Here is a 57,671-nt window from a genome sequence, read left to right as displayed (position 1 = left end):
TTTCCGCGCCTTCTCCGTGATATTCTGCGGTGTGCGGATGCCGGCGACCACATCCTCGCCTTGCGCGTTGATCAGGAACTCGCCGTAGAGTGCCTTCTCGCCGGTGGACGGGTTGCGGGTGAAGGCGACGCCGGTGGCCGAGGTGTCGCCCATGTTGCCGAACACCATGGCCTGCACGTTGACGGCCGTGCCCCAGCTCTCCGGAATGTTGTTCAGCTCGCGGTACTTCTTCGCGCGGGGAATCATCCAGGAATTGAACACGGCGCCGATGGCGCCCCAGAGCTGGTCGTCCGCACCCTGCGGGAAGTCCGAGCCGTGCTCGTCGCGCACGATCTTCTTGTAGGTCTGGATCAGGGTCTTCCAGTCGGCGGCGCCGAGTTCGGTGTCGAGGTCGAAACCCTTACCCTCCTTGTAGTGTTCCAGCGCCTCCTCGAAGGCGTGGTGCTCAACGCCGAGCACCACGTTCGAGTACATGGTGATGAAGCGGCGGTAGGAATCGTAGGCGAAGCGCTCGTCGTCGGCCTCCTTGGCCAAGGCCAGCACGGTCTCGTCGTTGAGCCCGAGGTTCAGGACAGTGTCCATCATGCCGGGCATGGAGGCCCGCGCACCCGAGCGGACCGAGACGAGGAGCGGGTTGGTCGAGTCGCCGAACTTGCGGCCGGTCAGCGTGCCGATTTGGGCGAGCGCGGCCGTGACCTGATCCTTCAACTCCGGCGGGTAGGATTTCCCGTGCTCGTAGAAGTAGGTACAGACCTCGGTGGTGATGGTGAAGCCGGGGGGGACCGGCAGGCCGAGATTGGACATCTCGGCGAGGTTGGCGCCCTTGCCGCCGAGCAGGTCGCGCATCTGCGACTTGCCCTCCGCCTTGCCGTCGCCGAAGGCGTAGACCCACTTCGCGCTTCCGGTCGCCATGTCGATCCCGTCCGTCTCTGGTGCCCGGCGCCAGCCGGGCTGATGGGCGGGGTTGGACCATCCCGCAACGCAACGCAAGATGAACGGGCGATGGCCCTGTGCGTGTGACGCTGACGGGTTCGACGGTCTGTCAGGACCGGCCCTTCAAGCCCGTCCGATCGCACGCGTATCAATGGTTGGCGGGCGATGAGACGGTGGCGAGGCGCGCCTCAGGACCGCATCGTGGACGGGCGAGGCCCGTCAGCCGGGCCTCAGTGCAGGATTCCCAACCCGATCACGCCGACGACGATCAGGTATATCGCGACGATGTAGTTGAGGAGCCGCGGCATCACCAGGATCAGGATTCCGGCGAGGATCGCGATCAGCGGCTGGAGGTTCGAGATGGTGATGGTCACGGGCGCCTCCTGAGGCCGAGCTTGGCCGCCGGTATCGACGCCTTTACATCACGGAGGTTCCCTGAAGCTTGAGCGGTGCGGCCGGAGATCCCGGCCGCACCGTGGGCCGATCAGGGCTTCGGCGTGGGCGTCTGAGTGCCGGGGATCGGATCCTTCGCCTCGCCGGTCGGCAGGCTCACGGCGATCGTTGGGTGCGCCAGCTCCGGATAGGGCTCGATCACGTTGGCGCCGTTGAGCGGCTTGTTGGCGCCGTTATGGCAGGTGGCGCAGTTGATCTTCGGCGCATCCCCGAGAACGCCCAGGCGGTTCCGCGGAAAGGTCGAGGTCAGTGGGGTCATGTAGTCCTGGTTGAGATCGCGGACCATGCGGATGCCGTACCAGGCATGGACGCGGTTCGGCGTGCTGGTATCCCACTGCGCCACCGAGCGGGTGTTGTGGCAGAAGGTGCAGTTGACGCCGAGCGATTGCGACATGCTGATCATGATCGCGAAGGTCTTCTCCGCGTCCTGGATCGGCTTGCCCTTGGTCTCGGGCAGCGCCGTGGTGGCGTTGACCCGTACGGCGTCCTCGGACGTGTCCTTGTGCTGGTAGAAGGCCTGATAGACGTCGTAGGGCAGCGACGTATTGCCGACCTCGGGTGAAGCCAGGTTCTGGCCGTTGTTGCGCGGAATGAACCGCCCTGCGCCCTGGACCGGGTGGTCGAACCAGATGTTCGCGGGCACGGGATTGCCACGGTGGCAGGTGTAGCAGGTCACGCCGGCCTGATGGACGTGATTCTCCTTCCAGGACGAATTGATGTACTGGGTCATCTGCAGCATGCGCCGGGCGACACGCTTCTGGTACAGTTCGTCCGAGGCCATGTTCTCGGTGCTATGGCAGTAGGTGCAGCCCTGCTGGGGCGCCACCCACTCGGTGATCGACACCATCAGCCGGTTGAACTGTTCGGCCGAAAGATCGCCTAGCACCTGGACGTTCTCGTAGACCGCGGAGGCCTTGTCCCCGCCCGCGTCGGCCGGGTCGGCGGGGGTCGGCGCGACGTTGGCCGCCGCCAGCGCCTCGTTGCCGGCGCGGGTGCGGATCAGGTCCATCCCGGTTCCGCGGAAGCCGGTCTGCTTGTTCGCCATCGGCGGGTGGGTCCACCCGGCGCCGCCGAACATCGCGATCGTGAGGAACAGGGCGAGCGCACCGCCGACTACCGCCAGTATCGTCTTCATGACGGCCTCCTCACGGCTTCATGCCGGGTGCGAGATGGGCGGGGTCGACGATCGGGCCGTAGACCTGCGGATACGAGGGAGCGACGCCGTGCTTGACGGCCCAGAGGTACCAGTTGTCGACGACAGTGCCGGTGAGCAGGATGCCGATGCCGCCGGTGAGCGTCGTCAGCACCGCGAACCACCACGCCCAGCGGTGGATCGATTCCATCGTGGCGTTGAAGCCCATGGTCCAGCGCCAGAACAGGGCAGCGCGTTCGGTGGCCGTGCCGCGGTCGACGATCTGGTCGATCTCGCGCTCGGCGCCGTAGCGCGAGCAGGCCAGGATCGTGCCCCCATGCATCGCGAACAGCAGCGTCGATCCGTAGAGAAACGTGATCGAGAGCATGTGGAACGGGTTGTAGAACAGATTTCCGTAGCGGAGCGAGAAGGCCGCGGTCCAATCGAGGTGCGGGAAGATGCCGAAGGGCACCGCCTGCGACCACGAACCCATCAGCACCGGCCGAATGAAGCCGAGGACGAGGTAGAGCCAGATCGCCGAGGCGAAGGCCCACGGAACGTGCGTGCCGAGGCCAAGCGCCCGCGCCCGCCGGTAGAGGTGAACCCACCAGAGCAGGATCGAGGCCGTCAGGAAGAAGCCTGCGATGAGCCACCAGCCGCCCTCGTTGAGGGGCGGAAGAACCTTGAGGCCGTATTTCGGCAGCGGCGGCTCGAGCGCAAGCCACGGCAATTGCCGGACGAACTGCACCGGATCCCAGTTGACCGACGCCCACATGTTGAGGCCGATAATCTCGAAGGCGATCAGCCCGCAGGTGATCGAGAGCGCCGCGATGTACCCGATATAGATCGGGCCGACCTGGCTGTTGCCGATGAGTCCGAACAGGTAGCTGTTGAACGGCTTTCCGACCCGGTCGTCGACCGACACCGGAACGCCGTGCTCCGGTACCAGCGGGCGCACCTGAACCTGTGTGAAGATGTTCTGGTAATAGGCCATGGCCTGCCCTCCCCCGGAGTGCCGCGCGCTCGGCGACGGCGACCCCTGTTATTCCCCTCGTTCCGATCGCGTCCGATCAGTCACCGCCACACGGGCAGGTTGAGCCACCAGCCCCACCATTGCGGCCAGCCCTGCGTCCAGAACGGTCCGCTGATCACGATGCAGACCGCGCTCCAGAAGCCCGCCGACAGGGCCAGGAACAGGCCTAAACGGTGGATGCCTAGGGTACCGATCGAGTAGCCGATCGTGTCGCGGAAGAAGGTGTCCTCGTGCTCGGGCGTCTTCACGGTTTCGCCCTTCTTCGGATTGGTCGCCGCGAGGATCAGGCCGCCGTGCATCGCGAGCGCCAGCGTCGTGGTGAAGAAGAACGTCACCGCCAGCATGTGCGCCGGATTGTAGTGGAAGTGGAGGTACTGGTAGCCGGTGTTGGACACCCAATCGAGGTGGCTCAGGATGCCGTAGGGGAATCCGTAGCCCCAGGCGCCCATCAGGAACGGCCGGACCACCACCAGGGTGAAATAGGCGAAGATCGCCATCCCGAAGGCCGCCGGCACGTGGTAGCCGATGCCGAGCTTGCGGCAGATCTCGACCTCGCGCAGCGCCCAGCACACGAACGAGCCCAGCGCGCACATGGTGATGATCTGCCAGAGGCCGCCCTCCTTGAGGGGTGCGAGCCTTAGCCCGTAGCTGATATCGGGCGGCGCGATGTTGATTTGCCAGACGTTCCAGGTCGGCCCGATGGCCGCGCCGTAGATGACCAGCGCGGTGCCGAGCACCGTGAAGAACAGTCCGACGACGCCGAAGAAACCGACGAAGAACGGCCCGACCCAGAAGTCGAACAGGTCGCCGCCGAGCAAGGTGCCGCCGCGGACCCTGTATTTGCGCTCGAAGCTCAGCATCGCCATGGCGGCTGCTCCTCACTCAGGCCAGAGAAAGGGATGGATGGGGTGACCGCGGCCCTCGCGCGCCGCGGTCCGAACCGACCGGTCAGGCCGGCATCTGCGGCAGGGCGAGCGTGATGGTGTTCTCGGCCGCCTTGTTGTTTCTCGGACCGTCCAGCCAGTTGAACCGGTCGGTCGAGAGCAGGATGAAGTGGATCAGCAGCGCCAGGATGAAGAGGAAGGTGAACAGAGCCACCAGCGTGCGCCGCGGATCGAACAGCAACCAAACCTTGTGCATTTGATCCTCCTCAGCCGATCATCGTGACGAGGGCGTGGGCCGCATCGCGGACGCCCTCGAGAGAGGCGTAGCCCTGCGGTCCGGGGAGCCACGGACGCCACATCCAGACGAGGATGTGGGCGACCACGGCGATCGCCGTGAAGATGAGGAAGCTCGTCAGGAAGATCGCGTGGAACTCCTTGGCTTCCGGTTCCGTCAGCCCGGACAGGCTGCTCGGTCTTTCTGTTGTGACGGATCCACTGGCCATCGTTCAGACCTCCGTGTGTTGGCCGCGTCTCTCGCGAGGCGCGACGGGTACAGCCGTGATGCCCAGCGGCAACCACAGCCCGACTTCCCCCGCGTCACCGGACGGAAGTGTCTCGCTCAGGGGCATCAGCCCATGAAGGCGAAGGGAATCGCCTGAACCGCCATGGCGCGCGCCTCGCCGAACACCGAGCGGCGCGCCGGCATCAGGCCCGTGCGGGCCATCTCGCGGGTCGGCCGGAACCGGCTCAGCGCCGCGGCGGCCAGGAAAAACGGGTAGGTCGCGGCCAGGATCAGCCGGAACTGAAGCTCCTCCTGGTGCTGGCGGCCGGTCGGGACCATCGTTCGCATCGTGAGGTCTCCTCTGGGTGAAACGGAAGGGGTGCTCATGCCGGGATCCCCCCGGCGAGATCGGCCCGCGCCCGCGCCACATGGGCGGGCGCAACGGCCGCGGATTCGGTGTCCCGCGCGGCCCGCTCGGCGGCGTCGCGCAGGCGCTTGGCGGCGGAGATCCGCGCCAGGACCGGCTGGGCCTCCACGAGGCTGTCCAGCGCCTGCCGGGCGGCCTCGTCCCAGGGCAGTTCCCGGTGGTTCCGGGCCGGCGTGGCCTCGACCTTGTCCATGTCGCGGGCGAGCGGCAGGATGTGGAAGAGCGTGTCGAACAGGGCGTTGCAGACTTCCTGAACCAGGTAGGTCGCCCCCGCGTAGCCCATGAACGGCGTACCGGTGTGCCGTCGGATAATCGCGCCGGGGAACGAGGCCGGCACGTAGGTCGCCCGCGCGCCGCACTCGGCCAGGTACATCCGCTCGTTGAAGGAGCCGAACAGCACCAGCGGTGGCTTCGCCGCGATCGCCGCGCGGACCGCCGCATTGTCGGGCTTCAGCCCCGCGGAGCGTCCGAAGGCGAAGTGGCAGGGCAGCCCCATCTCGTCTTCGAGAAAATGGCGCACGCCTCGGGCGTAGGTCTCGGTGGCGGCGATGCCGAAGCTCGCCGTGCCGAAGAAGTCCTGGGTCACCGACCGCCAGAGATCCCAGACCGGCTTGATGGTCGTGTGCCGCTCCCGCTCGATGAACGGCTCGGGATCGAGGCCCAGGATCTCGCCCAGGGAGCGCAGGAACTTGGTCGTCGAGAGGATGCCGATCGGCGCCTGCAGATAGGGCCGCTCCAGATCCTCGCAGAGCAGGCGTCCGAACTCGCGATACAGGCAGATGTTGGCGTCGGCGTTAATGAGCTTCGGCACGTCCGCGAGGTGCGAGCCCAGCGGGAAGGTGAGGTTCACCTCGGCGCCGATGCCCTCCACGAGCCGCCGGATCTCGGCGAGGTCCGAGGGCATGTTGAAGGTACCGTAGGCCGGACCGATGAGGTTCACCCGCGGCCGCTCGCCGGGCTTGCGCTCGGGTCGGGCCGGGATGCCCTTCTTGGCGAATTTCTTCGCCCCGTATTCCTGCCAGAGCCAGCGCATGGCCCGGTCGGCCGCCTGCCACTGATCCTCGTCGATGGTGCGCGGCAGAAACCGCTGCAGGCCGGTGCCCTCGGGGGTCACGCCGCCGCCGATCATCTCGGCGATCGAGCCGGTGACGACCACACTGGGCTGACCCGGATCGAGGGTCGCGTGGGCGCGCTTCATGGCGCCCTCGGTCCCGTGACGGCCGAGTTCCTCCTCGGCGAGGCCGGTCACGACGATCGGCAATTCGTGTGGCGGCAGCGCGTCGGTGTAGTGCAGCACCGACGTGACCGGCAGGTTCTCGCAGCCTACGGGGCCGTCGATGACGACCTGCAGGCCCTTGATCGCCGTGAAGACGTAGACCGCGCCCCAGTATCCACCGGCCCTGTCGTGATCGAGGATCAGCATCACGCCATCTCCCCGATCGGCTTCGGTGCGCCCTCGATCTTCGGACCCTGCCGCCGCTGCGGCACCTCCTGCCAGACGCCGGCGGCGTGTCCGGTGCCGACGCCCTCGAAGAAGTCGCGCATGGCGTCGAACCGCGCCTTGTTGCCCAGCGCGGCGTTGATCACCGTGGCGAGGGACCCGGCGCCGGCCGCGCCCATCAGCGGGCGGGCGGAGATCAGGTTGGTGAAGTAGAGGGCGGGCGTGCCGCGCTCCTTGGCCCGCTGCACCACCGGCGTCGTGCCGATGGCGAGATCGGGCTTGAGCGAGTCGAGGGCGTAGAGGTCGTCCTCCAGGGAGGCGCGATACTGGACCTGCGTGCCGCGGGACTCGAGCCAGTCGCGGTCCGCCTCCGACCAGGGCGTGCGCGGGCAGGCCGTGCCGACATAGGGGACCTCGGCGCCGCTCTCGACGAGGAGACGCGCCACGAGGAGTTCCGAGCCCTCATAGCCCGAGAGGGTGATCCGTCCCTTGACCGGCATCGCCCCGAGCGCCCCGCGGATGCCCGGCAGGATCCGGTTCTTGGCCGCCTCGACGGTGGCACGGGGCACGGCGCAGGCCTCGCCGATCCGGTCGAGCCAGTCGGCCGTCCCGTCGACGCCCACGGGGGCGGAGCCGACGATCGGCCGACCCGCGGCTTCGAACTCCCGGATGGAGGCCGTGTAGAACGGGTGGATCGCCGCCACGGCAGCGCAATCCAGCGCCGCGTAGAGTTCGCGCCATTCCCGGGTCGGCACCACCGGGCCGGCCGCCAACCCCAGCGGCTCGAGGAGCGCACCGATGACCACGGGGTCGGCCGGGAACACCTCGCCGAGGAGCGCCACGCTCGGGCGCTCCGAGCGGCCGCCGCGCGGCGCCGCCACCGGACCCTGCTCGGCTTCCGCGCGGGCGACCTTCAGCATGGCGCCAGCCAGGACGTCCTTGGCCTCGGCATGGGTCGGCACGCCGAAGCCCGGCACGTCGATGCCGATCACCCGGACGCCGTCGATCTCCTTCGGCAGAAGCCGCAGCGGAACACCGGAGGCCGTGGGAACGCACAGGTTGATGACGACGACGGCGTCGTAATCCTCGGGCTTCGCCGTGGCGTAGACCGCGTCGCGGATATCCTCGAACAGCTTGCCGGTGACCAGGGTCTCTGAGTTGAACGGCACGTAGCCGACGCTGCGCCGGGCGCCGTAGAAGTGCGACGTGAAGGTCAGGCCGTAGACGCAGCAGGCCGAGCCGGAGAGGATCGTGGCGGTCCGGCGCATGCGCAGGCCGACGCGCAGCGAGCCGAAGGCCGGGCACATGCTCTGCGGCTGGTCGTGCGGCCCCTGCGGGTAATCCTCACGGAGCTGGGCCAGCGTCTCCGACATCCCGGCGGCTTCCGCGGCCGCAACCATCGCGTCCTTGCCGGCGTGGCAGCCGAGCCCGTCGGCCTGCGCGGCGGCGAGATCGATGGTGGCCGGCGCCTTGCGGGCGCGCAGATCGGCGATATCGAGGGAGACGGCCATGCGCGTCAGACCTCGTCGTAGACGACTTCGAGGGACGGCTTGGACACGTGGGCGACGCCACACATGTCCTCGTGGGTCGCCGGCACCAGCACCACGTCGCGGCCGGTGACGTCGCTGGAGAACAGTCCGAGCAGCCCGTCCTGCGTGAGCGGCGTCGGCCGGTGCGGCGCGGCGTCGGCGACGTTGGCGGCCAGATCCGAGAACAGGCTGCCCCAGCGGCTCTCCGGCCGGCCGATGATTTCGTAATTCGCGCTCTTGCGGCGGATGTCGTCGTCCGCCGGGATCGAGGCCAGGACCGGGATGCCGGCAGCCTCAGCGAAGGCCTGGGCCTCGCCGGTGCCGTCGTCCTTGTTGATCACGAGACCGCCGACGCCGACATTGCCGCCGAGCTTGCGGAAGTATTCGACCGCCGAGCAGACGTTGTTGGCGACGTAGAGCGATTGCAGGTCGTTCGAGCCGACGACGATGACCTTCTGGCACATGTCCCGGGCGATCGGCAGGCCGAAGCCGCCGCAGACCACGTCGCCGAGGAAGTCGAGGAGGACGAAGTCGAAGCCCCAGTCGTGGAACCCGAGCTTCTCGAGCAGTTCGAAGCCGTGGATGATGCCGCGGCCGCCGCAGCCGCGCCCGACCTCGGGGCCGCCGAGTTCCATGGCGTAGACGCCGTCGCGCTTGAAGCAGACGTCGCCGATGGCCACTGCCTCGCCGGCAAGCTTCTTCTTCGTCGAGGTCTCGATGATCGTCGGGCAGGCCTTGCCTCCGAAGAGGAGCGAGGTGGTGTCGCTCTTCGGGTCGCAGCCGATCAGCAGGACCTTCTTGCCCTGCTGGGCCATCATGTAACTGAGATTGGCCAGCGTGAACGACTTGCCGATGCCGCCCTTGCCGTAGATCGCGATGATCTGCGTTTCCTTCTTGGCCGGCCTCGTGACCACGGGATCCGGCTCGACCGCCGCCTCGGCGCGGAGTTCTGCGGCTTGGGACAGGGCAGCCTTGTTCAGCTGAACGTTCACGCGGCGTCCCTCCAATCGAGGATCATCTTCAGGCAGGCCGGATCCGCGAAGGCGGTGCGGTAGGCGTCCTGCGCCCGCGTCGCGGGAACACGGTGGGTGATCAGCCCGTCGAGGGAGAGCCGGCCGCTCTCGATCAGCATGGTCACCGCCGCCGTGTCCTCAGCCCGGAACTCGGCGGAGATCCGGATCCGTGCCTCGCGCATGAAGGCAGGCGGAAAGGCGAAGCTTAGGGGCGCCTCGTAGAACCCAGCCAGGACGATCTCGCCGCCCGGCGCCAGGCGGGCGATCAGATCGTCCAGGCCGGCCGCGTTCCCGCTGACGTCGGTGATCGTCGCGTAGTCGCGACGCGGATCGGAGTCGGGCGCGACGACCGTGTATCCGTGGTCTCCCGCAGCCCGGGCCGGATCCGTCTCCCAGACGGTGGGCTCGGCCCCCGCCGCAACCGTCAGACGCGCGAGCAGCCGGCCGAGGACGCCGTGGCCGACGATGAGCGGCGTGGCGCCGGGTCCGATGCCACCGAGGGCGCGATAGGCCGTGGCGGCGAGAGCGAGGAGGCAGGCCCGGTCCCCGAGCGCCGCGTCCACCGGCACGAGACGTGCGGCCGGAACCACCAGATGCGAGGCGGCACCACCGAAAAGCCCGCGAACCGAGCCGAAGCAGCGCGCACCCGGAACGTAGACCGTCTGGCCGCTGCGGACCGAGGCACCGGCATCGGCCTCCACGACGGTGCCGACCGATTCATAGCCGGGAACGAGGGGGTATCCCATCCCGGGGAACGGCGGCATGCGGCCCGACCAGAGCAACCGCTCGGTGCCGGTGCTGATCCCGCTCCAGGACACCGCGACGACGGCATCCGCTTCGCCGGGCGCCGTCAGAGCTACGCGCTGCACCGCAAGCTGCTCTGGCCTTTCAAGAATAACTGCCAGAGCGTCCATGGCTGGAAACATCCACCCTATGTTGTGCGACTCTCGCCGAGGCGAAACCGCTATGTGTCATCCTAGATAGACATATGTCAGCGTCAAGTGACAGTTACGAAACCGCGCCTGTTTTTTGGGCTTGAAGCACTCTCGTGAGCAGCGGACGGCGGGTTGGATGCTCATGCGTCGTCGCGAAACCTGCACTGCGGAGCATCGCGTGAAGCTCTTCGGCGCGTCGCGGCCTGCCGGACCCCATCGCCAGGAGGTAGAAGCCGAAATACGCGTCCCCGACGGGTTCTGCGCCGGGCGTGCCCGCCAAGGGCTCGGCAAGCAGCAATGTGCCGCCCGGCGGAAGCGCCGCGTGGACGGCCTTGAGCAGCGCGAGGGCGGGCTCGTCATCGTGGTCGTGGACGATTCGGACCAGGGAGATCGCGTCGGCGCCCGGCGGCAGGCCGTCGTGGAAATCCCCGCCGCGGCAGGCGATCCGGCCGCCGAGGCCGGCCCGAGCGAGGCGGGCGGCGGCGCGCTCCGCCACCGGTGGCAGGTCGAACAGCGTAAGGCGCGGGGCCGCGTGCCGACGCGCCACCGCCTGCAGGAAGGCTCCTTCGCCGCCACCGACATCCATCAGGTGCACGACCCGCGACAGATCGCAGGCATCGAGCACGTCCTCGGCGATCAGAGCCTGCGACGCGCCCATCAGGCCGCCATAGGGTGCTACCGTGCGCGCATCGCCCGTCACGCCGGTGGCGTAGGGCCAGTAGCCCGAGAGGCGCGTCGGCCGGCCCTGTCCCCGCAGGAGCGCCACCGGATCGGAAAGGTCGGCGTAGAGCAGCGCGTGGTGCTCGATCATGGCGGCGATGCCGGGATTGCCGACCAGCGCGGCTCCGAGGTCGGCCAGCCCGAATCGGTCGCCCGGCAGGGTGCGAAGCAGCCCGAGGGAGTCGGCCGCCCGCAGCAGGGTCCGGGCGTTAACCGGCGGGAGGTCGAGCCGCCGCGCCAGTTCGTCGACCGTCAGGGGGCCATCGGCCAGAACCGCGAAGAGTTCGAGGCGGATGCAGGCGGTCAGGACCTGCGCGTAGACGAAGCCCGCGCAGAGATCGAACAGCGCACGGGTGTTCCGGCGGGCGATGCGGCGGGTGAGCGGGAAGCCCGCGGCCCAGCGCTGAAAGCGCGGGTTGGCCACGAGACGGTTGCGCCACGCGAGCCACCTGTCCGCCCAGGCGAGCGGCGCCGATGGCATCGCCGCGGCGTCCGGAAGAGGTCCGGCGCTCAGGCCATCACCGCCCGCAGGCTCGCGGGCAGGAATAGCCGCGCCTGCGCCTCGATCTCGGCGGTCAGTGTGCCCAGACGGGGACAGGACGGGATCGCCGCTACCGCCTCGCGGGTCAGTCGGGACAGGCGGTCCAGAGCCCCGTCCGTGCCGAGCAGCGCGGCGGCGTTGGGGCGCCCCAGTGTCGCGTCGCGCCCAGCGGGCTTGCCGATCTCCTCCTGGCGGCAGGCGACGTCCCGCAGGTCGTCGGCCACTTGGTAGGCCTCGCCGAGGCACTCGCCGAGCCTGCGCCAGGGTTCCGGCTCGGCCCCCGCCGCCGCCGCTCCGGCGACCGCAGCGGCCGCGAACAAGGCTCCGGTCTTCGCCTGCTGGTAGTCGCTCAGGCTGACATGAGCCTCCGATTCCCAGGCTTGGCCCGCCGCGATGCCCGACGGGGAACCGGCTGCCCGGCCAAGGAGCCCGACCAGCCGTCCGAGTCGCGCCGGATGCTGGCCGGCGGCACGCGCCAAGGTCTCGAAGGCCAGAACGATGAGCGCGTCGCCGGTGAGGACGGCGATCGGTTCGCCGAACGCCACGTGCACAGAAGGCTTTTGCCGGCGCATCGGTGCGTCGTCGAAGCACGGCAGATCGTCATGGACCAGTGAGGCGCAATGCAGGAGTTCGATGGCGGCGGCGGCAGCCTCGGATCCCGCCGGATCGTCGTCGCCGCAGGCGTGGGCCACCGACAGGCACAGGCGGGGTCGGATCCGGTGACCGCCGGGGAACACCGCGTAGCGCAGCGCCTCCGCCAGCAGCGGCGGCGCACCCGGCGCTTCCGCATAGGCCACGGCGCGATCCAGCGCCATTTCGATCCGTCGACCGGGCTCCATCGCGTCGCCTCCCGTGTTGTGATCTGTTGTCATCAACAGGTGTCATTTCTTATTGACACTTTGGCGCCCACAGATCAATCCCGTTTCCGGGGGAGAAGGCGGAGCCAGCGTGGCGCAGGAACGCGTCGTCGTGATCGGAGCCGGGATCGGCGGCCTCGCCGCCGCCCTGCGGCTCGCCCATGCCGGTTTCGACACGACGGTCCTGGAACGGGCACCCCATCCCGGCGGAAAGATGCGGGCTGTCCCGGTCGGGTCGCGGGCCGTCGAGGCTGGGCCGACCGTCTTCACCATGCGCTGGGTGTTCGAGGAGCTGTTCGCCGAATGCGATGCGCGCCTCGATGAGCGCGTCGCCCTCGCCCCGGCGCACCTCCTCGCCCGCCACGCCTGGAGCCGGGACGAGCGACTGGACCTCTTCGCCGACATCGAGGCCTCGGCGGCCGCCATCTCGGCCTTCGCGGGCGCCCGTGAGGCGGACGGCTACCGGCGATTCTGCGCGCGCTCGGCCGAGGTCTACAGGACCCTCGAGGGGCCGTTCATCCGGGAGGGCCGGACCGGACCTGCGGGCCTCGCGCAGCGGGTCGGGCTCTCGGGCCTCGGCGACCTCTGGCGGATCCAGCCCTTCACGACGCTCTGGTCGGCGCTCGGCGCCTATTTCCGCGATCCGCGGCTGCTGCAGCTGTTCGGCCGCTATGCCACCTATTGCGGCGCCTCGCCGTTCACCGCACCGGCGACGCTGATGCTCGTGGCCCATGTGGAGCAGACCGGGGTCTGGACCGTCGCCGGGGGGCTCAGCAGCCTGGCCCGGGCAGTGGCCGATCTCGCCGCGGAGCGGGGCGCGACGTTCCGCTACGACGCGGAGGTGGAGCGGATCCTTGTCGCGGGCGGCCGTGTGGTCGGCGTGCGCCTGACGGATCACACAGTGGTTCCGGCCGATCGCGTCGTCTGCAATGCCGATTGCGCCGCCCTCGGGGCTGGGCTGTTCGGCCCCGAGGCGATCGCTGCCGGCGAGCGGCTCGCGCCGGGCGAGCGCTCGCTTTCGGCGGTCACGGTCTGCGCGGAGGCGATCGCCACCGGGTTCCCGCTCGCACACCACACGGTGTTCTTCTCGCGCGACTATCGCGCCGAGTTCGATACCATCCTGCGCGACCGCCGCCTGCCCGACGATCCGACCGTCTACGTCTGCGCCCAGGACCGGGATGCGGCGGGCGCGTCGCCGGACGGTCCCGAGCGCCTGCTCATGCTCGTCAACGCCCCGGCGGACGGCCGGGAGCGACCGCTCACACTGCCGGAGATCGAGAGATGCGAAGGGACCCTGATCCGCCGGCTGGAGGCCTGCGGGCTCACCCTGGCCTCCACCTCGTCCGCGGTGACGACGACACCGCGGGACTTCGACGCCCTGTTTCCCGCGACGAGCGGAGCCCTGTACGGTCGGGCGGCGCAGGGCTGGGCGACGACCTTCAAGCGCGCGGGGTCGCGGACGGCCCTGCCGGGACTCTACCTGGCGGGGGGCTCGATCCATCCCGGCCCGGGCGTGCCGATGGCCGCGCAATCTGGGCGGCTAGCGGCGGCAGCGATCCTGGACGACCGCGATTCGATGGCCCGGTCGCGCGGGGCGGCTACGCGTGGTGGTACGTCGATGCGGTGAGCGACGACGGGCGCCAGGGCCTCACGATCATCGCCTTCATCGGAAGCGTGTTCTCACCCTATTACGGCTGGAGCGCCGAGAAGGACCCCTTCGCCCATTGCGCGATGAACGTCGTCCTCTACGGCGATCGCAGGCGCTTCGCGATGACCGAGCGCCGCGCCGCCAGCCTGTCACGGAATGCCGACCACATCGCGATCGGACCGAGCGCCATGCACTGGGACGGCACGGCGCTCACCGTTCGGATCGACGAGCGCGGGTCGCCCCTGCCCCACCGGGTCCGCGGCACGGTACGCCTGGAGCCCCGCGGGTTCACGGCCGGCCCGTTCCACCTCGACCGCGCGGGCCGCCACCGCTGGTGGCCGATGGCGCCGTCCTCGCGGGTCGAGGTCAGCTTCGACAAGCCGAATCTGCGCTGGAGCGGCAGCGGATACTTCGACACGAATGACGGCGACGAGCCCCTCGGGGCCGCCTTCTCCCGGTGGACTTGGTGCCGGGCGGACCTGCAGGACGGGGCCGCCATCCTGTACGACGTGCAGCACCGCGACGGTGGCGGCCAGAACCTGTCGCTCCGGTTCTCCAGCGATGGCAGCCGCCGAGACATCCGTCCGCCGCCCGGCGCCGCACTGCCGGCGACAGGCTTCTGGCGGATGCCCCGCGAGACCCGCAGCGACGGCGGCCGGTCGCGCGTGCTCGCGACGTATGAGGACACCCCGTTCTATGCTCGCTCCCTGCTCGCCTCGACGCTGGGCGGCGAGCCGGTCCGGGCGATGCACGAGAGCCTTTCGCTCGACCGGTTCCAGAATCCGCTGGTGCAGCTCATGCTGCCGTTCCGGATGCCGCGGCCGCCGGCGCCGTGAGCGGCGCACCTCAGCGCGTCGGACCATGGTCCCCTGCGATCCGGGCCGACGCGCAAAGGCTGGCCGCTGAGGGCCACGCAGCCCGACGTCGCCAAGTTGAAGCTGAAGGGGAAGATGAGGGGCCATCCGGCTAGCGCTGGCAGGCGCCGCGCCCGAACGGGGGGCGCGAAATCGTAGACCGGCAGGTTCACCGACAGCAGGAGGGCGACGAGCGCGTACCGCCACCCGAACCGGGCTGACAAAGCTGCCGAGCCTGTGGTCGCACCGGTTCCGTCGCGGCTCCGGACCGGCGCCCTCGACGAGGACGGTCGGGAGGACCGAACGAAATCCACAGTCAGGCGGCGAGGTCCGTAATGGCGAAAAGCCGGGCCTCGTTGCCCTACGGATCCGGAAGATCGGCCCGAAACGCCCGCCGCCGCAACAGGTGGGTTTGCGGCACGGCCCGGCTTGTGCGAGAGGGCGGCGGCTGCGATCCTTGCGCCGTCAACCGGGGCGGTCACCGTGATGCGACTGGACGAGGCGTTTTCGGCCCCCCGCGTCCTGATCTACAGCCACGATACCTTCGGGCTCGGACATCTGCGCCGCTCGCGGGCGATCGCCAACGCGATCGTGGCGTGCAACCCCGGGGCACGGGCGATGATCGTCTCCGGCTCGCCGGTCGTCGACCGCTTCGCCTTCGCGCCGGGCGTGCGGACGGTGCGGCTGCCGCCGGTCACCAAATTCGCCGACGGGGGATACGCCAGCCTCGACGGCGCGACTCCTCTGGCGCGCACCGTCGAGAAGCGCTCCAGGATCATCGAAGAGGCCTGCGGGGCGTTCCGACCCGACCTGATCATCGTCGACAAGGAGCCGGCCGGGTTCCACGGCGAGCTGTTGCCGGTCCTCGAGCAAGCGGCGGATCGCGGTATTCGCCTGATCCTGGGCCTGCGCGACGTCCTCGACGACGCCGATCGCCTCGTGCCGGAATGGGAGCGCAAGGGCGCCGCCGAGACGATGGCGCGCTTCTACGACGAGATCTGGGTCTACGGCCTGCGCCACATCCACCAGCCCCTGGCAGCCCTGCCGATGGAGCCGGAGATGGCCGCCCGCATCGACGAGCGTTTGATCTACACAGGCTATCTGCGCCGGGACCTTCCGGAGCGCCGCGCCGACCGCGAGGAGCCGGCGGTCGCCTGCGGCCCGTTCATTCTCGTCACACCAGGGGGGGGCGGCGACGGAGCGGCCGTGATCGATTGGGTGATCGCCGCCTACGAGACCGATCCCGGGATCCCCCTGCCTGCGCTCATCGCCTTCGGGCCCTTTCTGGACATCGGAACCCGCGACGGATTCGCGGCCCGCATTCGCGAGCTCGGCGGCCGGATCGCCGCCATCACCTTCGACAGCGAGATCGAGTTCCTCATGCGCAAAGCCGCCGGCGTCGTCGCCATGGGCGGCTACAACACCTTCTGCGAGATCCTGTCCTTCGACCGTCGCGCGATCCTCGTGCCCCGGACCGAGCCGCGGCGGGAGCAGGCGATCCGCGCCCTCGCCGCCGAGCGGCTTGGCCTCGCCCGGGTGCTGATGGAGTCTGACGGCCGGGCGCCCGAGCGCATGGCCGCGGCGCTGCGCGCCCTGCCGGAGCAGGAGGTGCCGTCGCGGGTCCTGGTTCCGGGCTTGCTCGACGGACTCGACGCCGTCGCCCGCCGCGTCCGGGCGCTGATGGCTCGGGACGGCGCCGACGAAGCCGCGCGTCCGCGCCTAACGGCTTTCTCGTGAGCGGTCGGTCGTGAGCGCCAACCGGGTCGCCGTGGTGCTGAAGGGCTATCCGCGGCTCTCCGAGACTTTCATCGCGCAGGAGCTGCTGGCCCTGGAGCGGTGCGGCGTTCCGCTGGAAATCTGGTCGCTGCGCCGCCCGACCGACCGGGCGCGCCACCCGATACACGGGCAGATCCGGGCCGAGGCCGCCTATCTGCCGGAATACCTTCACGTGGCGCCCCTTCGGGTCCTACGCGGCCTCTTCGCGGCCCTGCGCCGGCCGCGCCTGCCTGCGCTCCTCGCTCTGTTCGCCCGGGATCTGCGGCGCGATCCCACCCTCTCGCGGCTGCGACGCCTCGGGCAGGCCCTGGTCCTGGCCCGGGAACTGCCCCGCGACATCACTCACATCCATGTGCATTTCCTGCATACGCCGGCGAGCGTCGCCCGCTACGCGGCGCTCCTGACCGGTCGTCGCTGGAGCTTCTCGGCCCATGCCAAGGACATCTGGACTACGCCCGATTGGGAGCTGACCGAGAAGTTGCGGGACGCGACGTGGGGGGTGACATGTACCCGCGACGGGCTGGCCCGCCTGCATGCCCTCGCGCCGGGCCGCGCCCTCCTCGCCTATCACGGCCTCGACCTCGCCCGGTTTCCCGCTCCCCCGCCCCGGCGCGAACCCCGCGACGGCTCGGATCCGGCCCGCCCCCTCCGGCTCCTCTGCGTCGGCCGGCTCGTGGCCAAGAAGGGCCATGACGACCTGATCGCCGCCCTGGCCGCCCTGCCCGCGGACCTGCACTGGCGGCTCGAGCTGATCGGCGGCGGCGAGCTGCGCGCCGCCCTGGAGGCGCAGATCGCCGCCCGCGGCCTGACGGAGCGGATCGCCTTCCGCGGTGCCCTCGCACAGCCGGCGGTGATCGACGCCATGCGGGCGGCCGACCTCTTCGTCCTGCCCACGAAGCCCGCCTTGGGCGGCGACCGCGACGGCCTGCCGAACGTGCTGATGGAAGCGGCGAGCCAGACGCTCCCGATCCTCGCCACCGCCTTCGCGGGCACGCCGGAATTCATCACCGATTGCGTGCACGGCATCCTCGTCCCCGCGGGTGAGCCGGCGGCGCTGGCCACGGCCCTGACCGGGCTGGCCGGCGACCCGGCCCGTCGGCAGCGGCTCGCTGAAGCTGCCCGGGCTCGGCTCGTACAGGATTTCTCCGCGGAGGCCGCGGTCGCGCTGATCGCAGGCCGGCTGCGCGCGTCCGCGGGCTTGGCGCCGGTCGCGACCGCACACGAAACGGAGCTGTCGACGTGCGGGTCCTGATCGCCGTCACGCATCTCCTCGGCGCCGGGCATCTGACCCGCGCCGCGGCCCTTGCCCGGGCCTTCGCGGCCGCGCAGCACGAGACGCTGCTGGTCTCCGGCGGCGTGCCGGCCCCGATGGTGCGCCATGACGGGCTGCGCGTCGTGCAGCTTCCGCCGCTTCGCGTCGCCGGCACGGACTTCGCGACCTTGCTGGAGGCGGACGGTCGACCAGCGGATCCGGCGCTGCTGGCGCGCCGCCGCGCCATCCTGGTCGAGGCTTTCGCGACCTTCGCGCCCGACGTGGTGGTGACGGAGCTGTTCCCGTTCGGCCGGCGAGCCCTGGCTGCCGAGTTCCTGGCGCTGGTGGAGGCCGCCCACGCCGCGCGACCGCGACCGATCGTCCTCGCCTCCGTGCGCGACATCCTCGTCGCCTCGACCAAGCCCGAGCGCATCGCCCAGGCGCATGACCGAGTCGCGAAGCTCTACGACGCGGTGCTGGTGCACGGTGACCCGGCCCTCGTGCCCCTGGATGCGTCCTGGCCCCTCGACGCCGCCGCAGCCGCCAAGATCCGCTATACCGGCTACGTGGATGAAGGGACCGAATTCGTCTCGCGCTCCCCGCGGTCCGGCGTGCTGGTCGCCGCCGGATCCGGCCCGGCGGGGCTGACGCTGCTCCGCGAAGCCGCGTCGGCCGCCCGCCAGCGACCGGACCTCGGCTGGCGGATCCTCGCCGGCCACGGCGTCCCGGAAGCCGCACTGGCCGCGATCGGCCACGGTCTGGCGGAGGGCGTCCTCGGCCGTGCCCGACCGGAGTATCGAACCCTCCTTGCCGGCGCCGCGCTGTCGGTCAGCCAGTGCGGCTACAACACCGCGACCGACCTGCTCGCCACCGGAACGCCTGCGGTGCTGGTGCCCTTCGAGGCCGGCGGCGAGACCGAACAGCGTCTGCGGGCGGAGCACCTCGCCGCCCGGGGCCTCGCCCGGGTGCTGCCGGAATCCGCGCTCACCGCGGACACGCTCCTGAAGGCCGTGACCGCGCAGGCGGCGGCGTCGTTGCCGGGTCCCCACGGCGTCGATCTCGACGGGGCACGGCGCACGGTGGCGATCGTCGCGGAGCTGCACGCCGGGAAGCGGGCGCGGCTGAGCCCGGCGCCGGGACCGGGCTTCGACGACCTCACCCGAGCCCTGGACGCGGTCGCGGCGCGCGGCCTGCGCGTCCCGCTGTTCTGGCGCGACGACGATGTCGTTGCGGCCAGCCCGGATCTCGATCGCCTGATCGCCCTGACTGGGACGCACGGGATACCGCTGCTCCTCGCCGCGATCCCGGCCGGCATCGAGCCCTCGCTGTCCCGGCGGCTTGAAACGGCGAAGGGTGTCAGCGTCGCCGTCCACGGGCTGGCCCACCGGAATTACGCCCCGCCGGGCCAGAAGCCGGCGGAGTTCGGCGCRCACCGGCCCCTCGAGACGCGCCTCGCCGAAGCCGCCGCGGGCCTGCGGATCGCCGGGGAGCGCCTGCCGGAAGCCTCCCTGCTCCCGGTCTTCGTGCCGCCCTGGAACCGTCTCGCGCCCGATCTCGCGGAGGCCCTCCCCGGTCTCGGCTATCGCGGCCTCTCGGCCGTGCCCGGCCCGGCAACACCGGGATTGCGCCGGCTCGACGCGACGCTCGATCCGATCGACTGGCGTGGCACACGCTCCCTGCGCGATCCGGAGACCATGCTGGGTGCCCTCGCAGCCGACCTTCTCCGGACACCCTGGCGGCCCCTCGGGCTGCTCACCCATCACCGCATCCACGACGAGGCACTATGGGCATTCGTGGCGGCGCTCCTGGCGCATCTCTGCAACCATCCGGCAATACAGGTTCTGGATCTTCGCGAGCACTTCGCCGCCGCCGCGATGGACACGGCGCCGGCCAGATCTAGATCTCAGGCTTCACAGATCGCGAGGACGGGTTGATCCCGCTATTGTCCATCCGCGACCTCGCGGTCGCGTTCCGCACGGAATCCGGCCCGTTCGAGGCGCTGCACGGCCTGTCCCTCGATATCCTGCGCGGACGGACCCTGGCGCTCGTGGGCGAATCCGGCTCCGGCAAGTCGGTGACCGCGCAGGCGATCCTGCGCATCCTGCCCCCCGCCGCGCGCATCACCCGCGGCCAGATCCTGTTCCGGGACGGCGGGGAGGAAACCGACATCGTCCGGCTGCCGGCGGAAAGCGAGGCGATGCGGGAGATCCGCGGCCAGCGCATCGCCATGATCTTCCAGGAGCCGATGACCTGCCTGTCGCCCCTCCACACGGTGGGCGACCAAGTCGGCGAGGCCCTGCGCATCCACACCGGCGCCGACCGTAAGGAGGCGGACGCCCGCACCGAGGAGGCGCTCGCCCGGGTGGGATTCCCCGACCCGCACCGGGCGCTGCGGACCTACCCGTTCGAGCTGTCCGGGGGCCTGCGCCAGCGTGCGATGATCGCCATGGCGCTCATCCTCAAGCCCGCCCTGCTGGTCGCCGACGAGCCGACCACCGCGCTCGACGTCACGACGCAGGCCCAGATCCTCGCCCTCCTCGCCCGCCTCCAGGACGAGACCGGGATGGCGATCCTGCTGATCACCCACGATCTCGGCGTGGTGGCCAACATCGCCCACGACGTGGCGGTCCTGTATCGCGGCCGGCTCGTCGAGGCGGGGCCGCGCGAGACGGTCATGCGCGCGCCGGGCCACGCCTATCTCCGGGCGCTCCTCCATGCGGTTCCACGCTTCGACATGGCGCCCGGCGAGAGACTGACGCCGATCCGCCCGGCACGGGCCGAGATCCCCCCCGGTCAGGCCCCTGCGCCGCTGACCGGACCGCTGCTGCAGGTCGAAGGGGTCAGCAAGTCCTTCACCCTGCGGTCCGGGCGGATGTGGCAGAAGCCGCGGGTCGTTCACGCCGTCTCGGACGTCTCCCTGAGCCTCGCGGCGGGTGAGACGCTCGGTCTCGTCGGCGAATCCGGATCGGGCAAGACCACGGTCTCGAAGATGATCATGCGGGCGCTCCGACCCGATTCCGGGCGGATCCTGTTCGACGACGGGAGCGGCCCACGGGACGTCCACGCGCTGAGCGGCGATGCCCTGTTCGCCTTCCGGCGCACGGTCCAGTTCGTGTTCCAGGACCCCTACGCGTCCCTCGATCCCCGCATGACCGTCCGGCAGATCCTATCGGAACCGATGGAGATTCACGGCGTCCCCGCGGCCGACCGGCGTCAGCGCTGCCGCGACCTGATGGCCATGGTCGGCCTGGAGCCCAGCGGCCTCGGGCGCTACCCGCACGCCTTCTCGGGCGGCCAGCGGCAGCGCATCGGCATCGCCCGGGCGCTCGCCCCGAAGCCGCGGCTGCTGGTGCTCGACGAGCCGGTCTCGGCCCTCGACGTGTCGGTGCAGGCGCAGATCCTGAACCTGCTCAAAGACCTGCAGGCGGCCCTGGGACTCTCCTACCTCATCGTCTCCCACAATCTGGCAGTGATCGACTACATGGCGGATACGATCAGCGTGATGTGCCGCGGCCGGATCGTCGAGGAGGCACCCCGCGCCGCGCTGTTCCGCCGCCCGGTTCATCCCTACACGCGAGCGCTGCTCGCCGCCGTGCCCGACCCCAGCCTCGACCACCCGCTCGACTTCGCGGCCGTGGCCGGGGATCAGAACGATCCGGCGCGCTGGGAGGCGCCCTTCAGGCTGTCATCGGACGAGGCCGGCGCGATGCGCGCCGTGGAGGCCGGGCACCGCGTGCGGTTCGGTGGGGCGCAGACGGCGGAGGCCGCGTGATGCAGGCGCGTCCGCCCGTGATGCTGGAGCGCCTGCGCCGCAAGGTGCTGTCGCCGCTGTTCGACCGCCTCGGCTACGACCTCGTCCCGGCCGCTCCCGATTGGAGCCACCGGCCGACGTCGCCGCGGGAGGTGGCGACGCTCCTCGACTCTGCGGCTGCCATCCTGGAAAGGGATCTTGCGGCCGCCGGGCTCGTGCCGGACGGGGACGTCCGCGACCAGGTCCGGGCGTTCTGGACCCTCATCCCGACCGCCCCCGTCCGGCAGCGCCGGGGCGGAAGCGGCTTCAATGGTGCCCTCCAGCTCTACGTCGCGATGCGGGCGCTGAAGCCGGACTTCGTGATCGAATCCGGTGTGTTTCGCGGGCTCACCACCTGGGTGATCCGGCAGGCCCGACCGCAAGCCACGATCTTCTGCCACGACCCGGACCTGTCGGGCCTCCAATACCGCGACGCCCGCGCCCGCTACAGCACCGCCGACTGGTCGACGGCCGACTGGTCGATGCTCGATCCCGCCCGGACGGTGGCGTTCTTCGACGACCACATCGCCCAGGGGCGTCGGGTCGTGGAGGCGCAGGCCCGAGGCCTGACCCGGCTGCTCTTCGACGACGACGCGGCCGGGCACCGGATTCACGCCCATGGCGGGCCCGCACATCCGACCATCGCGATGATCACCGGCCCCGAGCAGAGTCCGGAGCCGATCCGCTGGACCCGGAACGGCCGCCACTTCGAGCAGCCCGCCGACGACGCTCTGGTGCGGCAGGCGGCCGGTCTGATCGTCCGGTCCCATGCCTTCGACGACCTGCATCGGGCGACCGGCTATTCGCCGGCACGGCTCACCTCGGTAACACTGCGGAGCGAATCGTGAGCGGGTCGGACGCCCGCGACGTCGTCCCGCCTGCCTCGTTGGCGGGCGGTAGCGAGAGGGCCGACGGTCCCGCCACGCTCCATCCTGCCGAGCCCGCACCGCCGGTTCTCGCCCGCGAGAGCGACACGACATGTCCGCAGCCCGACCTGTACGCGCACGCGACGTCGCGATTCGACAGCGCCGCGGGAGTCTCTCGCCGCGCTTTGGTGGCCGGTCTGGGAGCGGCCCTGGTCTGGTCGCGATCGCCACGGGAGGCCCGCGCCGACACGCCGCCCGCCGAGGTGCCGGCGCCACCGGCGTCCCCCTTCGTGGCGGATCTCGCCGCCCATGGCCGTCGCCTCGGCACGGCGGGCGGCACGATCCGGACCCTGATCGCCAAGGCGCGGGACGTGCGCTACCTCTCGGTCTACGGCTACACCCGGCTGGTCGGCTACGATTCCGACCTGAACCTCCGGCCCGACCTGCTGGAGCGGATCGACGTCGAGGGCGGTCGCTTCACCTTCACGCTGCGCCAGGGCCATCGGTGGTCCGATGGGCATCCGTTCACCACGGAGGACTTCCGCTACTACTGGGAGGACGTCGCCAATGAGAAGGCGCTGAGCCCTGACGGGCCGGCGGCCTTCTTCCGGGTGGAGGGCAAGCTGCCCCAGGTCGAGTTCCTGAACCCCGTCACCGTCCGCTACAGCTGGGACCGGCCGAACCCGATGTTCCTGCCGGCGCTCGCCGCGCCGCGGGACCCGCTGATCTACCGGCCGTCGCACTACCTGAAGCCGTATCACGCCCGCTATGTCGGCAAGGACGCCGCCGACGCGAAGGCCAAGGCCCTCAAGCTGCGCAGCTGGGCGGCACTGCACAACCGTCTGGACGACAATTACGAACTCAACAATCCGGACTGCCCGACGCTGCAGGGTTGGGTGCCGCGGACTCGCTCGCCCGCGACGCGGTTCCGGTTCGAGCGAAACCGCAGCTACCACCGCGTCGACGCAGCGGGCACGCAGCTCCCCTATGTCGATGCCATCGTGATGGACGTCGCCTCGCAGGGCCTGCTCGTGGCCAAGACCAATGCCGGCGAGGCCGACCTGATGTTCCGCGGGCTCGCGATGCCCGACATCCCGAGTCTCAAGGAGGGTGAGGCGAGCCATCGCTACCGCACCAACCTGTGGCCGGTGGCGCGGGGGTCGGAATTCGCCCTCTACCCCAATCTGACCACGCTCGATCCCGTCTGGCGGCAGCTCAACCGCGACGTGCGCTACCGACACGCCCTGTCCCTCGCCATCGATCGCCGGACGCTGAACAACACGCTCCTGTTCGGGCTGGGCACCGAGGGCAATGACACGATCGTCGCCGAGAGCGCGCTTTACGAGCCGGAGATGCGCACCCTCAACGCGGGCTACGACCCCGGGCAGGCCGCGAAGCTCCTCGACGCGGTGGGCCTGACCGGCCGCGACGGGTCGGGAACCCGGCTCATGCCCGGGGGGCGGCCCCTGGAGATCGTGGTGGAGAGCGACGGCGAGGCCGAGATGGTGCTCGACGCGCTCCTCCTCATCACCGAGTTCTGGCGGGAGGTCGGCATCCGGCTGATCACCAAGCCGCAGGAGCGCACCAACCTGCATCGCCGCTGCCTAGCCGGCATGACCGTCATGGTCGCTGCCCAGGGGCTCGACCTCGCGGTCCCGACCGCGATCATGCCGCCGACCGAACTGAGCCCGGCGCAAGCCGAGCATTATTCCTGGCCGCTCTGGAGCCTGAACGTCGACAGCCGCGGCAAGAGCGGCGAGCCCTGCGACATCCCTGAGGTGCAGCAGCTCCTCGACCTCGACCGGCAATGGCGCGACACCGACGATGCCGGCCGGCAGGCCGCGATCTGGCGCGAGATGCTCATGAACCACGCCCGCAACACCTGGGTGATCGGCACGGTGGCAGGCGCCTTGCAGCCCGTCGTCGGCGCGGAGCGCCTGATCAACCTGCCGAAGCGCGCCCTCTATGCCTGGGAACCCACCGCGATGATCGGCGTGCAGCGCCTCGACGAGATGTTCTGGGACACGAGCGGCGACGGCAAGGGCGCCGACACGCGCGCGCAAGCCCGGTGATCGGCCAGATCCTCCGCCGCGTGGTGACCATGGCGCTGACGCTGCTGGTCATCTCGGCCCTCGTCTTCGTCATCATCAAGCTGCCCCCGGGCGACTATCTGACGAACCGGATCATGGAGCTGCGCGCCACCGGCGACGCCAGTTCGGTCGCCAAGGCCGAATTGCTGATCCAGCAGTACGGGCTCGACCGGCCGGTCTGGCAGCAATACCTGATGTGGATCGGCGTCATGCCTGGGTCGGTGGGTTTCTCGGGCCTGCTCCAGGGCGATTGGGGCTGGTCGTTCGAGTACGACAAGCCGGTGGCCGACGTCGTGGGCGACGCCCTGTGGTTGACGCTGCTGATCAACCTGACGGCCGTGGTGTTCGTCCACCTCGTGGCCATCCCGGCGGCGATCTACTCGGCGACGCACCGGAACACGCTCGGCGACGCCGTCGTGACTCTGCTGGGCTATGTCGGCCTCGCGGTGCCGGGCTTCCTGCTCGCGCTGATCCTGCTGTTCTACGCCAATCGCTGGTTCGGGCTGTCGATCGGCGGCCTCTACGATTCCGCCCTGACCAACAAGCCCTGGACCTGGGAGAAGGTCCGTTCCCTGCTGGCGCACCTGATCGTGCCGACCCTGGTGATCGGGCTCGGCGGCACGGCCGCCATGATCCGCCGCATGCGTGCCAACCTGCTGGACGAGTTGGCCAAGCCCTACACGGTCACCGCCCGCGCCAAGGGCCTCCCGCCCCTGCAGGCGCTGCTGAAATATCCGTTCCGGATGTCGCTAAACCCGTTCGTGGCGGATATCGGCAACCTGCTGCCGCATCTCGTCTCGGGCTCGGTGCTGGTCTCGCTCGTCCTGAGTCTGCCCACCGTCGGGCCGCTGCTCCTCGACGCCCTGCGCAGCCAGGATCAGTTCATGGCCGGCTTCATCCTGATGTTCGTCGCCGCCCTGACGCTCGTCGGCATGCTGATCTCCGATCTGATCCTGGTCTGGCTCGACCCGCGCATCCGCATGGGCCTGCGATGAGCGGCCCAGCCATGGACGATGCGCTTCCGGCCGCCAGTCATTTCGTCGATCCGGCGCCGTTCGAGCCGGACGCCCGAGTCGAAAGCCCGGTCGCCTCGGCGTCCGCGTGGCGGCTGATCCTGCGCAAGTTCCTGCGCCACCGCCTCGCCGTCGCCTCGGCCCTGATCCTGATCGCGCTCTACGCCACGGTGCCGTTCGTCGAACTGCTGGCCCCCTATGGTCAGGCGCGGCGCAACGGCGATTTCCTCTACGCGCCGCCCCAGGGCGTCCACCTGTTCCATGACGGCCGGTTCGTCGGACCGTTCGTCTATCCGTACCGGGCGCATCTCGACCTCGACACGTTCCGTCGGGACTACAAGGTCGACACGGCCGCCCAGCAGCCCCTGCGGTTCCTGTGCCGCGGCGACGGCTACGCCTGGCTGGGGCTCCTCCGGACCGACCTGCACCTCGTCTGCCCGCCGGAGAACGGCACGCTGTTCTTGCTCGGTACCGACAAGCTCGGGCGCGATGTGTTCTCCCGCATGGTCTACGGGGCGCGGATCTCGCTGACCATCGGCCTCGTCGGCGTGGCGATCTCCTTCACCCTCGGGCTCTTCTTCGGCGGGATCGCGGGCTATTTCGGCGGCCTCGTCGATGCCGGGGTTCAGCGCCTGATCGAGGTGGTGCGCTCCCTGCCGGAACTGCCGCTCTGGCTCGCCCTGTCGGCGGCCCTCCCTCCCAACTGGAGCCCGCTGCTGATCTTCTTCGGCATCACGGTGATCCTCGGCCTGCTCGACTGGCCCGGCCTCGCCCGGGCGGTCCGCGGCAAGCTGCTGGCGCTGCGGGAGGAGGATTTCGTCCAGGCCGCCGAACTGATGGGTGCCTCGCCGGCTCGGGTCATCGGCCGGCACCTGATCCCGAACTTCATGAGCCACCTGATCGCCTCGGCGACCCTGTCGATCCCGACCATGATCCTCGGCGAAACCGCCCTCTCCTTCCTCGGCCTGGGCCTGCGGCCGCCGGTGACGAGCTGGGGCGTGCTGCTCAATGAGGCCCAGAACCTCGCGGCGGTGCAGCTCTACCCATGGCTGCTCCTGCCGGTCCTGCCGGTGCTGGTGACGGTGCTGGCCTTCAACTTCATGGGCGACGGGCTGCGCGACGCGGCCGATCCGTATCACTGACCGGGCGGCGGACGGCGCCGCCTACCCCGCGAGCGGCAACGGTGCGATTCGTGTCGGCGCCGCTGCGCCCTTCCGTTCCAGCAGGCCCGGGGGCGGCACCGGCGCGTCGATGGTGCAGACGACGCCGGTCGGCTCGTAATTCAGGATCACCTCGCCGGCGAGTTCCCGCGCAAGGCTGCGCTCGATCAGACGCGAGCCGAATCCCGTCCGGGTCGGCTTCTTGACCGGCGGCCCGCCGCGCTCGGTCCAGCGGAGGGCGAGCCTCGTCTCCGCTTCGCGTCGCACCGTCCAGGAGATCTCGACCACGCCGCCTTCGGCGGAAAGCGCGCCGTACTTGACCGCGTTGGTGCCGAGTTCGTGCAGGGCCATGGCGATCGAGAGGGCAAGCCGCGGCGGCAGCCGTAGGGCGGGGCCGACCACACGGAAGCGCGAGGCGCGGCCGTCGCCCGATTCCAGCGGCCGGATCGCGTCGGCCACGACGGCGGAGAGTTCCGCGCCCTCCCAGCTTTCGCGGGTCAGCACGTCGTGGACGCGGGCGAGGGCCAGGAGGCGCGCCTCGAAGGCGGCGCGCGCGGCGTCGGCCTCCGCGCCCTCCAGGCCGCGCAGCGACTGGGCGGCGATCGACTGAACGGTGGCCAGGGTGTTCTTCACCCGGTGGTTGAGTTCGTGGATCAGGAGCAGCAGATGCTCCTCGGCGTTCTTGGTGTCGGTAATGTCGATGTTGCAGCCGGTATAGCCGAGGAAGTTCTGGTCATCGTCGAGGCGCGGCACGCCCTCGCACTGGAGCCAGCGCACCGTCCCGTCCCTGTCGATCACCCGGGCCTCGGTCCGGAATGGGATGCGCGCGTCGAACGCCTCCGAGAAAGCGTCGCGAAAGCTGTCGAGATCGTCGGGATGGACGATCCGGTGCCAGCCGTCGTCGGCGAACTGGGCGGCGGGCAGCCCGAACAGGTGCTCGAAATGGAGGTTCGCGAAGCTGACCGCCCCTGTCTCGTCGGTCATCCAGATCAGGGCCGGCGCCGAGTCGGCCATGTGGCGGAAGCGCGCCTCGCTCTCGCTAAGGGCGGTCAGACCGCGCCGCGTATCCGCGAGGGCACGGTCGCGTTCCTCCTCCCGGGTACGCAGCCGCAGCGAGGCGTCTGACAGGACCGCGCCGAGCCGCTGAATTTCGTGCACCGGAGAGGACACGCGCGGGATCGCCTCGCCCCGGGCCAGGGCCGGCCCGGAGGCGGCCAGCAACCGGAGCGGGCGGGAGACCCGCGACCAGAGATTGACCGCCAGGAGCGACGAGGTGGCGAGTACCAAGAGGCCGAACCCGGCGAAGGCCCAGATCCAGCGTCGGACCCGCGCGTCGACCAGGGCCTGGGGAATGCTCGTGGCCACCATCCAGCCCGTGAGCCGCGAGCGCGCCTCGATCACCACCACAGGCTTGTGCTGCCGATCCTGCCCTTCCCACACGCCGGGCGTCCCCGACTGAACCTGCCGGAGGCTGGCGAGGCGCGTTTTGCCGACCACCGACTCGGGGTCGGGCAAACGGGCCAGGACGATACCGGCCCGGTCGCTGATTCCCGTGGTCCAGCCCGGGACGACTTCGCGGGACAGGATGCCCTGGAGGCGGGACAGGGGCACGGTGAAGCTCAGGATGTAGCCGACCTCGCCGTCGACCATGACCGGGACGCCGACCGCGTAGGTCGCCTCGCCCGGCATCGGACCCGGCACGAAGCCGCTCACCATCGCGCGCTGCGCCCCCCGCGCGAGGTCCTGGTCGAAGGGGAGCGTGACGATCGGCATCGGCGCACCGCGGGGGACGCCGGTGTTCACGACTTCCTGACCGTTAGGCCGGCGGAGCAGCACGTCCAGATCGATCGATTCCCGCACGAGGCGCGCCTGGGCGTCGAAGGCGGCGAAATCGCCCTGCCGGATCCGCGGCGAGGTCGCCAGGGTCTGCAGCACCGAGACCAAGCCGGCGGTGTCGCGGTCGAGGGAGAGGCCGATGCCGCGCACGTTCTCGCGGGCATCCTGTTCGAAGCGTGCCCGCTCCGCGGAGGCGTAGCGCATCAGCAGGATGCTGGTGAACAGCAGTCCGGGTCCGATCAGCGCGATCACGAGCGCGACCAGATAGACCTGCGTCGAGAAGCCGTTGCGCCCGAAGCGATGAAGCCGCCGCGACAGCCAGGACCGGCGCGCGGGAATCACCGCCGGGACGCCTGCGCCCTCGGCTTGATGGTCCGGACTCAAGCGGTGCCCGTCCCCGGCCCACGGTGCCCCGCGGGCTCCCTGCCGTTCCCTCGCTTCATGGCCGGTCGATATGGCCGAGATCGCGCGCCGGGTCGAGGTGGTCGCGTACGCGCTGCTTGAGGGCCTTCACGTCCGGGAAGCCACCGTCGCGCACCCGTTCCCACAGCAGCGCCCCGCCCATCTCGATCCGGAAGATGCCCCCCGCCGCCGGGACCAGGGCCACCTCGCCCAGATCGTCGCGGAAGGTCGAAAGAAGCTCCTGCGCCATCCAGGCCGCGCGCAGCAGCCAGTTGCACTGGGTGCAATAGGTGATCGCGACACGCGGGCGCCCTGACCCCGCTGCGCCCCCTGCCGTCACGTCGCTGCCTGGCTTCGCGCCCGCTGGCCCCTCGTGCATGCCCGCACAGCGCACCGGGGCGCCGGCCTTGTCAACCGTGCGGCACCGGGATCGCCGCGAAAGGCGAATCGCGATGCTGACCGCATCTGCCGAGCCGGAACCTCACGAACCGCGCTTGACGTCCCGTGTCGGGGCGCCCTAGAAGGCCGGCCACCGGGTCGCAACGCTTCCGAGCGCGGGCGACCGCTTGGCGCCCTGCCCGGGCGGCAGGCCGGTTCGGACGGTTAGCACAGCGGTAGTGCGTTCCCTTCACACGGGAAAGGTCGCAGGTTCGATCCCTGCACCGTCCACCATCATCTCCCTCCCCCCAAGGTCTGACCGCGCTTTCCTCCGCGTCGGTTTGCCACCCGAAACGCCCGTGCTAAGGGCGCTCGATCGGTGAACGCATAAGCTTGGACCCGGCCCGATCCGGGTCGCAGGTCACGGGCACGGGAAGGGCGGGAACAGCCATGAAGGATATCCTCGACAAGCTCGCGGAGCGCCGGGCGCAGGCGCGGCTGGGCGGCGGCGAGAAGCGCGTCGAGGCGCAGCACAAGCGCGGCAAGCTCACGGCGCGCGAGCGGATCGAACTCCTCCTTGACCACGGGTCGTTCGAGGAATTCGACATGTTCGTGCAGCACCGGTCCACCGATTTCGGGATGGAGAAGCAGAAGATCCCCGGCGACGGCGTCGTCACCGGCTGGGGCACGATCAACGGCCGCACGGTCTTCCTCTTCTCGAAGGACTTCACGGTGTTCGGCGGCTCCCTGTCGGAGGCGCATGCGCAGAAGATCGTGAAGGTCCAGGACATGGCGCTGAAGATGCGCGCGCCGATCATCGGCATCTTCGATGCCGGCGGCGCGCGCATCCAGGAGGGCGTCGCCGCCCTCGGCGGTTACGGCGAAGTCTTCCGCCGGAACGTGATGGCGTCGGGCGTCATCCCGCAGATCTCGGTGATCATGGGGCCGTGCGCCGGCGGCGACGTCTACTCGCCGGCGATGACCGACTTCATCTTCATGRTCCGCGACACGAGCTACATGTTCGTCACCGGCCCCGACGTGGTGAAGACCGTCACCAACGAGGTCGTGACCGCCGAGGAGCTCGGCGGCGCGAAGGTCCACACCAGCAAGTCGTCCATCGCCGATGGCTCGTTCGAGAACGACGTGGAGGCGATCCTGCAGATCCGCCGCCTGCTCGACTTCCTGCCGGCCAACAACATCGACGGCGTGCCGGAACTCACGAGTTTCGACGATGTCGACCGCCTCGACGCGTCCCTCGACACGCTCATTCCCGACAATCCGAACAAGCCCTACGACATGGGCGAGGTGATCCGCCGCGTCGTCGACGAGGGCGATTTCTTCGAGATTCAGGCGGCCTACGCCCGCAACATCATCACCGGCTTCGGCCGGATCGAGGGGCGGACCGTCGGGTTCGTGGCGAACCAGCCCCTCGTKCTGGCGGGCGTGCTCGATTCGGATGCCTCGCGGAAAGCCGCGCGGTTCGTACGCTACTGCGACGCCTTCGGAATCCCGATTGTCACCTTCGTCGACGTACCGGGCTTCCTTCCGGGCACGGCCCAGGAATACGGTGGCCTCATCAAGCACGGGGCGAAGCTCCTGTTCGCCTATTCTCAGGCGACCGTGCCGCTGGTGACGATCATCACCCGCAAGGCCTTCGGCGGCGCCTACGACGTCATGGCCTCGAAGCATGTCGGCGCCGATGTGAACTACGCCTGGCCGACCGCGCAGATCGCCGTGATGGGTGCCAAGGGCGCCGTGGAGATCATCTTCCGCAGCGAACTGGGCGACCCCGAGAAAATCGCGGCCCGGACCGGGGAGTACGAGGACCGCTTCCTGTCTCCGTTCGTCGCGGCCGAGCGCGGCTACATCGACGAAGTCATCATGCCGCACTCGACCCGGCGCCGGATCGCCCGGGCGCTCGGGATGCTGCGCACCAAGAAGATGGAGCAGCCCTGGAAGAAGCACGACAACATCCCGCTCTGAGGCGGGATTGTCGTCGGGTGGTCAGCCTGGGAAGCGGAGTTCGGAACCCGTGAGCCGGTGGCAGCAGGAATACCGTGGCTGGCACATCTGGCAGGACCAATCGGCTTACTACGCCCGCGAGCCGGCTTGCCGCCATCCAGCCTGCACCCTCACCGCGTTTAGTCTTCGCCGTCTATGTGCTGGCGTGGATGCGGTCGAGCGCTCATATATCGGAAATCCTGCTCCGATCTGGTATTTGTTTGCGCGAACTTTCCCCGATTTCAATCCTGTTGACCTCCACACCGTAGATGATGCAGATCTTGGAATGATTTGCCGCCTTCGAGGAATGTCGCTGGACTGAATGCATAAATCAAATCGGCGCAGACATTTGGGCTTTCTCCAGGGCGGTGACGATCGTTGAAGTCAGCAATTCGGCAGCCGGAGAGACATGGCCAGGAGCTCGGTAGAGGACGATCTCGGTGTCTGGCAACTTCGGAAGCTGAAGCCGGGCTGATACCAAGATCATGTCCGCAGGTATCATCTCCGTCGGCAGCACGGTCACCCCGAGCCCGGCCTGCACGGCGGCCTGCAATCCAGCTAGGCTCGGGCTGGTGTACACGATGCGCCAATCGCGTCCGGCTGCATCGAGAGCCGACAGCGCGCGCTTGCGATAGACGTCCGGCGCCGGCGCGAGGACGAGGGGGAGCGGGTCATCGGCTTCCACGACCAGACGGGGCGACGCGACCCAGTCGAGCACCTCCCGCCAGACCCTGGTGCCGCCGCTCGGTCCCTGCGGCTCCCGCTTGAACAGGATCAGGTCGTACCGACCCTTCGAGAAATCATCGAGGAGGTTCACCGTGAAGTCGCAAGTCACGTCGAGCGCGACCTTCGGGTGGGAGCGGGCGAAACACGCCAGAACCTCCGACAGGTGCGTGGTCGCGAAATCCTCGGGTGTGCCCAGCCGGACGAGGCCCGACAGTTCCGGCGTGACGATCCGTGAGAGGACCTCGGCACCGAGCTTGAGGATCTGCCGCGCGTAGGTGAGCAGCACCTCGCCCTCGGGCGTCAGCTTGAGTTCCCGGTCGTCACGGTCGAACAGGCGGCTGGTGAGGCCGTCCTCCAAGCGCTTGATCTGCAGCGACACGGTCGATTGCGTCAGACCCAGTCTGCTGGCCGCACGGGTGAAGCTCCCGTTGTCGACGATGGCGACGAAGGTCCGCAGGAGATCCAGGTCGAAAGGCAATGGCGGTCCGGGCATAGAATGGAGGTCAGGTCGCCCGGGCCGGATCTCAAGCTCACGGATCGAGCATTTTCCGGGCCGATGCGGATCGTAGTGGCGACATGTGACGGAAAGCACCTCGCCTACAGAGCAGTCATGTAAGTCGGGATTAAAAAAATGACTCCCTCATCCGCGCATCGAGGTCCATTTGTTATTTCAATGATCTCCATTGAAGTTTGGAAATTGTAGAGCAAACCTCGTCGCTCCAAATCAGCGTCGTGGATGAGGCGAGCGAAAGCCGCGGATGTCGGTCCGCCCCGGCCTCGATCCACGGACAGGTCCACGCGACCACGAACCTGATCGGAGACAAGCGATGAAGGCGTCGAAGAAGTTATCCCTCGTGACCGTCGCGGCCGCGCTCAGCGTCGCGCCGCTCTCCGCCGCGTTCGCCGATGTGCGGGTGGGTCCAGGGTCGAGGCCCCTGCCGCAGACGACCTGGGACGGCCTCGCGACCGGCTCGGCCTTCCAGGCCGAGATCCTGACCCCGACCGTCGGCGGCTGCCGCCGGAGCTCGGCCCAGGAAGGCAACGCCGATCAGCAGCACTTCCCGGTGCAGCAGTACGGCCAAGTGTCGGGCGGCTACCGCTGCTGAAGCGGGTGGGCTGCCCCGGCCCGGCATCCATCCGCCTCTCCGGCAATCGCCGGCATCAAGGCGGTCCGCCATGTCACCCCTAATGGCGGATCGCACCTGAAATCCTCGTGCCGACGGGGCTTCTCGCCGGTTTCCGCGGCATGCCTTGCAGAGGTTGCCTGCCGCTTCGAGCCTCGATGAGCCGGGCAACCCCGGCCGGCAGAGCACTCCCGCGCCATTCGCACCTCCCCGGTGTTCCCATGTCTGCGAGGTCATGCCCCGAACCGTGTCGGAGTCGTGACCCTCCTCGCTCGCCCTCGTTCCGTTCTTGAAGGTCCGCCCCCAATGGATGCGACGAAGCACACGCCGCTGACGCTCACGGAAGCCTGCAGGCTCATCGCCCGCTTCCTCAAGCCCGAGGCCGGCTTCGTCCGGACGGCGGTCGTCTACGGGATAGCCGTGGCGCTCCTGGGCCTCGCAGTGCCGGTGTCGGTGCAGCTCCTGATCAACTCGGTCGCCAATACGGCGCTGCCCGCGCCCCTGTTCGTCCTGTCCGGGCTGTTGCTCGGCCTGCTGCTCGCCGCAGCCCTGCTCAGCGCCGCGCGTATCTACATCCTGGCGCTGTTCGAGCGGCGCGTGTTCGCTAAAACCGTGGCGGACATCAGCCTGCGCGCCCTCCATGCCAGGGCCCCCCATTTCGAAGAGGCCCACCGCGGCGACCTGTTCAACCGCTTCTTCGACCTCATGACGGTCCAGAAGGCGGTCCCGCATCTCCTGGTCGGCGGCTTCGCGATCCTCCTGCAATCCGGGATCGGCCTCGTCCTGACGAGTTTTTACCACCCGTTCTTCCTCGCCTTTAATCTGGTGGTGGCCGCCGTGCTCATCGGCATCGCGCTCCTCTGGGCGGGGCCGGCGGTCCGGTCCGGCGCGGCGCTGAGCCATGCCAAGCACGAGACCGCGCGCTGGCTCGAGAGCCTCGGCGGCTCGAACGGCTTCTACCGGCATGGTGCACGGCTCACGACCGCGCTGGCCCGGTCGGAAGCGATGACCTCCGCCTACGTGCGGGCGCACCATCGCCACTTCCGCCACACCTTCGCGCAGGCCGTCGGATTCCTCCTGGTCTACGCGCTCGCGAGCGCCGGCCTCCTGGCGATGGGCGGGTGGCTGATCCTGCAAGGGCAGCTGTCGCTCGGGCAACTCGTGGCGGCGGAGCTCGTCCTGTCGAGCGCTTTCTACGGGATCTCGCAACTGGGCCACCACGCGAGGACCTTCTACGACCTCGTCGCCGCGCTCCACGAACTGTCGCTGTTCGAGGAGATCGAGCAGGCGGACGGCGACGGATGGAACGGCCCGGGTCCCGCCAACGGGAACCTGCGCCTGCGCGAAGTCGAGCACCACGGCCACCGCTTCGATTTCGCGGTCGAGAGCGGCGAGATCCTCGCCGTGGCCGCCGACGACGGTGTCGAGCGGGCACTTGCGGACCTCATCGAGCGGAGGGTTCGGCCCGTGCGCGGGTGGGTGATGATCGGGGGAGCCGACATCGCGGCCTTCGGTCCGGAGGGTCTGCGGTCTGAGATCCTCGTCATGGAACGGCCGACGCTCGCCGAGACGACCATCCGCGAGTACCTGTCGGGCGGCGACGTGTCGTGCCCCGCCCGGATGCACGAGTCCCTTGAGCGTGTCGGACTGGCTGAGCGCATCCGGCGCCTGCCCTCCGGTCTCGGCACTCCCTTGTCAGCGTCCGGCTCGCCACTCTCGACTGGAGAGGTCGTCGCCCTGAAGCTGGCCGCCGCGCTCCTGCGGCCGCCGAAGCTCGTCGTCCTGCCGACGCTCCTCGACTTGTTGCCACCGGACCGCGTCGGGGCTGCGCTCGCGGGCTTCCGTGAGGTGGGCACGACGGTGCTGCACGTCACCTGCCGTCCCCCGCTGCCGGTCCACGACGACCAGATCCGGCTGGGCGCCCACGGCTATGGGCGCGCCGCCGGACGTGAGGAACCGCTCGATAAGGCAGTGCCGAGGGAGAAGCCCCATGCTGTCGCGGCCTGAACACCTCCATCGCTTCCCCACGCTGACCGCGATCCGGCCTCCACGCGCGGCGGTCGCCCTCGGCTGGATCATCGGGATCGGGACCGTCCTCGCGATCCTGGTCCTACTCTACGTGCCCTGGGTGCAGACCTCGGCCGGGACCGGGCGCGTCATCGCGCCCAACCCCGCCGACCGGGTGCAGATCGTCACGGCGCTGGTCCAGGGCCGGGTGGAGCAGTGGTACGTCGAGGATGGCCAGCGGGTCCGCGCTGGGGATCCCATCGCTCGCCTCGTCGACAACGACCCGTTCCTGCTCAAGCGGCTGGCCGCCGAGCGGGAGCAGGTCGAGGCCGAGATCGCGGCGGCCAATCAAGGCGTGAAGGTGGCGGAAAGTCAGGTCAGCCAGACGCGCGAGGCCGCAGAGAAGGGTTTCGTGACCCGGCGCAACTTCGAGGCCGCGCAGATCCGCGTGGCGGAGCAGCGCGCGAAACTGGCCGAGGCCAAGGCCAAGCTCAGCCGCCTCGAAGTGACCGTGAACCGCCAATCGGCACAACTCGTGCGCACCCCGAGGGACGGCCGCATCCTGCACGTTAACGCCGCCGCCGCCGGCACGCTGGTCAACGCGGGGGACACCCTGGCCACCCTCGCGCCGCACGCGCCGGAACGCGTCATCGAGTTGATGGTCGACGGGCGGGACGTCGCCCTGATCAGGCCCGGCCAGACGGTGCGTCTGGCCTTCGAGGGCTGGCCCGCGATCCAGTTCAGCGGCTGGCCCTCGGTGGCCCACGGCATGTTCGACGGGCGGGTGCGAACCGTCGACCCTTCCGCCCAGCCGACCGGCCTGTTCCGCGTGCTGGTCGAGCAGGACCCCGACCAAGCCAGATGGCCGGACGTCGACTTCATCCCGCTGGGCGCCAAGGCGCGGGGCTGGATCCGAATGGAGACGGTGTCGGTGGGCTACGAACTCTGGCGCGTGCTCAACAACTTCCCGCTGGAGTTTCCGCGGACGCCTCGAAACCCGGCCTGAATGACTGAAACTGGTGTGGCGAGCAGAGGGGCGATGCCTTGTTTACATCGCGTGTCCGCTTTTTAAGTTCGGCGTCCGAAAGTAGACGGTCGCAAAACCACCCATCTGAGACGCTCGTGGAGGCGGCCTGCGGCGACTGATGCTGGCCGTTTGCGGTCTGTCCGCTTTGAGGCTCGGGTGGCGGACAAGCAGACGTTCCACGCGTCACGGGTGGTGGGCTCAAAGTGCCCCATTCCAGACCTTCGACGTCGGCCAGCGATATCCCATCTTATCGGACAGGACTGGAGCGATCAGGGATCAGAGCCGGACACTGGTGCGTCCAGTCCTTTTCCGCAGTATGCCCGGACCACTATGCCGTCCTATCATTGCGGCGTGTACCAGATCGGCGAGGTGTACGCCCGCTCCGTGATGGTCATGGGCGTGCCCGGCAAGGGCTGCGTTCCGAACCGCTTCGCATCGTAGGCCGTCCAGCGTGGCGTCGGAATCTCGATCACTCGGCCGTAGTAGAAGGCCGGCTGGCCGGGGTCGAAGTCTGGGTCAGTCCACACCGTCGCCAGCTCCGGCGCGCCGATCGTGTTCGTCCAGGTGGCGTTCGCCTCGTCGACTGTGTTGCCGACCGGCGGCAGCTTGCCGTCCGCGCCGGGCTTGCGCCTTACGGGGTCGGCCCAGGCGACGTCGTAGACCTTCTCCTGCGGGGTGCCGTCCTTCGCCAGCCAGCCCTTCACGATCTGGTAGCGGTCGAGGTTGGCGCCGAGCGGATCCTTCAGCACGGCCACCAGGAAGGTGGGCGCCTTGCCCGGCGGTGCAGACCGCAGCTCGCCGCCCATCGGAACGCCCTTGGTGTAGCCGGTATAGGCGGGAAGCCGGTTCTCGGCATCCTGCGGGACGAAGTCCCAGCCGCCGAAGAACCGCACGATCATCCGTGGACCCGTCGTGCCGTAGGTCTCCCGGCGCTGCATCGCGTCCCACAGCGACGCACGGCTGTTGTCCTTCGCCCACACGGCGGCATAGCCCGAGGCGGAGACCTGCCAGTCCATCACCTTGATGTGGGTCTGCGGGTTTTCGAAGAAGGTGGCGCGCATGCGCTCCGGACTGGGCTCCTGCGGCGTGGTCTTGCCGAAGAAGTTGTCCTCCTCCATCGCGGCGAGGCCCGTATGCGCGTCGCTGCTGCCGACGAGGCCGAACGTGTAGGGATTGGCGCCCAGCGTCTGCCCGAGCTTGAGTCCGTTCTTCAAGGCCGAGCGGGCGTACTCAAACTCCAGCATCTCCTTGGTCTTGGAGACGCTGCCGTCGAGGTTGCCGAAGTCCCAGCGCTCGAAGTTGGCGAACTCGTCGTTGGGCGACAGGAATGGATGCGTCTCGCTGTCGCCCTTGGTCTGCGAGGCCTCGTAGAGCCGCTCCCATTTGGCGCGCGTCTCGGCATACTCGCGGTCGAGCTTCTTGCCGAAGGCCTCGACGGTGGGAAACATCAGGCCGTTCGAGAGATTGCCGTTGTGCGAGATCGCCAGCACGCTGCCGCCGGTCTTGTCTTGGTAGGCCTGCATCCATTTCCACAGCTCCGTCGGGTTGTCGCTGCCCAGCGGCGCGAGGGTCGTGAATGGCTCGATCTGGCTCGCCTTGTCGCCGTTGTCGCGGAAGATGACGTTGCGGTGCAGGTTGTTGCCACCTGTGTTCGAGGTCCATTCGTAGCCGATGAAGGCGGTGAAGCGGCCGGGCTCGTTGTACTGCTCGGCGGCCGCAATCGTCTCCTGCCAAGCGCCGCGATAGGATCGCGTGCCGGGCAAGTACATGAGACCCTTCGGAAAGGTGCCATGTGAGAAGGCCAGGATGATCTCAAGGGCCGCGTCCGCGCCCTTGCCGGACTGGATCATGTCGTACCAGCGCCGGCCCGTCGGGTCGGCCAGCACCTCGGGCTTGCCGGCGAACAGGTCGGGGAAGAAGCCCATGTTGTCGGAGTGGTCGGCGACGACGAGGAAGTCTAGCGGACGGGAGAGCTTCGCCGGTTGGCCGGACGAGGCCGTCACCTGCTCGCCGCGGGCGAAGCGGTAGGCGTCCTTCGGCCCGAGCCGCGCCCCGAAGGCGCCCGCGTCGAAGGAGAACGAGGTGTGCAGATGGGTGTCGCCGAAGAACGGTCGCGTGGGGAATTCGCGGTTGGCGTAAGGGGAATACGGCGGCTTCGGCAGCACTTTGTCGATCTGCTCCCGCGACGGGGAGCCCACGTCCTGGGCCCTGGCCGGCGCGATCACGCCAAGCGTTATCAGGATCGTCAGGACCGACCGTTTGCACGTCACCCTCACCATGTCTTCCTCCCTTCGCTCAACCTCCGTGACCTGACCTCCTGTCCGCGGGCCGCGGCACTAGGCTCAGAACGTAACCACACGCTGGATCACCCAGAACATCGCCACGGTGCCAATGACGTAGGGCGGCACCGTCTCCGCCCAGGCGGGCCACGCCACCCGGAGGCGCTTTGCCACCGCTACGAGGGCCAGCACGCCCGCGATGAACAGCAACTGGCCGGCCTCGACACCGAGATTGAAGAACAGCAGCGCCACCGGGATTTGGCCCTCCGGCAGGCCAATTTGGCTCAGCGCCCCGGCGAAGCCGAACCCGTGCAAGAGACCGAAGGCGAAGGCGACGATCCACGGCATGCGCGCCGCCAGACCAACCTGTCCCCGGCGCGCGTGCAGGATCTCGGCCGCCACAAACACGATGCTGAGCGCGATCACCGCCTCGACGGGCCTGGGCGGCACGTGGACGATGCCGAGCGTCGCCAGCCCGAGCGTGATGCTGTGCGCCACCGTGAACGCCGTCACGGTCTTCACCAGCCGCCACGTTCCCGTCGTGAGCATCAGCAGGGCCAGCACGAACAGCAGATGGTCGATCCCTGTGAGGATATGCTCGACCCCGAGGCCGAGGTACGTGCCCGCCACGCTCCAGGCGCTCGGCCGGGCCGGGATCAGGGCGTCCGGCTGCCGCGGCGTGAGCCGCTCGACCCACGTGCTGCCGTCGGCGAAGGAGACGCGGACGAGCACGTCCGTGAGCGTGCTCTCCAGGCCCTTGATGCGCAGCGTCTGGCCGCGCAGGCGGTCTGCCCGCAGGCGCCAGGTCTGAACGGCGGCCTCGCCCGTCCGACGGGCCGTGACCGGGGCCAGGACCTCGATTGGGCCGGAGAAGCCGGGGTCCAGGGCCAGGCGCATCTCGCCCGCCATCGGGGTTTTCCACAGCACACTGAACTCGCCGGGCCGGTCCTCGCTCAAGTCGAGATAGGCGGGCCGGACCTCGTGCGCATAGCCAGAGAACGGCAACAGGAACGCAGTCAGCGCGGCAAGGATCGCAAGCCATCTCACGGGCGGACCTCCACCTGCTCGGCGAGAGGCCCCAGGAGCGGACGCACGGCCGGGTCGACGGTGACCCGGTACTTCTGCATCAGTCCCTGAAGAAGCTGGGTCTGGGCTGCCTCCTGCCGCTCGCGGCGCCACTCCTCCGTGAGCCGCTCGCGGATCTCGGCCAAGGGGCGGGCTTTGGGGGGTGACACCGCCGTGACCTTCACTAAGTGTAGCCCGTAGCTGGACTCGACCGGCCCCGACCAGCGCCCGACTGGAAGGCCGAGGACGGTCCGCGCGAACGAGGGGCCGAAAAGGTTGCCGAGCGCCTGCTCGTCCTGGTCCGCGAAGCTGTCGCCGAGCAAGAGGCCGTCGCCCTGCTCCTCTGGCACTGCGGAACCGTCCAACAGGGCTGCGAGTGGGGCGCGGGCGCGGTCGTCGCCGTGCTCACGGCGGAAGAAGACTTGTGTGAACGACACCCGCAGCAGGGTGCGGACGACATCCGGACGGGTCTCATACATCGCACGCAGCTCGGCCTCAGTGGGCTCGGCCACCTGGATGGTATCGTCGAGGAGGAAGGCCATCTTCTGCATCAGCCGGCGACGGATGACCGTGTCGCCGACATCGAGCTCCAGCGCCTTCGCCTCGCGGGCGAGTACCTCTTCCCGCAGGTGGTCCGCGATGAGGCGCGTGAGCTCCTCGCCCGTGGGTGGGCGCCGCCACTGGCGTGTCCACATCTTCTTCAGCCACTCGGCGTCGGCTTCGGTGATCCTGACGGCCGGAGCCATCGGAGCCTTGTCCTCGCCTGGGCTGACAGCGGCGTGGGCAGCGAACAGCAGTCCGCCGAGGACGAGAAAGTGTAGCAGGGGCTCCTTCAGCAGCCTCATGCAGCAGCCTCGTGGTCACGTCTTGGTCACCATGAGTCTTGGCGCGAAATGAGGGTCTTTGCTTGACCGTTTCGGCCACCCGCTTGGCCATAATAGATAGCAGTGATGCGCCGCGTTCTGTCCGAGCCGCTCTCGCCGGCCTAAGCGCCCTCGGCACCCGCGATGCCGTTCTCGTCAGTCAGGGTCGCTGGCTCGCGACATGGCACTTCCTTAGGTCTGGAGCTGGCGCGACCCAGACCTACAAGCTGAGCTGTCGCAGCGTCTGCTTCGGAGATGTCGCCCCAACCAACTGAATGACCAGGTTGGGCGCCAAGCCAAACGTCCGGTTCTGCGCGCGATAGCGAACCGGTGTGACGGAGTCTGGCCGTAAGTGGAACGGCCGCTTCGGAGACGGTCGGCCGGAAAAGCAGACGGCCTCCTAACGACCCAAGTCGGCCCTACTGACGGCCGTTGGCGTTTCCCGAAAGCCGCCATTCGTCGGCCACTCGGTAACTTCGGCTTGGAGTGGTGAGCCGTCATTGAGTTGCCGCCCGAGAGCAGACATTCAGCCTTGCCAATTGCCGACGCACAGAAAGCTTGGCCGAGCCCGCCGAAGCGGGCGTCGAACTTCACGGTGCGGTCAACCAGAGCTTTCGCGATTCATCGTGAGCAGCGCTGGTAGCCGACCCCGATCGTATCCTGGTCATTGTAGTAGCGCTTGAGAGCCCCGGCCGCAGGCGCCATGAGAACCCTGACCTCGTTACCAGCCACGGCATTCATGCAGTCAAGGAGGAGAAGCTGGCGATCCCCGACTGGCCGGACCGACTTGATTTGGCACGATGCCATCGGGGTTCTCAGACGCCTGCCAGAAATCATGAAGGCGGGCGCGAAGATATCGACCGGTTTCTTGAACGCCGTCGCCTTTCCGTCGGAGGCATAGACATCCGCGCAGCCGCGTCCATCCAACACCCAGGTACCCTGATATTCCGACAAGCCGGCCTGAACCGCCCATGCGTCCGGCGTTCCGGCCAAGATGGCAAGGCCTAGCCCGAGCGCAACGGCCGCAATGACACGCTCGGTTCTCATCGAGGCCCCTTTTGTTGCCAAATCAGCCGCTTTGACCGTCACACACGGCTTGCTCGCCCGGGATGATGAGCGTGGGTTCTCCGGTCTGTTTTGGGCATTCGGGAGCCTAGCTGCGTCCGATGGCTGATTCTCGCGCCGCCACGCGCTTGGCGTCATGGCCGCCCAGCGTCGGAAGGCATGTGTGAAGCCGGCGGGTTCGGAGAAATTCAGGACCGTTGAAATCTGCGTCACGCTCATGCTGGTGTCAGCCAAGAGTTGCCGTGCCACTTGGAACTGTGCCTCGTCGGCGAGTTTCGTGAACGTCGTTCCCTGGGCTTTCAGGCGGCGACTCAAGGTGCGTCGCGTGACCAGCCGCATGCGCGCCATACGCTCTGCATGGCAGCGCTGCCGGGTTACCTGGGTCCGAAGGTATTGGCGAAGCTCATCGGTGAAACTGGATGACTGCTTAAACTCAAGCTGGCTAACGTGGTCTTCTGCGCTCTGGCGGACAGTGAGGTCTGCACCGGCAATACGCTGCTCAAGAAGCTCGGCCGAAAACACTAAGGCAGCAGCCTCTTGATCAAACCGGACGGGCGCTTTGAAGAACTGGTCATAGACGGTTGTGTCGCGCGGCTGATAGCGCGGAAGCAGAACCTCCTCCGGAGCCCACTTAGACCCACACAGCGCCCGAAGCACGTTGGTCATCGTGGCGAGCGCTCTCTCTGAATGGATGGCAGCGCTCCCGGCTTCTGGACCATAGGGGGCGTAGCTCAGGACAGTGATGTCGCTGTCGATGCCAAGCCCGACCACCGCGCCCCAGTTCTGCGTACCACAGTGCGCTTCGAGAGCCCGCAAGGCGTCGCCGACGGTGTCCGAGTGGCGCATCAGCAAGCCCAACCATCCCAGCGAAGCCAGGGTGGCGCGCTGGCCGACGAGCAGCCCGAGATGAGGACAGTTCGTCCGCTCGGCTCCGAGGGCGATCAGGCGGCCGAGGGTGACATAGGGGACGAGCTTGCCGCTATCGAAGAGGCTGGGATCAAGCCCTAATTCGGCGAGGAGGTCGTGGGGATCGGCACCAAGTTCGACAAGGGCAGTGTAAATCGCCTGCCCAACCCCAGGACGGCTCAAGGCAACAGCGAACGGCTTCCCGTTGGCGCTGGGATCTTGGTCTCCCGCTGTCCAGCCTGATTGTCCGGGCGAGCCTGCCGACACAGAAGACGACATGGGCCTTCCTGTTCGAACGCCGAACTGGCGTAAGCGGCACAGTATACTGAGGTCAAGCCGGATGACTTGATCAAACGGGACACCGCCAAAGCGCGAATGGGCGAGCTGGGTACTCCAGTGCCGCTCAGACCGCCGGCAAGCAGACCATCAAAAGGTCCGCTTAGGGTCGGAAGTGGGCGAGGCAGTCACGTCCGCTTCGATGCCTTTCTGCTCGTAAGCGGACCGCCGGCAATCCACCCGCTGCAGTCATAACCCGCTGTCGGTCATGCGGCCGGAAAACGGACCTTTCCGCGGTCGGCAGAGAGTCGGGAGCGGATTTGACTCGAATACGAAACGCCGTCCATCCAAGCAGATAGGAGCCGAGATGGGCATGCCGTTTAGTGACGGCGTTGCTGCTTGCATGACGTCATCACGCCCGTTGGCAGAGAAGCCTTCGGCCTCAAGCGTTCTGGAGCGGGCCGCTCTCACAGGTGAGACCCATCAGCCATAGGCACACGGAAACCTCGAACGATGGGCCTATTGGCCCATTGAGGGGAAGGTGGCTAAGCTCGACATAGAGCCCGCTTTCGCACTGTGAGCCGTCTCATGAACCGAGAAGAGGCAGACGGTGATGATTGGCGTTCGGTAAGCACGCGTGTTCCCGATGAGGAAACAATCAGGATAGCGAAAGAGCGGGCTCGTGAGCCTGGCCATGGCCGCTCTGCGGCCCAGCCGTCCGAAATACCTCCCGCTGGATGGCGGGACATTCTTAAGAGGGTCTTCTGGGCGGTCCCTCGCGACCGTGTTCTCTCAACGGCTGGTGGCGTTGCCTTCTTCGCCCTTCTGTCCACGTTCCCAGGCATCGCGACGATCGTATCACTCTACAGCTTGTTCGCAGATCCTGCTGTTATTGGCCAGCACTTAAGCGTGCTCAAAGGGGTCCTACCCGACGGCGTTCTCGATCTGATTGCGGCCCAGCTTCAGCACGTTGCCCAACAGGGCACAGGGACCCTCAGCACGGCCTCACTGCTCAGCTTCTTCATCGCCTTTTGGAGCGCCAACTCAGGGGTTGTCGCCCTCTTCGACGCACTGAACGTCATCTATCGGGAGCGCGAGAATCGAACCCTGGTGCGTGTTTACGCGACCACCTTCCTGTTCACGACGACCGGAGCCATCGTCACAGTGGCCGCTATCGGCATCGTGGTGGGCGTTCCCATTCTTCTGAACGAGATCGGCTTTGGTGCACGAACGGAGACAGTGATCCGGATCATGCGTTGGCCAGCCCTGATCTTCCTCGTTAGCCTCGGCCTTTCGCTTGTCTATCGATATGGCCCAAGCCGTCGTGAGGCAAAGTGGAGATGGGTCAGTTGGGGTAGTGCCGTTGCGGCGAGCGGATGGGTAGGCGCGTCGGCCGTATTCTCTTGGTATGTCGCAACCTTCGACAGCTATAACCGAATTTATGGCTCTCTCGGAGCTGGCATTGGCTTCATGTCCTGGATCTGGATCTCGATAGTCATCGTCCTTCTTGGTGCTGAACTGAACTCCGAGATGGAACGGCAGACGGCGCGGGATAGCACCGTTGGACAACCGAGGCCGTTGGGATCTCGAAAGGCATTTGCCGCCGACACGGTCGGGCAACCTTAGGGTCTGAACTCACCAGCTTGGCCATTCTATGGGCGGCTTCCGACCCAACCCAGCCGCTCGGACCGTCGTTGGCGCTTCTCCAAAGCGGTCGTTCCTCAGCCGTCCGCCAACTTCGGCTCGGGGTGGGGAGCAGACCTTGGCTCTTTGCCGGGAAGCGGACGTACCGCATCCGACCCGGCCTCGCCGTTCTGAATGTTTCGCGCTACGACCCACAGCCAGATATTCAGGGCAGGCGAACGCCGCGCTCGATCTCGAAGTGGCGCTTCCAATCTCGCCGGAGATCGCCGGTCCGTCGCTCGAAGCGTTCATCGAGAAAGACCGCTGCCTCGATGCGGTCGGCCCGGAAATGGCGGAAGGCTTGCCGGAGTTCGCACCACGCGGCAAGCAGGCGGATGGTATCGGCGTAGCCGACGATCACCGGCCAGATGACGCGCTCGTTCGTGCGGCCAGCCTCATCGCGGTAGTGGATGCGCACCTTGTACCCCGCGCGGATCGCAGCACGCAGCCGGGCCATATCGAGCCCATCGACGGACCTGTCGCGGGCGAGAGTAGCGCCGACGCTCGGATCCGCGATGAACGGGCGCAGATGGTCGGGTACAACGTGCGCGATCTTCACGAGCAGATCGCGCGCCGCGCTTGCAAGCCCCGGATCACCCCGATCCGCGACCCACTGCGCGCCAAGCACTGCCGCCTCCAATTCGTCGGCGCTAAGCATCAGCGGCGGCATGTCGTAGTCGCGGTCGAGGACGTAGCCGATCCCTGCTTCTCCCCGGATCGGCACGCGCTGCGCGATTAAATCTGCCACGTCGCGGTAGACCGTGCGGACCGTCACTTCGAGTTCGGCGGCCAGCATCGAGGCCGTGGTCGGCCTCACCGAGCGGCGCAGGATTTGGATGATCTGAAACAGGCGATCTGCGCGACGCATCGGCTCATCCATGCTGACAGGATGGTGTCAGCAGGGTTCAGTTACGCCCATCTCCGGCGGTCGCAAAGCCGCGCTTGCTCAGGAGAACGAAGTGCATCTCGCCTCTACCCGTATCATTACCGCCGATGTCGACCGTCTGGTCGGGTTCTACGAAGCCGTGACGGGGCTTGCCGCCACGCGCTACACGCCTGACTTTGCCGAGATCCACACGCCGGGCGCGACGCTGGCGATCGGGAGCACGCGCACCTTAGCCTTGTTCGGTGGCGACAATGTCGCAGAGGCCGCAGCCAATCGAAGCGCGATCATCGAGTTTCGGGTTGGCGACGTGGATGTAGAACACGCGCGGCTCACGTCTGGCATCGACGTGGCGGTGGTGCAGCCGCCAACGACGATGCCGTGGGGCAACCGCTYGATCTTGCTGCGCGATCCGGACGGCACGCTCGTCAACCTGTTCACCCCAGTCGCGGCGGAAGCCAAGCAGCGCCTTGATCAACGCTGATACGGCGAGAAGCGTATCCTCTGCCGTCCGCTTCTCGCCCAAAGACACGCGAAAGCGGACCGGCAGAAAAACACCCAGCCCAGTCGTCTGACGCTGCTTCACGAGAGCCTAAGAGCGGACGCTCCCAGGTTCCGCAAAGGGTCGTGACTGGGCACTCAGGCGATGCCGCTTCCATCGATTACTGCCCGAAAGCGGACCGGCGGCAATCCACCCATCTGAGACGTTCAGGCAGGCGCTTCGTGGTGGCAGATGCTGGCCGCAAGCGGAATGGCCGCTTCGGAGTGGGCATACCGCAAAAGCGGACGCTTACTCCGATCCAACTAGGGCCCTCAGTTGACTCGAAGCAGCCTGGGCGGCCAAGCGCGGGCTGGACATCACTGTGGCGGCCAGCGCGCTGTTCCTGCTGCTGCCGCTCTTGCTGCTGATTGCCGGTCTGGTGTTTGCCGGAGACCGCAACCCGCCGATCCACCGGCACGTGCGCGTGGGCCGTCACAGGCGCCGCTTCGGTTGCTTAAGGTTCCGCTCCGTAATCACCGACGGCGGGGCGGTGCTGACCGCACATCTTTCCGCTAACCCGCAGTCCCGGGCCGAATGGGCCGCCACGAACGAGTTCACCGACGACCCGCGCATCACCACCATCGGTGAGGTGCTGCACCGGACCTCGCTCGACGAGTTCCCCAACTCTGGAAACTGCTGCGCGGCGAGATGAGCCGGTATCGCTGCCCGCACCGGAGGCTCAGCGCATCGAAATGGGAGAGGGTCAACTCGTCAGCGACACGGGCGGCGTGCGGGTGAGCCTCGGCCTAAAGGGCTGGGCGATCCTGACCGCCTGACCAGCGGTCCGAAGGAACCCTGCTCCGGCCCCGTCAACCGAGCGGGGCGTCGATCACGCCCGGATGTTGCGGTGGGTGGGCAGCGAGCGTGCCCCTATGAAGCGGGTTGACGTTGCCACGATGGCAAGGTGCAGCGTTGCCGCCGGGACCGCTGAGCTGAGAGGAGACGTCCTGTGAAAAGCCTGTTCGTGACCACTGCCGCCCTGCTAATGCTCAGTGCGGCCCCCGCCTTGGCCATGAGCTGCTGTGGCGGAGGCAAAGGCGCGATGATGTGCGGAAAGAACAGCATGGCGACGAGCCATACCGGCAAGGTCAAGAAGGGCAGCTGCTGGTGCGAGGGCATGAATGGCCGCAACATGAGCAGGCGCATCTAAACGACGCCACAACGCTCCGTATCCACGCCGGCCTGACCAGCGGTCTGCTTCACGGTGCGAGAGGCAGGTGAAAAGAGCTGTGCCTTTCGCCCCTCATCCCCTCCCGGCCTTGTCGATACGCATGCTTCAACGTCCGGGGATAATCGGGAATGGTCGCCACAGCGGCGTCCGCTTCATCCAGCACGCGCCGGGAAGCCGACAGGCGCACCACCACCTTCAACGGGTGGCAGCAGAACGCCGGGCGCGTATGCGCAGCTAGCCATACAGCAAACCTCTATCGTATACTCGCTGTACGATTTTGCATGGTGAGATCAGGATCAATCACCCCATGCCGCTCCATCCAGATACCCATTCACAGCCCTGCGCTGATGAAAGCGGAACGCCGCCGCATCCGAAGGTCGAAGGTCGGCCGGACTTGCCGCGCGCCCAAACCTGCACCGCGGACCTTCGCCTGCACAGCCTGCATGGGCAGATCGATCGGGCGGATGCGGAGCCGGCGCCTGACCCGGACGTGTTTCGCGATGACCTTCTGCGGCTGCTGCCCGAACTAAGGCACTTTGCGAGATCGGTCACGCAGGCGGCAGAGAAGGCCGAAGACCTCGTCCAAGAGACGCTTCTCAGGGCTTGGCAGAGCCAGGATCAATACCGCTCGAGCAACGACTTGAAGGCATGGGCCTTCGCGATGATGCGGAACAGCATCTTGTCCCACAGGCGCGACATGGACCGCGAACTCCCCGATCCGGGCATGGCCGCCGCAGAGCGACCGGCCGGCTCCGTTAATTAAGGGTCCACGTCCAGCCGGCTCTGAAGCTCCCGAGCGGTCGCGTGCTCGACCGCGCCATCAGGAGTGCAGATCGATGTGGTGCGCGTTCGTGCCCTGATCCGAAAGCCCGATCAGCTCGACGTTGCCATGCGACCCAGCCTCGGCCGGTGTGTGGCTTGGCGCGGCAGCAAGCCCGCGCTGGCCATCGGATGAGAACACGAGGTTTCCGGCTGGGTCGACCTGCGCTGCCAGCGGCTGCGCCTGACTCTGCCCACCGGCATGGGATGTCTGGCTGACGGAGGACGGCTGACCACCGCTCACGGCGGGCGATGCGCCCGAACCTGGCGGATCAACCGGCTGCCCGGAGCTTATGTGCGGCCCAGGATCTGCCGCCGCAGCAGTGTTGGCGTGAGGCGCGCCCTGAGCCTCGGTGCCGGGTTGGACGTGCCCTGGATCCGCGCCGTTCGCATCGGCCTGCGATGCGCCGGACTGATGGCTCGCGTTCGCGCCGTTGGCCCTACCATGACCCTCGGCGCCGTGCGTGGCTGATCCGGCCTCCTTGAGCTGACCCGGTGCCTCGCCGCTCTTGCCGGGTGTCTCGCTGGCTTGAGCAGAGCCTGGATCCGTGCCACTCGCATCGGCCTGCGATGCGCCGGCCTGATGGCCCGCGTTCGCGCCGTTGGCCGCACCGTGACCCTCGGTACCATGGGTGACCGATCCGGCCTCCTTGAGCTGACCCGGTGCCTCGCCGCTCTTGCCGGGCGACCCGTCGGCCTGAGCAGAGCCTGGATCCGCGCCGTTCGCATCGGCCTGCGACGCGCCGGACTGATGGCCCGCATTCGTGCCGTTGGCGCCGCCATGACCCTCGGCGCCGGGCCGGTTTTGATCCGGCTCGCTTCTGCCGGGATGAGCCGGATCTCCAACCGCGTTCGCGGCACTCAAGGCCTCTCCCTCTGGAGCGGGGCCGCCCCGAGCGGCGTGCTCCTGTCCCCCGGTCCCGTCCTCCCTCCGCGCAGGCGCCAAACGAGTCAGGTCGGCCTGCGTCGTCGCAGTGACCCCGTCGATCGGCGATGACGGCGTCTCGGGCGCTGAATGCCCGATTGTCTGCGCTGCGCTCTGATGCTGAGACGCGGTCTCACCATTTGTGGCGGGCGACGGGCCCGCCTGCCCCGCACCGTCGGCGCTGCCCGATGCGGCCGCACCGGCGTCCGACCAGGCCTCCGGGGACGTTGACGACCCTGCGGTTCGGGGTGTGCCCGCCTCCGCCGCTTGGGCCGATGCCTGATATGCGGGCTCCAGGCCTGCCCAGGCAGGACCGTGCACGAGCGTCGGATGTCCCGGACCGATGGCTCTGACATCGGTGCTGCCCGGTTGGGAGGGCGCGGCCGAAATCGGCTCGGCCGTCGTGGAACCGGCAGTCCCGCTCGCTGCCTGGCCGCTCGCGCCGGACGTGAGCGGCACACCCGCGCTCGCGGTGCGGATCGCCTCGCCTGCGGGCACCGGGACGCTGCCCTGCTCCCACGAGGCGACAGCGTTGCCGCCCGCTGAGCCGAAGGACAGGCCCGGCTCCGTCGCCGGCTCGCCATGGTCGGCAGCGAAGGCATCGGCCGCGAAGACCATCGCGGAGAACACGATGACGCCGAACTGCTTGCGATGGCTGTCGCGCTCATCGGCGTCGCCGGAATCTCCGGCGCCCGCCGCCCGGTGCTGGAGCGTCTGGCCCGATGGACCGGCCGGAACCGGGCCGTCGCCCGCGTGCTCTTGGTCAGCCGCGAACGCGTTATGGGGTGACAGGCTCAAAGCCGCAGCCGCGACGAGAGCGGCGAGCAGGGCGGCCGGATGGACCGAGAGCTTCGTTCCGTCGGCTCCTTGCGGGATTGGAAGGAGTTCCGGGTAGCGCTGGGCGACTTGGTTGATCAGGACACGGAAGTCGCTGCCCCGCATCGGGCTGTCCAAGACTTCGGAGGCAATGAAGTAGCTGCCGTCGATCCGGGCGAAATGCATGATCGCGTCGCCGTCGGGCCGGCAGAAGACGAACCAGGGCTCCGCCTCGTCGCTCAGACCCTGCTCGCTGCCGATCTGCAGGCCGGCCCGGATCAGCGCGGCCTCGACGCGGTAGAACTCCGCGAGCTCCTGCTGCGACCAGCCGCCCTGGCTGGTCGATGCGGGCCGGAAGAAGGAGATGACCGCACCCATTGGGACCTCACTTCCGCACGTGGACTGACGAACAGGCTTTAACGCTCATGGAAACCGTGTCCGAGGGCTTCGAAGAACGGCGCAACCAGATAGTCGAGCGCCGTGCGCTCGCCGGCTGACACGACGATCTCGGTAGGCAGGCCCGCCAGGAGACGGGGCCGTACGTCGTCCGGCAATTGGTGATCGTCGATCTCGACCGTGCCGGCAAAGTAAGGCTGCTTCGTCCCCTCATCGAGCAGGCGATCGCGCGAGACCAGGGTCAGCGTTCCGAAGATGGCGGGCGTGCGGCGCGTCTGGAAGGCCGGGAACTTGACCTCGGCGCGCATGCCGGCATGGACGGCCTCCAGATCGTTCGGCGCGAACTGGACGCTGATCACGAGCCGGTCGTTGGTCGGGACGATCTCCATCAGCGGCTCGCCGGAGCGGATCACCTGCCCGATCGTGTAGACCTTCAATCCCTGGATGACGCCCTGATGCGAGGCCCGGACCTCGTGCCGCCGGAGAATATCCTGGGCAACGATCAGCTTCTCGCGCAGTTCGGAACTCTTCTGACGGACGTCCAGAAGCTGTGCCGTTAGTGTCTCCTGGAGCTTCTGCTTGAGTTGCGCCGCCTGCATCCCCGCCTCGTTGATGCCGTTCTGCGCCTTGGCGGTCTCGGCCACGGACCGCCCGATCACACCCGCGAGGCGTGCGTGCTCCCGCTCCATCATCAGGACGCGGGAGAGCGGGATGAGGTTCTTCTCGCGCAGGCCGCGCAGGCCTTCCAGCTCCTGCTGGATCAGGGCGACCTGTTGCTCGACCGAGGCCTTCTCGACCGCGAGCCCGGCGATCTCGGTCTTCAGCTGCGTGACGCGCGCCTGAATGAGCCCAAGCTGTGCGTGAAACGACGCGCGCCGCTCCGACAGCTGACTGGCTTGGTCGTCGATCATGCGGGCCACGGCCCGGTCATTCCGTCGCGACGCGATCTCCGGCGGCAGGACCAGATCCGGCGCCTGCTCCTGCTCGGCGCGCAACCGCGCCTCGAGGATTAGGGCCGCGTCGAGCTGGCCGCGGAGCAAATCGTTGCTGGCGCGCGATTGCACGGGATCGATGCGGAGCAGGACGTCGCCCGCGTGGACGGTCTGCCCGTCCCGCACCAGCACCTCCTGCACGATGCCGCCTTCGAGATGCTGCACCACCTTGCGGCTGCCTTCCGCGACGATGATGCCGGGACTGATGACCGCCCGGTCGAGGCGCGCAGTGGCGGCCCAGCTCCCGACGACGCCGAACGTCGCGACGATCACGGCGTAGCCGGCGACGGCGTACACGCGCCAGTTGGTCGGACCGCCGCCCGCCCGCTCCACGTCAGGCGTGCGCTGCGGGGGCGACAGGCTCGGCATCGCAGCTCGCGAGAGGGTCATCGCCTATCCCGCGCTCCGCTGCACCTCGGAATCCCGGCGGCCCTGGGACGCCGGGGGAGCGGCAGGCGGCACCAGGGTCGGGACCGGGCGCGGGCCGGTGATCTGTGACAGAACCTGCTCCGCGGCGCCGTCGGTCTGCAAGGTGCCCCCGCTCATGAGCAGGACGCGGTCAGCCTCGGCCAGCAGGCTCACCTTGTGGGTCACGATCACCACCGTCGTGCCCGACTGCCTCAGCTCCGCCACGGCCCGCATCAGCGCGGCCTCGCCGACTTGGTCGAGACTCGCATTCGGCTCGTCCAGCACCAACAAGCTCGGCTCACCGTAGAGAGCGCGGGCCAGCGCGATGCGCTGACGCTGGCCGCCGGACAATCCGTGCCCGTCCCGCCCGATCACCGTGTTGTACCCGTCCGGAAGGGACTGGATGAGCTCGTGACAGCCCGCCTTCCGGGCCACCGCGATGACGCGCGCGTCGTCCTCGGCGGCGAACCGCGCGATGTTCTGCGCCACCGTGCCGTCGAACAGCTCCACGTCCTGGGGCAGGTAGCCGACGTGCTGGCCGAGCGCCTGCTTGTCCCAGTGACGCAAGTCGGAGCCGTCGATGCGCACGGTGCCGTCGAGCAGGGGCCAGACCCCGGTCAGGGCGCGCACGAGGGTCGACTTGCCGGCCGCACTCGGGCCGATGATGCCTACGAGGCTGCCGGGCTCGAGCCGGAAGCTCACCGCGCTGAGGATCGGCCGCGTCGAGCCGGGTGCCGCCACGGAGATATTCTCGACCTGGATCGAGCCCTGCGGGCGCGGCAGCATCAGGCGGCGGGTCTCCGGCCCGGCGACGTCGATGAGATCCGTCAGCCTCCGGTAGCTGGCGCGGGCGGCCGTGAAGCCCTTCCAGTTGCCCACGACGGCCTCGATCGGCGCGAGCGTGCGGCCGATGATGATCGACGCGGCGATCATCGACCCGGCGGAGATCTCGCGGCGGATGGCGAGGTACGCGCCCGCCCCCAGAACCAGGGTCTGCAGGAGCATGCGGACGAACTTCGTCCCGGCGACGATCAGGCCGGCGCGATCGCTCGCACGGGCCTGAAGGACCAGGACGTCGTCGTGGCGCCGACGCCAGAGACCGCGCAGCGACGCCAGCATGCCCATGGCCTGCAGCACTTCCCCGTTCCGGAAGACGGTGGCGGCCTGCTGCCCCGCTTCGCGCGAGGCCTGACTGGCAGCGTTGAGTGTCCAGCGCGTCGCGATCTCGGTGAGCAACGTCAGCCCAAGGATCGTGCCGCCGCCCATGAGCGCCATCCAGCCGAACCAAGGATGCAGCACGAAACAGGCGAGCAGAAAGATCGGGATCCAGGGCAGGTCGCAGAACGCCAGCATCCCGCTGCCGGTCAGGAACTCGCGCAGGACATCCACGTCGCGCAGCGCCGTGTCGTGGCGCGCGCCGGGCCGGATCAGCATGCCGCGGTGGGCGGCATCGAAGATCGGATCGGCGATCTCCCGATCGAAGATCACGCTGCCACGCACCAGAAGGCGCGACCGCAGCATGTCCAAGGTCGCGTAAACGGCAAGGCCGAACGCGGCGATCAGCGTAATCCCGATGAGCGTCGTTTCACTGCGGCTCGGAATGACGCGATCGTAGATCTGAAGCATGTACAGCGGGCTGACGAAGAGCAGCAGATTGATGAACAATCCGAAGATCACAGCCGTCGCTAGAACCGGTCGAAGCGCGCGCAGGCCGGTGGTCAAGGTCGACGGCAGTGAGTGATCGCCCATACTGCTTTCGTCCTGCAATCGACCGGCGCAATCAGCGGCCTTCAAAACCCAACGTCGCGAAGTCATCGCGCCGGCGACCACCGGACGCCGACCTCCGCACCCTTGAGCCAAGGGTCCGATCGTCGCCACGCCCGAGCGGCTGATCAGGAACACCATATGGCAGGCTGGCCACCGGCACCCTCTTCCATGTTGGTCCCCGAGATCGACATGATAGGGCCATTCGGAGGCATGCCAAGCATCTCGTCGCGGGAGCGACGACGTTCATCGGCCGGTGTCTGGACAGGGGATGGCCGTCGCAGCTATATGGCTTTTACTGTATAAGCACCGCGTGCAGCCGCGATCGCACGCAGGAAGGCAAAACCTCGTGTATGCGCATTACCAACGCCTGGACTCGGAGGAGGTGCTGGAGCTGCGTCGCGAAGGTGGGCGGTATCTGAAGGAATTGCGGGAAGCGCAGGGCCTGTCGCAACGGCAGCTCGCCGCTCTCGTGGGTGCGGAATACTATACGTTCATCTCGCAACTCGAGACGGGGCGCGGCCGCATTCCTCCGGATCGCTACCGGGCCTGGGCGGAGGCGCTGAAAATCGAGCCCCGGGAGTTCGTCCGTAACGTGATGCGCTTCTACGATCCGATGACGTACGAGATCCTGTTCGGCGATCTCACCGCCCAGGCCGGGGGCGACGAAGCTTAGGCCGTCGTTCGCCCTTGGGGCGCGGGTGCGTGGAAGAGCAGATTCCGAGGCGGACGGAGGCAAGGCCCACGCTCAAGACGTGGTTTGATCGGCATCGTGCGCCGTCTGCGATCCGAGGCGCGACGCCTCCTGCGACGTGCCGTCGGCCGACGATACTGGCGCACCAACCGCCGCCATCAGGATCCGTAACCCGTCGATCCAAACATCGACTTCGGCCCGCGTGACGCATCCAGAACGTTTGAAGACCTTGCCGGATGCGAGCGTCACGACAACATCGAAACGGCCGTCCGACCTGTCTTCGATTCGATAGACTACACTTTGTGGCATCGTCGCTGCCAAGAGGTTCCTTTTCGAACGACAACCCGAGCGATCCAAAACCGTCCCCGGCAGCGCCCCGATCGAGCGCCGTTCTCGACCAGCCCCTCGTTTGGCACGGCCCGAGGTCCGGGCATCGCTGAACGCGACGATCCTAGCGGCTCCTGCTCGTCTCACCAACCTCCGCTGCCGACCGAACGAAGCCACCACAAACGCACAGGCCTCACAGAACGATCCTCGGCTTGCAGGGTTAGATGTTCACTGTACAGTCAGGTGGCGGGGCCTATGGCAGAGGGTGGACGCTTGAAGACGCGCATTTCCGGGACGCCATCGCTGGATGGCCCATCGTTCCGCGCCGTCACGTCGGACGACGTGCACGATGGACCGGGGCTCGGCAGTACGGCGGATGTCCTGATAGGACATGTCTTGACCGACAGGTTGATGAGCGAAGGGTCGGCATCTGGCTGGCCGAAACCACCCGACTTCCTGGATACGGCCTCACTCCCTCCCGGTGTGCGGGATCATCTCGGCGCCCATCTGCGCGGCGCCTACGAAGCGCTGACATGGGCGCAGATACCGCAGCGTCTGCTTGATCTCGTGGCGCAGCTCGACGCCGCTCTGGAGGGGCAGAGCCGCGAGAGAGCCTTGTTCTTTCGCGCGGAGCTGACCAAAGCGCTTCCTGGGCTGCGCGCGTTCGCCTTAACGCTCATCAGCGACGCCTCGCGCGCCGACGACTTGGTGCAAGAGACCGTCCTGCGGGCCTGGGCTCACCAAAACCTGTTCGCAACAGGCTCGAACCTGAAGGCTTGGCTCTGCACCATCCTGCGCAACCAGTTCTACACCGAGTGCCGCAAGCGGAAGCGCGAGGTCGAGGATGTGGATGGCGCTGCCGCGGCGCAACTCATGGCTCCGGCGGCCCAAGAGCACGGTTCCGACCTGCAGACCGTCTGGTCCCATATCGGCAAGCTGCCCGAGCTTCAGCGCGAGGCATTGCTGCTCGTGGGCGCACAAGGCCTCACGTATGAGGCGGCCGCCGAGGTGATGGGGTGTCAGACCGGCACGGTGAAAAGCCGGGTGAGCCGCGCCCGAGCCGTGCTCGTCGCCGAGCTCGCGTAGGGTTTGCAACGCCCTCGTCGGAGACTTCGACACCGACGCGCTCGCGACCGGGATGACGGCCGCGAATCGGGATGGTTGAACGGCCGCGGTCTGGCAGCTGAGAATCCGGGGCAATCCGCGCCTGGCGTCTCGGATCCGGTCTCAGGCCAGATCGAGTTCGAGGACCAGATCCGTGAGGCAGAAGGCGATGCGGCAACTCGCCTCGCGGTCCGCGCACTCGGCACTGAAGCCGCCCGTGAAAGGCTCGCCCGCGTAGAGGCGCAGGACAGATTCGGCCATCAGGGCGGCCTTGTGCTCAGCGGCCGCGGTGAGGACGCGTCGGCCGTCGCGGGTTTCTAGCGTCACCCGGAACTGGTTGTGAGGCATCTCAGGGTGCTTCCCCGGCAAATGCAAGCACGACCACATTGAGTCCATCTATAGGCCCCTAACGGCCTAGGTGGGCAAACCGATCCAGCATCGTACAGTAAAATCAATACACGACTGGAGGCGAGTTCATCGTGATGGTCGGGGTGCTGGCATTGCCGCCCAGGCTTTCGACGGAGCGAGTGAGCTCGCGCCGCCAGACACCGCACGTATATCCGGCGCGAGACTGGCAAGGTTGGAGGCGATGGGCGGCGAGGTGCGGATCCACGATGCGCACAGCCTGCCGCTGCCGGACGACAGCACTGCCGACCACCCGAAGGTGCAGGAGCTCCGGCAACTTTCGATCTGGTCTGAGGGCCAGGTCTGGATTAGCCCCGAGCGGCACGGCAACATGGCCGGCGTCATGAAGGCCCAGGTCGACTGGTTGCCGCTCAGCGAGGGCTCCGTGCGACCGACGCACGGACGCACACTGGCGGTGATGCAGGTCTCGGGCGGATCGCAGAGCTTCAACGCGGTCAACAGCCTGCGGGTGCTGGGACGCTGGATGCGGATGATCACCATCCCGAACCAGTCGTCGATGCCGATGGCCTACAGGGAGTTCGACGATGCCGGGCGCAAGAAGCCGGGGCCACTGTACGACCGCGTGGTGGACGTCTGCGAAGAGCTGATGAAGTTCACGTTCTTGACCCGCGGGCGGGCCGAGTACCTCGTCGACCGCTATTCCGAGCGCAAGGAGCGCGAGCCCGAGCACCTCAAGGGCGCCTCTGCCGACATCGGATTCGTGAAGCGATAGGCGGCCGGCTCCACGTGCAGCAAGCCTCTGTCCTGGCCTAAGGATGACACTGTCGGCCGCCTTGCGGGCATAGCGGCCCTCGTCCAGCGGCTCGAAATACCGACCATGAAAGACTCGGACGTCCATCTTCTTCTTGAAGGTGCCTGGCGTCAGGGGCTCCTTGTGCAGGGTGGCGCCGCGGTGGGTCACGGCCCTGAGCTCCGGCAGGATCTCGGCCGGCGTCAGGAGGCCTCGCTCGACAGGGAACTCGGCTATCTCCTGCATGACACGGTCCCAGAACTCCTCGGCCTGGAAGCGGTCGAGCTTGTACTCGACCGTGTTAAGCCGGGATTAGACGCGCTGAACCTTCGCTTCGGCGACCTCGGCGCGGAGCAATAATAGGGCAGTATTCTCGGCAGAGAGCTTCTCAACGAGCGAGAACAGGTGCTCGCGGTCCTCGGTCTCCTCGGCGCGCAGGTCCTCCTGGGCCGCGCGCTCGCGCGAGAACCGGAGGGTGGCCCCACGCTTGGCCTGCTTACAGAGGTTCGTGGCCTGCGCTTGCCGGCGGGCTACCATCTCCTTCGACAAAATATTTTTGTGGCTGCTTTGGACTAGCGTAAGATTTCGGCTAAATGACCGCAAGGGGCGCCAAGCCGAACGTCCGGTTCCAGTCGCATCGGCGATCCAACGTGACGTAGTATGGTCGAAAGCGGAACGGCCGCTTCGAAGAAGTACCACTGGAAAATCGGACGCACTTAGCTCGACTTTGGTCAATTGGACGGTTCGTCGAGGGTGTGGGGGAAAGGCTGGTGGCGTCCCCGCCAAGAGACACCGCCATGCCGCCCCTAAGCGACAAAGGCGGGTGTAGATGCTGAGACCCACTCATGCGTGGTAGCTGTCGAGCGGGCGCTGAAGCCGGGTGGTAGTGGCGAGCGGCACTGAGCGCACATAATCAGCGGCTGCGCGTCATAGGGACCTGACTAGGTGTTCAGTCCCGAGGTGAGATGGGTTGGGTCGTATCTGAACCGGCCTGGGTCGTCTGCCCAGGCTCGGCAGGTCGCTTCGTATGGCGTGAGGCCGCGTAGGGTCTTGAGCCGCCGGGCGAAGTTGTAGGCATCCAGGAAAGCGGCGAGGTGTTCCCGCAGTTGGTCGTGGCTGTCGTAGTGGTAGCGCTTGACGGTCGCGTCCTTGAGGGTCCGGTTCATGCGCTCGACCTGGCCATTGGTC

50 protein-coding genes, 1 tRNA gene and 1 pseudogene (1 of these 52 running past the window's edge) are annotated in these 57,671 nt (G+C 68.1%); 24 read left to right on the top strand and 28 right to left on the bottom strand.

Features of this window, described 5'->3' with window-relative positions; translation table 11 throughout:
- The 14 genes from ppdK to ACXJKQ_RS00195 form a co-directional block, all read right to left on the bottom strand.
- On the bottom strand, positions 1-912 hold the 5' portion of the coding sequence (gene ppdK, locus ACXJKQ_RS00260; RefSeq protein WP_457103757.1) for a pyruvate, phosphate dikinase. Its footprint begins 1,779 nt before the window's first position; 912 of the gene's 2,691 nt are visible here — the first part of the coding sequence; the start codon lies at positions 910-912; its stop codon lies beyond the left edge, outside the window.
- 251 nt (positions 913-1,163) lie between these two features.
- Entirely contained in the window at positions 1,164-1,307 is a 144-nt protein-coding gene (locus ACXJKQ_RS00255) for a DUF3096 domain-containing protein (RefSeq protein ID WP_012319762.1), read from the bottom strand.
- A 110-nt stretch (positions 1,308-1,417) separates the two neighbouring features.
- Complete coding sequence (gene pufC / locus ACXJKQ_RS00250; RefSeq protein ID WP_457103756.1) at positions 1,418-2,521, bottom strand: photosynthetic reaction center cytochrome PufC; 1,104 nt, start codon at positions 2,519-2,521, stop codon at positions 1,418-1,420.
- Between the two features lie 10 nt (positions 2,522-2,531).
- Positions 2,532-3,512 (bottom strand): photosynthetic reaction center subunit M, encoded by a 981-nt coding sequence (pufM, locus tag ACXJKQ_RS00245; protein WP_457103755.1) that lies wholly within the window; start codon positions 3,510-3,512, stop codon positions 2,532-2,534.
- Positions 3,513-3,592: 80 nt separating this feature from the next.
- On the bottom strand, positions 3,593-4,417 hold the full coding sequence (pufL, locus tag ACXJKQ_RS00240; protein ID WP_457103754.1) for a photosynthetic reaction center subunit L: 825 nt from the start codon (positions 4,415-4,417) through the stop codon (positions 3,593-3,595).
- Positions 4,418-4,499: 82 nt separating this feature from the next.
- Complete coding sequence (pufA, locus tag ACXJKQ_RS00235; protein WP_012319766.1) at positions 4,500-4,691, bottom strand: light-harvesting antenna LH1, alpha subunit; 192 nt, start codon at positions 4,689-4,691, stop codon at positions 4,500-4,502.
- A 10-nt stretch (positions 4,692-4,701) separates the two neighbouring features.
- Positions 4,702-4,938 carry a light-harvesting antenna LH1, beta subunit gene (gene pufB, locus ACXJKQ_RS00230; RefSeq protein WP_457103753.1) on the bottom strand — a complete coding sequence of 79 codons (237 nt, stop codon included), beginning with the start codon at positions 4,936-4,938 and terminating at the stop codon, positions 4,702-4,704.
- A 125-nt stretch (positions 4,939-5,063) separates the two neighbouring features.
- Complete coding sequence (locus tag ACXJKQ_RS00225; RefSeq protein ID WP_457103752.1) at positions 5,064-5,285, bottom strand: hypothetical protein; 222 nt, start codon at positions 5,283-5,285, stop codon at positions 5,064-5,066.
- 35 nt (positions 5,286-5,320) lie between these two features.
- The gene (gene bchZ, locus ACXJKQ_RS00220; RefSeq protein ID WP_457103751.1) at positions 5,321-6,787 is read right to left on the bottom strand and encodes a chlorophyllide a reductase subunit Z; all 1,467 of its coding nucleotides are present in this window, start codon (positions 6,785-6,787) and stop codon (positions 5,321-5,323) included.
- Positions 6,787-8,316 (bottom strand): chlorophyllide a reductase subunit Y, encoded by a 1,530-nt coding sequence (gene bchY / locus ACXJKQ_RS00215; protein ID WP_457103750.1) that lies wholly within the window; start codon positions 8,314-8,316, stop codon positions 6,787-6,789. Before bchY ends, bchZ begins: the two co-directional genes overlap by 1 nt.
- A gap of 5 nt (positions 8,317-8,321) precedes the next feature.
- Complete coding sequence (locus ACXJKQ_RS00210) at positions 8,322-9,326, bottom strand: chlorophyllide a reductase iron protein subunit X (RefSeq protein WP_457103749.1); 1,005 nt, start codon at positions 9,324-9,326, stop codon at positions 8,322-8,324.
- Positions 9,323-10,261: a chlorophyll synthesis pathway protein BchC gene (bchC, locus tag ACXJKQ_RS00205; protein ID WP_457103748.1), complete on the bottom strand. Its 939-nt coding sequence runs from the start codon at positions 10,259-10,261 to the stop codon at positions 9,323-9,325. The genes ACXJKQ_RS00210 and bchC overlap by 4 nt, the downstream gene beginning before the upstream one ends.
- 94 nt (positions 10,262-10,355) lie before the next feature.
- A complete protein-coding gene (locus ACXJKQ_RS00200; protein ID WP_457103747.1) occupies positions 10,356-11,483 on the bottom strand; it encodes a methyltransferase in 1,128 nt (375 codons plus the stop codon).
- A gap of 29 nt (positions 11,484-11,512) precedes the next feature.
- Positions 11,513-12,382 (bottom strand): polyprenyl synthetase family protein, encoded by an 870-nt coding sequence (locus tag ACXJKQ_RS00195; RefSeq protein WP_457104056.1) that lies wholly within the window; start codon positions 12,380-12,382, stop codon positions 11,513-11,515.
- A 109-nt stretch (positions 12,383-12,491) separates the two neighbouring features.
- Between ACXJKQ_RS00195 and crtD the strand changes: the two genes are divergently transcribed.
- The 10 genes from crtD (at position 12,492) to ACXJKQ_RS00145 (ending at position 26,831) form a co-directional block, all read left to right on the top strand.
- Complete coding sequence (gene crtD / locus ACXJKQ_RS00190) at positions 12,492-14,027, top strand: 1-hydroxycarotenoid 3,4-desaturase CrtD (RefSeq protein WP_457103746.1); 1,536 nt, start codon at positions 12,492-12,494, stop codon at positions 14,025-14,027.
- Positions 14,024-14,884 (top strand): carotenoid 1,2-hydratase, encoded by an 861-nt coding sequence (locus tag ACXJKQ_RS00185; RefSeq protein ID WP_457103745.1) that lies wholly within the window; start codon positions 14,024-14,026, stop codon positions 14,882-14,884. Before crtD ends, ACXJKQ_RS00185 begins: the two co-directional genes overlap by 4 nt.
- 504 nt (positions 14,885-15,388) lie before the next feature.
- A complete protein-coding gene (locus ACXJKQ_RS00180) occupies positions 15,389-16,639 on the top strand; it encodes a glycosyltransferase family protein (RefSeq protein WP_457104055.1) in 1,251 nt (416 codons plus the stop codon).
- Positions 16,640-16,649: 10 nt separating this feature from the next.
- Positions 16,650-17,930, top strand: coding sequence for a glycosyltransferase (locus ACXJKQ_RS00175; RefSeq protein WP_457103744.1), 1,281 nt, complete (start codon positions 16,650-16,652; stop codon positions 17,928-17,930).
- A complete protein-coding gene (locus ACXJKQ_RS00170) occupies positions 17,918-19,864 on the top strand; it encodes a glycosyltransferase (protein ID WP_457103743.1) in 1,947 nt (648 codons plus the stop codon). The genes ACXJKQ_RS00175 and ACXJKQ_RS00170 overlap by 13 nt, the downstream gene beginning before the upstream one ends.
- Entirely contained in the window at positions 19,861-21,702 is a 1,842-nt protein-coding gene (locus ACXJKQ_RS00165) for an ABC transporter ATP-binding protein (protein WP_457103742.1), read from the top strand. The genes ACXJKQ_RS00170 and ACXJKQ_RS00165 overlap by 4 nt, the downstream gene beginning before the upstream one ends.
- Positions 21,702-22,568 carry a hypothetical protein gene (locus ACXJKQ_RS00160; RefSeq protein WP_457103741.1) on the top strand — a complete coding sequence of 289 codons (867 nt, stop codon included), beginning with the start codon at positions 21,702-21,704 and terminating at the stop codon, positions 22,566-22,568. The genes ACXJKQ_RS00165 and ACXJKQ_RS00160 overlap by 1 nt, the downstream gene beginning before the upstream one ends.
- 146 nt (positions 22,569-22,714) lie before the next feature.
- Positions 22,715-24,658, top strand: a complete 1,944-nt coding sequence (locus ACXJKQ_RS00155; protein ID WP_457104054.1) for an ABC transporter substrate-binding protein — start codon at positions 22,715-22,717, stop codon at positions 24,656-24,658.
- Positions 24,655-25,671, top strand: coding sequence for an ABC transporter permease (locus ACXJKQ_RS00150; protein ID WP_457103740.1), 1,017 nt, complete (start codon positions 24,655-24,657; stop codon positions 25,669-25,671). Before ACXJKQ_RS00155 ends, ACXJKQ_RS00150 begins: the two co-directional genes overlap by 4 nt.
- An 11-nt stretch (positions 25,672-25,682) precedes the next feature.
- Positions 25,683-26,831: an ABC transporter permease gene (locus tag ACXJKQ_RS00145; RefSeq protein WP_457103739.1), complete on the top strand. Its 1,149-nt coding sequence runs from the start codon at positions 25,683-25,685 to the stop codon at positions 26,829-26,831.
- A gap of 21 nt (positions 26,832-26,852) precedes the next feature.
- Here ACXJKQ_RS00145 and ACXJKQ_RS00140 read toward each other — a convergent pair whose 3' ends face one another.
- Both ACXJKQ_RS00140 and ACXJKQ_RS00135 read right to left on the bottom strand, forming a co-directional pair.
- The gene (locus tag ACXJKQ_RS00140; RefSeq protein ID WP_457103738.1) at positions 26,853-29,069 is read right to left on the bottom strand and encodes a sensor histidine kinase; all 2,217 of its coding nucleotides are present in this window, start codon (positions 29,067-29,069) and stop codon (positions 26,853-26,855) included.
- Between the two features lie 55 nt (positions 29,070-29,124).
- The gene (locus tag ACXJKQ_RS00135; RefSeq protein WP_457103737.1) at positions 29,125-29,466 is read right to left on the bottom strand and encodes a SelT/SelW/SelH family protein; all 342 of its coding nucleotides are present in this window, start codon (positions 29,464-29,466) and stop codon (positions 29,125-29,127) included.
- A 218-nt stretch (positions 29,467-29,684) separates the two neighbouring features.
- Between ACXJKQ_RS00135 and ACXJKQ_RS00130 the strand changes: the two genes are divergently transcribed.
- Positions 29,685-29,759: transfer RNA gene (locus tag ACXJKQ_RS00130), tRNA-Val, on the top strand.
- Between the two features lie 156 nt (positions 29,760-29,915).
- Positions 29,916-31,448 (top strand): acyl-CoA carboxylase subunit beta, encoded by a 1,533-nt coding sequence (locus ACXJKQ_RS00125; RefSeq protein WP_457103736.1) that lies wholly within the window; start codon positions 29,916-29,918, stop codon positions 31,446-31,448.
- Positions 31,449-31,797: 349 nt separating this feature from the next.
- Here the strand turns inward: ACXJKQ_RS00125 and ACXJKQ_RS00120 are convergent, their stop codons facing one another.
- The gene (locus tag ACXJKQ_RS00120; protein ID WP_457103735.1) at positions 31,798-32,670 is read right to left on the bottom strand and encodes a LysR substrate-binding domain-containing protein; all 873 of its coding nucleotides are present in this window, start codon (positions 32,668-32,670) and stop codon (positions 31,798-31,800) included.
- Positions 32,671-33,019: 349 nt separating this feature from the next.
- On the opposite strand from ACXJKQ_RS00120, the gene ACXJKQ_RS00115 reads away from it, so the two are divergent.
- From ACXJKQ_RS00115 to ACXJKQ_RS00105, 3 genes are all read left to right on the top strand, one after another.
- On the top strand, positions 33,020-33,298 hold the full coding sequence (locus ACXJKQ_RS00115; protein WP_457103734.1) for a hypothetical protein: 279 nt from the start codon (positions 33,020-33,022) through the stop codon (positions 33,296-33,298).
- A 324-nt stretch (positions 33,299-33,622) separates the two neighbouring features.
- Positions 33,623-35,323, top strand: a complete 1,701-nt coding sequence (locus tag ACXJKQ_RS00110) for an ABC transporter transmembrane domain-containing protein (protein WP_457103733.1) — start codon at positions 33,623-33,625, stop codon at positions 35,321-35,323.
- On the top strand, positions 35,307-36,329 hold the full coding sequence (locus tag ACXJKQ_RS00105; protein WP_457103732.1) for an efflux RND transporter periplasmic adaptor subunit: 1,023 nt from the start codon (positions 35,307-35,309) through the stop codon (positions 36,327-36,329). The genes ACXJKQ_RS00110 and ACXJKQ_RS00105 overlap by 17 nt, the downstream gene beginning before the upstream one ends.
- Before the next feature lie 362 nt (positions 36,330-36,691).
- Here the strand turns inward: ACXJKQ_RS00105 and ACXJKQ_RS00100 are convergent, their stop codons facing one another.
- The 4 genes from ACXJKQ_RS00100 to ACXJKQ_RS00085 form a co-directional block, all read right to left on the bottom strand.
- Positions 36,692-38,629: a DUF3604 domain-containing protein gene (locus ACXJKQ_RS00100; RefSeq protein ID WP_457103731.1), complete on the bottom strand. Its 1,938-nt coding sequence runs from the start codon at positions 38,627-38,629 to the stop codon at positions 36,692-36,694.
- A gap of 63 nt (positions 38,630-38,692) precedes the next feature.
- Positions 38,693-39,676, bottom strand: coding sequence for a HupE/UreJ family protein (locus ACXJKQ_RS00095; protein WP_457103730.1), 984 nt, complete (start codon positions 39,674-39,676; stop codon positions 38,693-38,695).
- The gene (locus ACXJKQ_RS00090) at positions 39,673-40,539 is read right to left on the bottom strand and encodes a peptidylprolyl isomerase (protein ID WP_457103729.1); all 867 of its coding nucleotides are present in this window, start codon (positions 40,537-40,539) and stop codon (positions 39,673-39,675) included. Before ACXJKQ_RS00090 ends, ACXJKQ_RS00095 begins: the two co-directional genes overlap by 4 nt.
- Positions 40,540-41,178: 639 nt before the next feature.
- The gene (locus ACXJKQ_RS00085; protein WP_457103728.1) at positions 41,179-42,807 is read right to left on the bottom strand and encodes an AraC family transcriptional regulator; all 1,629 of its coding nucleotides are present in this window, start codon (positions 42,805-42,807) and stop codon (positions 41,179-41,181) included.
- Positions 42,808-43,392: 585 nt separating this feature from the next.
- Here ACXJKQ_RS00085 and ACXJKQ_RS00080 point away from each other — a divergent pair.
- Positions 43,393-44,430 carry a YihY/virulence factor BrkB family protein gene (locus tag ACXJKQ_RS00080; protein WP_457103727.1) on the top strand — a complete coding sequence of 346 codons (1,038 nt, stop codon included), beginning with the start codon at positions 43,393-43,395 and terminating at the stop codon, positions 44,428-44,430.
- Between the two features lie 223 nt (positions 44,431-44,653).
- On the opposite strand, the gene ACXJKQ_RS00075 is transcribed toward ACXJKQ_RS00080, so the two are convergent.
- Positions 44,654-45,355, bottom strand: coding sequence for a helix-turn-helix transcriptional regulator (locus tag ACXJKQ_RS00075; protein WP_457104053.1), 702 nt, complete (start codon positions 45,353-45,355; stop codon positions 44,654-44,656).
- 91 nt (positions 45,356-45,446) lie between these two features.
- Between ACXJKQ_RS00075 and ACXJKQ_RS00070 the strand changes: the two genes are divergently transcribed.
- The 4 genes from ACXJKQ_RS00070 (at position 45,447) to ACXJKQ_RS00055 (ending at position 47,845) form a co-directional block, all read left to right on the top strand.
- Positions 45,447-45,854, top strand: a complete 408-nt coding sequence (locus tag ACXJKQ_RS00070) for a VOC family protein (RefSeq protein ID WP_457104052.1) — start codon at positions 45,447-45,449, stop codon at positions 45,852-45,854.
- Between the two features lie 379 nt (positions 45,855-46,233).
- Complete coding sequence (locus ACXJKQ_RS00065; protein WP_457103726.1) at positions 46,234-46,563, top strand: sugar transferase; 330 nt, start codon at positions 46,234-46,236, stop codon at positions 46,561-46,563.
- Positions 46,564-46,860: 297 nt separating this feature from the next.
- Positions 46,861-47,061 carry a hypothetical protein gene (locus ACXJKQ_RS00060; protein ID WP_457103725.1) on the top strand — a complete coding sequence of 67 codons (201 nt, stop codon included), beginning with the start codon at positions 46,861-46,863 and terminating at the stop codon, positions 47,059-47,061.
- A 328-nt stretch (positions 47,062-47,389) separates the two neighbouring features.
- A complete protein-coding gene (locus ACXJKQ_RS00055) occupies positions 47,390-47,845 on the top strand; it encodes a sigma-70 family RNA polymerase sigma factor (RefSeq protein ID WP_457103724.1) in 456 nt (151 codons plus the stop codon).
- A gap of 57 nt (positions 47,846-47,902) precedes the next feature.
- On the opposite strand, the gene ACXJKQ_RS00050 is transcribed toward ACXJKQ_RS00055, so the two are convergent.
- The 3 genes from ACXJKQ_RS00050 to ACXJKQ_RS00040 all read right to left on the bottom strand — a co-directional run bounded on the left by ACXJKQ_RS00050 (position 47,903) and on the right by ACXJKQ_RS00040 (position 53,187).
- Positions 47,903-49,828: a hypothetical protein gene (locus tag ACXJKQ_RS00050; RefSeq protein ID WP_457103723.1), complete on the bottom strand. Its 1,926-nt coding sequence runs from the start codon at positions 49,826-49,828 to the stop codon at positions 47,903-47,905.
- A gap of 230 nt (positions 49,829-50,058) precedes the next feature.
- A complete protein-coding gene (locus tag ACXJKQ_RS00045; RefSeq protein ID WP_457103722.1) occupies positions 50,059-51,420 on the bottom strand; it encodes an HlyD family type I secretion periplasmic adaptor subunit in 1,362 nt (453 codons plus the stop codon).
- Positions 51,421-51,423: 3 nt separating this feature from the next.
- The gene (locus ACXJKQ_RS00040) at positions 51,424-53,187 is read right to left on the bottom strand and encodes a type I secretion system permease/ATPase (RefSeq protein ID WP_457103721.1); all 1,764 of its coding nucleotides are present in this window, start codon (positions 53,185-53,187) and stop codon (positions 51,424-51,426) included.
- A 364-nt stretch (positions 53,188-53,551) separates the two neighbouring features.
- Here ACXJKQ_RS00040 and ACXJKQ_RS00035 point away from each other — a divergent pair, with 364 nt between their 5' ends.
- Positions 53,552-53,878, top strand: a complete 327-nt coding sequence (locus tag ACXJKQ_RS00035) for a helix-turn-helix domain-containing protein (RefSeq protein ID WP_457103720.1) — start codon at positions 53,552-53,554, stop codon at positions 53,876-53,878.
- A 72-nt stretch (positions 53,879-53,950) separates the two neighbouring features.
- Here ACXJKQ_RS00035 and ACXJKQ_RS00030 read toward each other — a convergent pair whose 3' ends face one another.
- Positions 53,951-54,217: a hypothetical protein gene (locus ACXJKQ_RS00030; protein ID WP_457103719.1), complete on the bottom strand. Its 267-nt coding sequence runs from the start codon at positions 54,215-54,217 to the stop codon at positions 53,951-53,953.
- A gap of 417 nt (positions 54,218-54,634) precedes the next feature.
- Between ACXJKQ_RS00030 and ACXJKQ_RS00025 the strand changes: the two genes are divergently transcribed.
- Positions 54,635-55,309: a sigma-70 family RNA polymerase sigma factor gene (locus ACXJKQ_RS00025; RefSeq protein ID WP_457104051.1), complete on the top strand. Its 675-nt coding sequence runs from the start codon at positions 54,635-54,637 to the stop codon at positions 55,307-55,309.
- Between the two features lie 141 nt (positions 55,310-55,450).
- On the opposite strand, the gene ACXJKQ_RS00020 is transcribed toward ACXJKQ_RS00025, so the two are convergent.
- Positions 55,451-55,675, bottom strand: coding sequence for a hypothetical protein (locus ACXJKQ_RS00020; RefSeq protein ID WP_457103718.1), 225 nt, complete (start codon positions 55,673-55,675; stop codon positions 55,451-55,453).
- 232 nt (positions 55,676-55,907) lie between these two features.
- Here ACXJKQ_RS00020 and arsH point away from each other — a divergent pair.
- Positions 55,908-56,465: pseudogene (gene arsH, locus ACXJKQ_RS00015) on the top strand (arsenical resistance protein ArsH); the annotation flags it as partial.
- A gap of 105 nt (positions 56,466-56,570) precedes the next feature.
- Positions 56,571-56,843, top strand: coding sequence for a hypothetical protein (locus ACXJKQ_RS00010; protein WP_457103717.1), 273 nt, complete (start codon positions 56,571-56,573; stop codon positions 56,841-56,843).
- Positions 56,844-57,424: 581 nt separating this feature from the next.
- Here ACXJKQ_RS00010 and ACXJKQ_RS00005 read toward each other — a convergent pair.
- A partial coding sequence (locus tag ACXJKQ_RS00005; protein ID WP_456686759.1) for an integrase core domain-containing protein occupies positions 57,425-57,671 on the bottom strand: 247 nt, incomplete at its 5' end.

This window comes from Methylobacterium sp. P5_C11, assembly GCF_054049775.1.
This window is presented reverse-complemented; position numbering and strand designations above follow the sequence as displayed.

Coding starts and splice junctions, on each gene's coding strand:
- pufC (WP_457103756.1), bottom strand. CDS start 2,521: ATGAAGACGATACTGGCGGTAGTCGGCGGTGCGCTCGCCCTGTTCCTC.
- pufM (WP_457103755.1), bottom strand. CDS start 3,512: ATGGCCTATTACCAGAACATCTTCACACAGGTTCAGGTGCGCCCGCTG.
- pufL (WP_457103754.1), bottom strand. CDS start 4,417: ATGGCGATGCTGAGCTTCGAGCGCAAATACAGGGTCCGCGGCGGCACC.
- pufA (WP_012319766.1), bottom strand. CDS start 4,691: ATGCACAAGGTTTGGTTGCTGTTCGATCCGCGGCGCACGCTGGTGGCT.
- pufB (WP_457103753.1), bottom strand. CDS start 4,938: ATGGCCAGTGGATCCGTCACAACAGAAAGACCGAGCAGCCTGTCCGGG.
- ACXJKQ_RS00225 (WP_457103752.1), bottom strand. CDS start 5,285: ATGCGAACGATGGTCCCGACCGGCCGCCAGCACCAGGAGGAGCTTCAG.
- bchZ (WP_457103751.1), bottom strand. CDS start 6,787: ATGCTGATCCTCGATCACGACAGGGCCGGTGGATACTGGGGCGCGGTC.
- bchY (WP_457103750.1), bottom strand. CDS start 8,316: ATGGCCGTCTCCCTCGATATCGCCGATCTGCGCGCCCGCAAGGCGCCG.
- bchC (WP_457103748.1), bottom strand. CDS start 10,261: ATGGACGCTCTGGCAGTTATTCTTGAAAGGCCAGAGCAGCTTGCGGTG.
- ACXJKQ_RS00200 (WP_457103747.1), bottom strand. CDS start 11,483: ATGCCATCGGCGCCGCTCGCCTGGGCGGACAGGTGGCTCGCGTGGCGC.
- ACXJKQ_RS00195 (WP_457104056.1), bottom strand. CDS start 12,382: ATGGAGCCCGGTCGACGGATCGAAATGGCGCTGGATCGCGCCGTGGCC.
- ACXJKQ_RS00180 (WP_457104055.1), top strand. CDS start 15,389: ATGCGACTGGACGAGGCGTTTTCGGCCCCCCGCGTCCTGATCTACAGC.
- ACXJKQ_RS00160 (WP_457103741.1), top strand. CDS start 21,702: ATGCAGGCGCGTCCGCCCGTGATGCTGGAGCGCCTGCGCCGCAAGGTG.
- ACXJKQ_RS00145 (WP_457103739.1), top strand. CDS start 25,683: ATGGACGATGCGCTTCCGGCCGCCAGTCATTTCGTCGATCCGGCGCCG.
- ACXJKQ_RS00135 (WP_457103737.1), bottom strand. CDS start 29,466: ATGCACGAGGGGCCAGCGGGCGCGAAGCCAGGCAGCGACGTGACGGCA.
- ACXJKQ_RS00115 (WP_457103734.1), top strand. CDS start 33,020: ATGAAGGCGTCGAAGAAGTTATCCCTCGTGACCGTCGCGGCCGCGCTC.
- ACXJKQ_RS00110 (WP_457103733.1), top strand. CDS start 33,623: ATGGATGCGACGAAGCACACGCCGCTGACGCTCACGGAAGCCTGCAGG.
- ACXJKQ_RS00105 (WP_457103732.1), top strand. CDS start 35,307: ATGCTGTCGCGGCCTGAACACCTCCATCGCTTCCCCACGCTGACCGCG.
- ACXJKQ_RS00100 (WP_457103731.1), bottom strand. CDS start 38,629: ATGGTGAGGGTGACGTGCAAACGGTCGGTCCTGACGATCCTGATAACG.
- ACXJKQ_RS00090 (WP_457103729.1), bottom strand. CDS start 40,539: ATGAGGCTGCTGAAGGAGCCCCTGCTACACTTTCTCGTCCTCGGCGGA.
- ACXJKQ_RS00085 (WP_457103728.1), bottom strand. CDS start 42,807: ATGTCGTCTTCTGTGTCGGCAGGCTCGCCCGGACAATCAGGCTGGACA.
- ACXJKQ_RS00080 (WP_457103727.1), top strand. CDS start 43,393: ATGAACCGAGAAGAGGCAGACGGTGATGATTGGCGTTCGGTAAGCACG.
- ACXJKQ_RS00075 (WP_457104053.1), bottom strand. CDS start 45,355: ATGCGTCGCGCAGATCGCCTGTTTCAGATCATCCAAATCCTGCGCCGC.
- ACXJKQ_RS00055 (WP_457103724.1), top strand. CDS start 47,390: ATGCCGCTCCATCCAGATACCCATTCACAGCCCTGCGCTGATGAAAGC.
- ACXJKQ_RS00050 (WP_457103723.1), bottom strand. CDS start 49,828: ATGCATTTCGCCCGGATCGACGGCAGCTACTTCATTGCCTCCGAAGTC.
- ACXJKQ_RS00045 (WP_457103722.1), bottom strand. CDS start 51,420: ATGACCCTCTCGCGAGCTGCGATGCCGAGCCTGTCGCCCCCGCAGCGC.
- ACXJKQ_RS00040 (WP_457103721.1), bottom strand. CDS start 53,187: ATGGGCGATCACTCACTGCCGTCGACCTTGACCACCGGCCTGCGCGCG.
- ACXJKQ_RS00025 (WP_457104051.1), top strand. CDS start 54,635: ATGAGCGAAGGGTCGGCATCTGGCTGGCCGAAACCACCCGACTTCCTG.
- ACXJKQ_RS00020 (WP_457103718.1), bottom strand. CDS start 55,675: ATGCCTCACAACCAGTTCCGGGTGACGCTAGAAACCCGCGACGGCCGA.
- ACXJKQ_RS00010 (WP_457103717.1), top strand. CDS start 56,571: ATGAAAGACTCGGACGTCCATCTTCTTCTTGAAGGTGCCTGGCGTCAG.